The 56,193-nt window shown below is 68.9% G+C and carries 50 protein-coding genes and 1 riboswitch (2 of these 51 running past the window's edge); of the genes, 21 read left to right on the forward strand and 29 right to left on the reverse strand.

All coding sequences use genetic code 11. The features are described 5' to 3' along the window. Positions 1 to 638, reverse strand: the 5' portion of a protein-coding gene (locus ACM6LR_RS34355; protein ID WP_414945269.1) for an SDR family NAD(P)-dependent oxidoreductase. It extends 5,689 nt beyond the left edge of the window; 638 of the gene's 6,327 nt are visible here — the first part of the coding sequence; it begins with the start codon at positions 636 to 638; its stop codon lies off the left edge, out of view. Positions 639 to 940: 302 nt separating this feature from the next. Between ACM6LR_RS34355 and ACM6LR_RS34360 the strand changes: the two genes are divergently transcribed. Both ACM6LR_RS34360 and ACM6LR_RS34365 read left to right on the forward strand, forming a co-directional pair. Continuing rightward, complete coding sequence (locus ACM6LR_RS34360) at positions 941 to 1,741, forward strand: SDR family oxidoreductase (RefSeq protein ID WP_414940263.1); 801 nt, start codon at positions 941 to 943, stop codon at positions 1,739 to 1,741. Positions 1,742 to 1,743: 2 nt separating this feature from the next. Further along, complete coding sequence (locus ACM6LR_RS34365) at positions 1,744 to 2,709, forward strand: aldo/keto reductase (RefSeq protein ID WP_414940262.1); 966 nt, start codon at positions 1,744 to 1,746, stop codon at positions 2,707 to 2,709. A gap of 543 nt (positions 2,710 to 3,252) precedes the next feature. Here the strand turns inward: ACM6LR_RS34365 and ACM6LR_RS34370 are convergent. From ACM6LR_RS34370 to ACM6LR_RS34380, 3 genes are read right to left on the reverse strand one after another with little or no spacing between them, the layout of a single operon-like run. Continuing rightward, the gene (locus ACM6LR_RS34370; RefSeq protein ID WP_414945303.1) at positions 3,253 to 3,807 is read right to left on the reverse strand and encodes a TetR/AcrR family transcriptional regulator; all 555 of its coding nucleotides are present in this window, start codon (positions 3,805 to 3,807) and stop codon (positions 3,253 to 3,255) included. Next, complete coding sequence (locus ACM6LR_RS34375; protein ID WP_414940261.1) at positions 3,804 to 5,009, reverse strand: MFS transporter; 1,206 nt, start codon at positions 5,007 to 5,009, stop codon at positions 3,804 to 3,806. The genes ACM6LR_RS34370 and ACM6LR_RS34375 overlap by 4 nt, the downstream gene beginning before the upstream one ends. 51 nt (positions 5,010 to 5,060) lie before the next feature. After that, entirely contained in the window at positions 5,061 to 6,491 is a 1,431-nt protein-coding gene (locus tag ACM6LR_RS34380) for an FAD-dependent monooxygenase (protein WP_414945270.1), read from the reverse strand. A gap of 82 nt (positions 6,492 to 6,573) precedes the next feature. Between ACM6LR_RS34380 and ACM6LR_RS34385 the strand changes: the two genes are divergently transcribed. After that, the gene (locus ACM6LR_RS34385; protein ID WP_414945271.1) at positions 6,574 to 7,239 is read left to right on the forward strand and encodes a TetR/AcrR family transcriptional regulator C-terminal domain-containing protein; all 666 of its coding nucleotides are present in this window, start codon (positions 6,574 to 6,576) and stop codon (positions 7,237 to 7,239) included. Between the two features lie 427 nt (positions 7,240 to 7,666). On the opposite strand, the gene ACM6LR_RS34390 is transcribed toward ACM6LR_RS34385, so the two are convergent. Continuing rightward, positions 7,667 to 10,243 carry a glycoside hydrolase family 3 protein gene (locus ACM6LR_RS34390; protein WP_414945304.1) on the reverse strand — a complete coding sequence of 859 codons (2,577 nt, stop codon included), beginning with the start codon at positions 10,241 to 10,243 and terminating at the stop codon, positions 7,667 to 7,669. A gap of 344 nt (positions 10,244 to 10,587) precedes the next feature. Between ACM6LR_RS34390 and ACM6LR_RS34395 the strand changes: the two genes are divergently transcribed. Next, the gene (locus tag ACM6LR_RS34395; protein ID WP_414940257.1) at positions 10,588 to 11,394 is read left to right on the forward strand and encodes an NmrA family NAD(P)-binding protein; all 807 of its coding nucleotides are present in this window, start codon (positions 10,588 to 10,590) and stop codon (positions 11,392 to 11,394) included. On the opposite strand, the gene ACM6LR_RS34400 is transcribed toward ACM6LR_RS34395, so the two are convergent. Then, the gene (locus ACM6LR_RS34400) at positions 11,384 to 11,893 is read right to left on the reverse strand and encodes an Lrp/AsnC family transcriptional regulator (protein WP_414940256.1); all 510 of its coding nucleotides are present in this window, start codon (positions 11,891 to 11,893) and stop codon (positions 11,384 to 11,386) included. The genes ACM6LR_RS34395 and ACM6LR_RS34400 overlap by 11 nt on opposite strands. 41 nt (positions 11,894 to 11,934) lie before the next feature. Between ACM6LR_RS34400 and ACM6LR_RS34405 the strand changes: the two genes are divergently transcribed. Beyond that, positions 11,935 to 12,135 (forward strand): hypothetical protein, encoded by a 201-nt coding sequence (locus tag ACM6LR_RS34405; RefSeq protein WP_414945272.1) that lies wholly within the window; start codon positions 11,935 to 11,937, stop codon positions 12,133 to 12,135. A gap of 88 nt (positions 12,136 to 12,223) precedes the next feature. Here ACM6LR_RS34405 and glpD read toward each other — a convergent pair whose 3' ends face one another. From glpD to ACM6LR_RS34420, 3 genes are read right to left on the reverse strand one after another with little or no spacing between them, the layout of a single operon-like run. Further along, a complete protein-coding gene (gene glpD / locus ACM6LR_RS34410; RefSeq protein WP_414940254.1) occupies positions 12,224 to 13,960 on the reverse strand; it encodes a glycerol-3-phosphate dehydrogenase in 1,737 nt (578 codons plus the stop codon). Between the two features lie 5 nt (positions 13,961 to 13,965). Beyond that, on the reverse strand, positions 13,966 to 15,483 hold the full coding sequence (gene glpK, locus ACM6LR_RS34415; protein WP_414940253.1) for a glycerol kinase GlpK: 1,518 nt from the start codon (positions 15,481 to 15,483) through the stop codon (positions 13,966 to 13,968). A gap of 20 nt (positions 15,484 to 15,503) precedes the next feature. Continuing rightward, positions 15,504 to 16,325: an MIP/aquaporin family protein gene (locus ACM6LR_RS34420; protein WP_414940252.1), complete on the reverse strand. Its 822-nt coding sequence runs from the start codon at positions 16,323 to 16,325 to the stop codon at positions 15,504 to 15,506. A gap of 151 nt (positions 16,326 to 16,476) precedes the next feature. Here ACM6LR_RS34420 and ACM6LR_RS34425 point away from each other — a divergent pair, with 151 nt between their 5' ends. The 6 genes from ACM6LR_RS34425 (at position 16,477) to ACM6LR_RS34450 (ending at position 21,490) form a co-directional block, all read left to right on the forward strand. Next, the gene (locus ACM6LR_RS34425) at positions 16,477 to 17,244 is read left to right on the forward strand and encodes an IclR family transcriptional regulator (protein WP_414940251.1); all 768 of its coding nucleotides are present in this window, start codon (positions 16,477 to 16,479) and stop codon (positions 17,242 to 17,244) included. Positions 17,245 to 17,257: 13 nt separating this feature from the next. Beyond that, positions 17,258 to 19,210 (forward strand): glycerol kinase GlpK, encoded by a 1,953-nt coding sequence (gene glpK / locus ACM6LR_RS34430; protein WP_414940250.1) that lies wholly within the window; start codon positions 17,258 to 17,260, stop codon positions 19,208 to 19,210. 168 nt (positions 19,211 to 19,378) lie between these two features. Then, positions 19,379 to 19,648 carry a hypothetical protein gene (locus ACM6LR_RS34435; protein ID WP_414945273.1) on the forward strand — a complete coding sequence of 90 codons (270 nt, stop codon included), beginning with the start codon at positions 19,379 to 19,381 and terminating at the stop codon, positions 19,646 to 19,648. Between the two features lie 306 nt (positions 19,649 to 19,954). Further along, entirely contained in the window at positions 19,955 to 20,392 is a 438-nt protein-coding gene (locus tag ACM6LR_RS34440; RefSeq protein WP_414940248.1) for a hypothetical protein, read from the forward strand. Positions 20,393 to 20,403: 11 nt separating this feature from the next. After that, complete coding sequence (locus ACM6LR_RS34445; protein WP_414940247.1) at positions 20,404 to 20,949, forward strand: isochorismatase family protein; 546 nt, start codon at positions 20,404 to 20,406, stop codon at positions 20,947 to 20,949. Between the two features lie 28 nt (positions 20,950 to 20,977). After that, entirely contained in the window at positions 20,978 to 21,490 is a 513-nt protein-coding gene (locus ACM6LR_RS34450) for a VanZ family protein (protein ID WP_414940246.1), read from the forward strand. On the opposite strand, the gene ACM6LR_RS34455 is transcribed toward ACM6LR_RS34450, so the two are convergent. Further along, entirely contained in the window at positions 21,454 to 23,145 is a 1,692-nt protein-coding gene (locus tag ACM6LR_RS34455; protein ID WP_414940245.1) for a flavin monoamine oxidase family protein, read from the reverse strand. The genes ACM6LR_RS34450 and ACM6LR_RS34455 overlap by 37 nt on opposite strands. Continuing rightward, positions 23,142 to 23,897: a carbon-nitrogen hydrolase family protein gene (locus ACM6LR_RS34460; RefSeq protein ID WP_414940244.1), complete on the reverse strand. Its 756-nt coding sequence runs from the start codon at positions 23,895 to 23,897 to the stop codon at positions 23,142 to 23,144. The genes ACM6LR_RS34455 and ACM6LR_RS34460 overlap by 4 nt, the downstream gene beginning before the upstream one ends. Positions 23,898 to 24,368: 471 nt before the next feature. Here ACM6LR_RS34460 and ACM6LR_RS34465 point away from each other — a divergent pair, with 471 nt between their 5' ends. After that, complete coding sequence (locus ACM6LR_RS34465) at positions 24,369 to 25,619, forward strand: cation:proton antiporter (RefSeq protein ID WP_414940242.1); 1,251 nt, start codon at positions 24,369 to 24,371, stop codon at positions 25,617 to 25,619. A gap of 2 nt (positions 25,620 to 25,621) precedes the next feature. On the opposite strand, the gene ACM6LR_RS34470 is transcribed toward ACM6LR_RS34465, so the two are convergent. After that, positions 25,622 to 26,131, reverse strand: a complete 510-nt coding sequence (locus tag ACM6LR_RS34470) for an SRPBCC family protein (protein WP_414940241.1) — start codon at positions 26,129 to 26,131, stop codon at positions 25,622 to 25,624. Positions 26,132 to 26,229: 98 nt separating this feature from the next. Next, positions 26,230 to 26,865 (reverse strand): DUF4230 domain-containing protein, encoded by a 636-nt coding sequence (locus ACM6LR_RS34475; protein ID WP_414940240.1) that lies wholly within the window; start codon positions 26,863 to 26,865, stop codon positions 26,230 to 26,232. Between the two features lie 110 nt (positions 26,866 to 26,975). On the opposite strand from ACM6LR_RS34475, the gene mptB reads away from it, so the two are divergent. After that, a complete protein-coding gene (gene mptB / locus ACM6LR_RS34480) occupies positions 26,976 to 28,415 on the forward strand; it encodes a polyprenol phosphomannose-dependent alpha 1,6 mannosyltransferase MptB (protein WP_414940239.1) in 1,440 nt (479 codons plus the stop codon). Here the strand turns inward: mptB and ACM6LR_RS34485 are convergent. After that, positions 28,319 to 28,864: an SRPBCC family protein gene (locus ACM6LR_RS34485; RefSeq protein ID WP_414940238.1), complete on the reverse strand. Its 546-nt coding sequence runs from the start codon at positions 28,862 to 28,864 to the stop codon at positions 28,319 to 28,321. The two genes, mptB and ACM6LR_RS34485, sit on opposite strands and share 97 nt — an antisense overlap. 59 nt (positions 28,865 to 28,923) lie before the next feature. Between ACM6LR_RS34485 and ACM6LR_RS34490 the strand changes: the two genes are divergently transcribed. Next, positions 28,924 to 29,505, forward strand: a complete 582-nt coding sequence (locus tag ACM6LR_RS34490; RefSeq protein WP_414940237.1) for a TetR/AcrR family transcriptional regulator — start codon at positions 28,924 to 28,926, stop codon at positions 29,503 to 29,505. A 310-nt stretch (positions 29,506 to 29,815) separates the two neighbouring features. Next, positions 29,816 to 29,883, forward strand: a riboswitch (guanidine-III (ykkC-III) riboswitch). A gap of 11 nt (positions 29,884 to 29,894) precedes the next feature. Continuing rightward, positions 29,895 to 30,209 carry a DMT family transporter gene (locus ACM6LR_RS34495; RefSeq protein WP_414940236.1) on the forward strand — a complete coding sequence of 105 codons (315 nt, stop codon included), beginning with the start codon at positions 29,895 to 29,897 and terminating at the stop codon, positions 30,207 to 30,209. Positions 30,210 to 30,491: 282 nt separating this feature from the next. Here ACM6LR_RS34495 and ACM6LR_RS34500 read toward each other — a convergent pair whose 3' ends face one another. From ACM6LR_RS34500 to fxsT, 3 genes are all read right to left on the reverse strand, one after another. Next, complete coding sequence (locus ACM6LR_RS34500; protein WP_414945274.1) at positions 30,492 to 31,814, reverse strand: carbohydrate-binding protein; 1,323 nt, start codon at positions 31,812 to 31,814, stop codon at positions 30,492 to 30,494. 132 nt (positions 31,815 to 31,946) lie between these two features. Then, positions 31,947 to 32,930, reverse strand: coding sequence for a LysR substrate-binding domain-containing protein (locus ACM6LR_RS34505; RefSeq protein ID WP_414940234.1), 984 nt, complete (start codon positions 32,928 to 32,930; stop codon positions 31,947 to 31,949). Between the two features lie 271 nt (positions 32,931 to 33,201). Then, positions 33,202 to 36,171: an FxSxx-COOH system tetratricopeptide repeat protein gene (gene fxsT / locus ACM6LR_RS34510; protein ID WP_414945275.1), complete on the reverse strand. Its 2,970-nt coding sequence runs from the start codon at positions 36,169 to 36,171 to the stop codon at positions 33,202 to 33,204. A 34-nt stretch (positions 36,172 to 36,205) separates the two neighbouring features. Here fxsT and ACM6LR_RS34515 point away from each other — a divergent pair, with 34 nt between their 5' ends. Next, a complete protein-coding gene (locus ACM6LR_RS34515) occupies positions 36,206 to 36,631 on the forward strand; it encodes a hypothetical protein (protein ID WP_414940232.1) in 426 nt (141 codons plus the stop codon). A gap of 142 nt (positions 36,632 to 36,773) precedes the next feature. Here the strand turns inward: ACM6LR_RS34515 and ACM6LR_RS34520 are convergent, their stop codons facing one another. The 4 genes from ACM6LR_RS34520 to ACM6LR_RS34535 form a co-directional block, all read right to left on the reverse strand. Continuing rightward, the gene (locus ACM6LR_RS34520) at positions 36,774 to 37,961 is read right to left on the reverse strand and encodes a cation:proton antiporter (RefSeq protein WP_414940231.1); all 1,188 of its coding nucleotides are present in this window, start codon (positions 37,959 to 37,961) and stop codon (positions 36,774 to 36,776) included. 91 nt (positions 37,962 to 38,052) lie between these two features. After that, a complete protein-coding gene (gene secD, locus ACM6LR_RS34525) occupies positions 38,053 to 40,332 on the reverse strand; it encodes a protein translocase subunit SecD (RefSeq protein WP_414945276.1) in 2,280 nt (759 codons plus the stop codon). Positions 40,333 to 40,420: 88 nt separating this feature from the next. Then, positions 40,421 to 40,813 (reverse strand): hypothetical protein, encoded by a 393-nt coding sequence (locus ACM6LR_RS34530; RefSeq protein WP_414940229.1) that lies wholly within the window; start codon positions 40,811 to 40,813, stop codon positions 40,421 to 40,423. Between the two features lie 631 nt (positions 40,814 to 41,444). Then, positions 41,445 to 42,110, reverse strand: coding sequence for a maleylpyruvate isomerase family mycothiol-dependent enzyme (locus ACM6LR_RS34535; RefSeq protein WP_414940228.1), 666 nt, complete (start codon positions 42,108 to 42,110; stop codon positions 41,445 to 41,447). 362 nt (positions 42,111 to 42,472) lie between these two features. On the opposite strand from ACM6LR_RS34535, the gene ACM6LR_RS34540 reads away from it, so the two are divergent. After that, a complete protein-coding gene (locus ACM6LR_RS34540) occupies positions 42,473 to 43,399 on the forward strand; it encodes a hypothetical protein (protein WP_414940227.1) in 927 nt (308 codons plus the stop codon). A gap of 15 nt (positions 43,400 to 43,414) precedes the next feature. Here the strand turns inward: ACM6LR_RS34540 and ACM6LR_RS34545 are convergent, their stop codons facing one another. The 5 genes from ACM6LR_RS34545 to ACM6LR_RS34565 all read right to left on the reverse strand — a co-directional run bounded on the left by ACM6LR_RS34545 (position 43,415) and on the right by ACM6LR_RS34565 (position 50,093). Further along, entirely contained in the window at positions 43,415 to 43,582 is a 168-nt protein-coding gene (locus ACM6LR_RS34545; RefSeq protein ID WP_414940226.1) for a hypothetical protein, read from the reverse strand. Between the two features lie 7 nt (positions 43,583 to 43,589). Continuing rightward, complete coding sequence (locus ACM6LR_RS34550) at positions 43,590 to 43,883, reverse strand: alpha/beta fold hydrolase (RefSeq protein WP_414945277.1); 294 nt, start codon at positions 43,881 to 43,883, stop codon at positions 43,590 to 43,592. A 162-nt stretch (positions 43,884 to 44,045) separates the two neighbouring features. Then, positions 44,046 to 45,584, reverse strand: a complete 1,539-nt coding sequence (locus tag ACM6LR_RS34555) for a S8 family serine peptidase (protein WP_414940224.1) — start codon at positions 45,582 to 45,584, stop codon at positions 44,046 to 44,048. A 27-nt stretch (positions 45,585 to 45,611) separates the two neighbouring features. Then, positions 45,612 to 47,081, reverse strand: coding sequence for a trypsin-like serine protease (locus ACM6LR_RS34560; RefSeq protein ID WP_414940223.1), 1,470 nt, complete (start codon positions 47,079 to 47,081; stop codon positions 45,612 to 45,614). 171 nt (positions 47,082 to 47,252) lie between these two features. Continuing rightward, entirely contained in the window at positions 47,253 to 50,093 is a 2,841-nt protein-coding gene (locus tag ACM6LR_RS34565) for a helix-turn-helix transcriptional regulator (protein WP_414945278.1), read from the reverse strand. Positions 50,094 to 50,466: 373 nt separating this feature from the next. Here ACM6LR_RS34565 and ACM6LR_RS34570 point away from each other — a divergent pair, with 373 nt between their 5' ends. Continuing rightward, the gene (locus ACM6LR_RS34570) at positions 50,467 to 51,057 is read left to right on the forward strand and encodes a papain-like cysteine protease family protein (protein ID WP_414945279.1); all 591 of its coding nucleotides are present in this window, start codon (positions 50,467 to 50,469) and stop codon (positions 51,055 to 51,057) included. A gap of 4 nt (positions 51,058 to 51,061) precedes the next feature. Then, entirely contained in the window at positions 51,062 to 51,814 is a 753-nt protein-coding gene (locus tag ACM6LR_RS34575) for a hypothetical protein (RefSeq protein ID WP_414945280.1), read from the forward strand. A gap of 135 nt (positions 51,815 to 51,949) precedes the next feature. On the opposite strand, the gene ACM6LR_RS34580 is transcribed toward ACM6LR_RS34575, so the two are convergent. Genes ACM6LR_RS34580 through ACM6LR_RS34590 form a run of 3 tightly spaced genes read right to left on the reverse strand, consistent with a single transcriptional unit; the run spans position 51,950 to position 55,220 of the window. Next, a complete protein-coding gene (locus ACM6LR_RS34580) occupies positions 51,950 to 53,431 on the reverse strand; it encodes a flavin-containing monooxygenase (protein ID WP_414940219.1) in 1,482 nt (493 codons plus the stop codon). Next, a complete protein-coding gene (locus tag ACM6LR_RS34585; RefSeq protein WP_414945281.1) occupies positions 53,428 to 54,276 on the reverse strand; it encodes an SDR family oxidoreductase in 849 nt (282 codons plus the stop codon). The genes ACM6LR_RS34580 and ACM6LR_RS34585 overlap by 4 nt, the downstream gene beginning before the upstream one ends. Beyond that, positions 54,273 to 55,220, reverse strand: coding sequence for a patatin-like phospholipase family protein (locus tag ACM6LR_RS34590; RefSeq protein WP_414940217.1), 948 nt, complete (start codon positions 55,218 to 55,220; stop codon positions 54,273 to 54,275). The genes ACM6LR_RS34585 and ACM6LR_RS34590 overlap by 4 nt, the downstream gene beginning before the upstream one ends. A 48-nt stretch (positions 55,221 to 55,268) precedes the next feature. On the opposite strand from ACM6LR_RS34590, the gene ACM6LR_RS34595 reads away from it, so the two are divergent. Together ACM6LR_RS34595 and ACM6LR_RS34600 are read left to right on the forward strand one after the other, a co-directional pair. Further along, entirely contained in the window at positions 55,269 to 55,901 is a 633-nt protein-coding gene (locus ACM6LR_RS34595; RefSeq protein ID WP_414940216.1) for a TetR/AcrR family transcriptional regulator, read from the forward strand. A 227-nt stretch (positions 55,902 to 56,128) separates the two neighbouring features. Continuing rightward, positions 56,129 to 56,193 carry the beginning of a LysR family transcriptional regulator gene (locus ACM6LR_RS34600; protein WP_414940215.1) on the forward strand. 133 nt of this gene lie beyond the right edge of the window, so the window shows 65 of its 198 coding nt (coding positions 1-65); it begins with the start codon at positions 56,129 to 56,131; the stop codon falls past the right edge of the window.

Here is a 56,193-nt window from a genome sequence, read left to right on the forward strand (position 1 = left end):
GAGCGCACGACCGATCGGACAGCGCTTTCCGCGTCCTCGAAGCGATTCTCGAACAACTTCGCGAGTCCATCGTCGGCCCTGGCGAGTTCGTTCCTCTTCGCCTCGGGCACGTCGGCCTCCGGGAACAGGCCGAGTCCATCGAGCACCACGCCTGCCGCGCCTCCCGTGATCGCGGCCACCGCCGTCCGCGGCCCGATGCCGCCGTACGCCCACACCGGGACGTCCTCACCGAACCGCTCCAGCAACCGCTGCAGCAGGACGAACGTGGTGAGGTCCGAGCCGCCTGCTTCGGAGCCTTTCGCGACCAGACCAGAGGCGCCGGTGCCGAGCATCCGGACGGCCTGCTCGACACCGGTCACCTCGGCCAGCACGGGGACGTCGGCCCTGCCCTGCCAAACTGCCCCTTCGGCCAGCAGGACGAGCCCCGCGCCGCTCTCCCGTACCTCTTCGGACCGCACGTGGCGGTCCTCGGGGATCCGGATACCGAAAGGGAACCCTCCGTCCACTATGGACCCCTTGCCCGCGAGGTCCAGTACGCCGAGGCCACCTCCCCTGGCGACGGCGGCCGCCAGTCCGGCATCCGGACGTCCGAGCGGGTTGACGCCCAGTACCCGCGTGCGCGCCGTCGCAAGACTCACCGGCGGACCTCCTGTTCGGCTGGGGCTGGTCGAACCTCGCCGGGTTCGGCGATCTTCAGCGGGATTCCCAAGAAATAACCTACTTGCCGCAGAGAGCGCAATACTCCCGCATGAAAACTCGGAAAACAAGGGAACGCGTGCTAAAGTCCGGCGCCGGAAACAAATATGTCGACAACGCCAGAACAAGCCTTTGACCTGCACTTTTATCACTCGCATTCCAGATTTTGACACCGCGTCGCTCACCGGCGTAACAAAACAGGCGAATCGTCATCGAAAGCAGAAACAATAACCATGGAGCGCATGTGGAAGTGACAGGACGAGTCGTCGTGCTGACCGGCGCGGCACACGGTATCGGTGCCGCGATGGCCCGGCGGTTCGCCGCCGAGGGCGCCGCCGGAGTGGTGGTCTCCGACCTCGATCTCGACGCGGCCGAGAAGGTCGCCGCCGGAATCACGGCCTCGGGCGGTGCCGCGATCGCGCGCCACGCCGACGCATCGTCCAAAGAGGACTTGAAGATGCTGGTGACCGAGGCGCGGACGGAATTCGGGCCGGTGGACCTGTTCTGTTCCAACGCCGGCGCCGCGTTCGGGACGGGCGTGCACGCCGCCGACGAACAATGGTCGAAGTCGTGGGCGATCAACGTCATGCAGCATGTGCACGCCGCGCAGGTCGCGCTCCCCGCGATGTTGAGCCGTGGTCAGGGATACCTGCTGATCACGGCCTCGGGAGCCGGTCTGCTCGGCACCCCTGGCGACGCGCCCTACTCGGTGACCAAACACGCGGCCGTCGGGCTCGCCGAATGGCTGGCCATCACCTACCGGCCGCGCGGGGTCCGGGTCAGCGCGCTGTGCCCGCTCGGGGTGCGGACCGCGTTGCTGGAACCGGGGATCGCCGCCGGGCACCCCGCCGCGCTCGCGATCGCCGCCGCGGCACCACTGCTGGAACCGGAGGAAGTCGCGGAATCCGTCGTGCACGGCCTGGCGTCGGAGGAGTTCCTGATCCTGCCGCACGAATCGGTACGGGAGACCTACGCGCGCAAGGCGGCGGGTCTCGACGAATGGATCGACCGCACCATCCTGGAAACCGGCGCTCGGAAGAGGTGAGCATGGACTACCGCAGGCTCGGCGCGAGCGGGCTGTCCGTCAGCGAGATCTCCTACGGCAACTGGCTCACGCACCCCGACGGCGCGGCATGCGTCCAAGCCGCGCTCGACGCGGGCATCACGACCTTCCACACCGCCGCGGCCTGGGACGGCGGTGCCGCCGAAGAGAACCTCGCCGCGGCACTTGCCCACGCGCGCCGCGACGATCTCGTGCTGTGCACCGGCGTGTTCTGGCCCGAAGGCCCCGGTGTCAACGACGCCGGCCTCAGCCGCAAGCATCTGACCACGTCACTGCACGGATCGCTGCGGCGCCTGCGCACCGACTACGTCGACGTCTACCAGTTGCTGCGGTTCGACTACCGCACCCCACTGGAAGAGACGTTCCTCGCGCTGTCGGATCTGGTGCGGCAGGGGAAGATCCTCTACGCCGGCACCGCGGAGTGGACGGCCGAACAGTTGCTGGAGGCCAAGCCGATCGCCGATCGGCACGGCGTCCCGCTCATCGCCAACCAGCCGCACTACTCGATGCTCTGGCGGGTCGCCGAGGCGCAGGTGATGCCGGTGTGCGAACGCGCCGGGATCGGCCAGTTCGCGTCGGTCGCCCTCGCGCAGGGCGTACTGACCGGCAAATACCGGCCGGGCGACATCCCGCCGGACTCGCGGGCCGCGACCTCGCGCGAGGCCCGGCCGCTGCTCCTGCCCGACCTCCTCGAACGCGTCGGCATGCTGCGTGGCGTCGCCGACGAGGCCGGGCTGACCATGGCCCAGCTGGCGCTCGCGTGGACGTTGCAGCACAACACCGTCGCCTCGGTGGTGACCGGGGCGAGCAACGCCGCCCAGGTGACCGAGAACGCGAAGGCGTCCGGGGTGGCGCTGGACCTCGATGTGCTGACCCAGGTCGATCAGCTGCTGGGTAGCTTCGTACAGACGGATCCGCGGCTGACCTGGTCACCACCCGCGATTACCTGAGGCGACGGATCCGTGTTGCCTGAAGTACATGAAGGCCCCCCTGCCTTGCGACTAGCGGCAGGGTCCCGGCAAAGTCGCAGAGCTGGTCTGCGCTGCTGATGGTAGTCCGGGTTTGGCATCGCTAGTGCCTGTAAGGGTCGAGCGGGGAGGATTTCGGACGTTCAACGTCCGAAATCCTCCCCGCTCGGGCGTGTGCCGGAGGGGCATGTCCCTGAACCTCTGTTGATCAAGCTCCGCGACCGGTGTGTTCCCGCGACGAATAACGCCTGACCTGCAAGACCTCGACTTTGCCGGGCCCTGCGCCAAGTGTCGCGTGATCCTGCAGGTCTTACCCGTGATCAGACGGCGATCTCCGGAGATCGCCGTCCAATCACGCGAGATCGCCGTCTGATCACGCGTAACCGCCGTCTGATCACGCGAGATCGCCGTCCGAGGAACGAAACCAAACGTCAAACAAGCAGGATCACGCGACACTAGCGCAAGGAGGGAGGCCTTCATGTACCGGAAGGTGTGAAAGTCGTGCTTCTTCGGCTGAATCACCCTTCACGAACCCAGCGCGGCCCGCAAGATGGCCTCGAACCGTTCCGTGGTCGGCGGTTCATCACGCAGCAAAGCCTGCAGCAGCAACCCGTCCACCAGCCCGACCAGCATCTCGACCCGCACCGGATCGTCGGTGTGCCGTCGCGCGAAGTCCGCCAAGGCCGCCATCCAGCGATCGGTCGACTCGCGGAGTTTCGGCTCCCGCGCCGCCAGCAGGTACAGCTCGTACTCCGCCAGCAGATGCCCTGGTTCCCTCGCCACCCAAGCCAGCAGGGCGGCGAATTTCGGCAAGGCGTCTTCGCCGGTTTCCGCGGCGAGGACGCGCATCCGCTCGGCGTCTTCGTCCATGCATCGGGTCAGCGCGGCGGTCAGCAGGTCTTCGATCCCCCGGAAGTGGTACGCGGCCGCCGTCGCGGGGAGGCCGGCTTCGCGCGCGACCGTACGGTGGCTGACCCCCGACACCCCTTCCCTCGCGACGATGCGCAGGGTGGCCTCGATCAGCTCTCGTTTCCGTTGTTCGCCCTTGGCAAGGCGGCCGTCGGTGATCGGTTCGTTCAGCGTGCCGCCTCCGCTCTCTCACGCACCCCGGTGCTCAACAGAGGATACGAGAGCAGGGCGATCAGGATGATCGAACCGCCCGCGACGACCGCGACGGTGAACCCACCGTCCGGCCCGAAGCGGTCGACAGCCTCGCCCGACACCGCGGCACCGAGGGCGACCCCGATGCTGAGGCCGGTGATCGCCCAGGTCATCCCCTCGGTCAGTTTCTCGGCCGGGACGATTTTCTCGATCATTCCCATCACGACGATCATCGTGGGAGAGAAGAACAATCCGGCGACGAAGACCACGACGCACAGGCTCGCGATGCCGTCCACGATCAGCAGCGGCACCGCACTCGCGGCCGTGCCCGCGGTGCCGATCAGGAGCAACCGGGGCGGCGCCATGGTCATCTTGACCGTCCCGAAAGCCAGTCCGGAGATCGCGGAGCCCACCGCGTAGACCGACACGACGATGCCCGCGGCCGCCGGGGACCCGACGTGCTCGGCGAAAGCCACGCTGACGACGTCGACCGTGCCGACGATGACACCGCCCGCCATCAGCGTCAGCACCAGCACCCGTACCGCGCCCAGCCGGATCGCCGACCGGCCGGCCGGTCCGCTCGTGGGCAGGACAGGCGGTTCCGTCTCGCGCTGCGCGACGAACAGCAGCACTCCGACGGCGAGGAACACCACGGCGACCAGCGGTCCCGCTTCGGGGAAGACGGTGGTGCACAACGCCACCGACAGCGCGGGCCCGATGACGAACGTCAGTTCGTCGATCACCGATTCCAGCGCGAACGCCGTATGCAGCCGGGGCGAGTCGCGGTACAGCTGTGACCAGCGGGCCCGGACCATCGCCGCCATGCTGGGCATGAACCCGGCGAGGATCGCGCACACGTACAGCGTCCAGGCGGGAGCCCCGAACCGGGCGCAGAGCAGCAGCGCGCCGAGCGCCATCACGCTGATCCCCGTCACCGGCAGGAGGATCCGGCCCTGCCCCCGGCGATCGACCAGCCGCGAGACCTGCGGTCCGAGCAGCGCCATGGACAGCGTGAACGCCGCCGAGACCAGCCCGGCGAGGCCATAGTCGCCGCGTGTCTGAGCCAGCATGGTGATGATCCCGATCCCCATCATGGGGACCGGGATCCGCGCGACCAAGCCCGCCGCGGTGAAGGCGATCGAGCCCTTCGCGGAGAACAACGCGCGGTACAGGTTGGCCACGACACACTCCAAAACTTGAACAGTCGTTATATTTTGAACACTCGTTTCACTTTATACACGCGCTTGACCGGAACCCACAACGAGACGGAGTGCTTCGGTCAGTCCAGCCGGATCACCGCCGGAGGCGGCCCACGCGACATACCCGTCCGGACGCATCAGGAAGGACGGCTCGGAGTCCGTCTCGACGGTCCGGACCCGGCCGTTCACCGCGCCCAGGATCTCTTCGGAGCCGGCCACCAAGATCGAACGGCCGTCTTCGGACACCAGCGGCAGCGGAGCGAACCGGCCGACGAGCGGATGGGTGGCGTCCGGCGCGTAGTCGATGTCGACCCCGTTGCCCATCGCGAGGAAATGCCGTTTGGCCGCCGGGATCTCCAGCGTCTCCTCCAGCACCTCGCGGAGCGCGGCGATCTGTGGGCCGGGACGCATCAGGGCGACCTGAGCCCGGGTGTTGCGCAGCACGCGCTCGCCCACGGGATGCCGTTCGGCGGTGTACGTGTCCAACAAGGACTCAGGCGCCGCACCTTGTGCCACCAGGCCCAGTTTCCAACCGAGGTTCATCGCGTCCTGGAGACCGAGATTCAGCCCTTGACCACCGATCGGCGAGTGCACGTGCGCGGCGTCGCCCGCCAGGAGCACCCGTCCCTGCCGATAAGTGGCCGCTTGGCGCGTGTTGTCACTGAAGCGGATTCCGCCGTCCAGCCGGGTGACCGTCACGTCGAGTCCGCTGGCGCGACTGATGCTCGCTTGCATCTCCTCGGCCGTCAGTGGCGTGTCCCGGTCGCCCGGTCCGCCGTCGAACTCCATGGTGGAGATCTCCCCCGGCACCGGCGACAGGTGCACCATTCCGCCGGGACCGTGCATGGACGACTTCACCGCACCGGGATCGGCGAGCTGGGCCGCGGCGACTCGCCCGGTCATCGTCGCGTCCGTACCGGGGAACGCGATCCCGGTCCGTTTCCGCACGACGCTACGACCGCCGTCGCACCCCACCAGATAGGCGGCCCGCTCCGAACGACCGTCGGCGAGCACGGCCCGGACCGCGTCGTCCTCCTGAACGACATCGACGACTTCGTGGCCCGTGTGGATCCGGACACCGAGCCCTGTCGCCCAGCCGGTGAAGATTCGTTCCACGACATGCTGCCTGAGCACGAACCCGCCCACCGCGCCAGGCTCGACCTCGTCTTCCAGCAGCGGCAGGCCCGCGAAATGCCCCCTGGCCCGATTCCCCTTCATCATCTGCGAGAGCCCTCGGGCGACGCCGTACATCTCGCTCTGCGCCTCCGACAACGCCTCGGTGAGGCCACGCAGCCGCAAGGACTGCGAGGTCCGGCCGTTGATACCGCGCAATCCGAAACTCCGGTTTCGGCGAACGGACCCGTCGGCCACCTCCAGGACGAGCGGATCCGCTCCGGCCAACCGGAGCTCACCGGCCAGCAGCAGGCCGACCGGTCCGCCGCCCACGATGATCACGTCGTTCACGCCACCCCCTGATTTACAGCGTATATGTACACTGTAAATATGATAGATACACCGTAAACCTGTCAAACGAGAGGCGCCCGTGATGACGCGACGAGAACCGTTGAACCGGGAGAAGGTCCTGGACGCGGCACTCGCCTTGGCCGCCGAGGAGGGCCTCAAGGGGCTGTCGATGCGCAAGCTCGCCAAGACGCTCGGCGTCGAAGCGATGGCTCTGTACAACCACGTCCAGAACAAGACCGACATCCTCGACGGCATCGCGGAACGCGTCTACAGCGAGATCGAACGCGCGGATCCGGATTCACCGTGGCAGGAAAGGGTACGGGTCACCGTGCTCAACAGCTATCGCGCGCTCGCCCGGCATCCGGTCGTGCCGATGGCGCTGGTCACCGACGAGGCCAATCCGAACTCGCTGCGGGCCCTGCGACCGATCGACGATCTCGTCGGCGCGCTCTACGAGGCGGGTTTCGAAGACGACGGAATCCGCCAGACGCTGGGCGCGCTGAACAGCCTCGTCTTCGGTTCCTTGCTGCTGACAACCGCCGGCTTCACGACTCAGCGCCGCGGCGAAACCGAGCAGGAGCGGACGGATCACTATCTCCGGCGGATCGACCCGGCGGTCCTGCCGAACTTCAGCCGCGCGCTACCCGTGCTGACGGCGGCCGATCCCGAACGGGACTTCGCCCGGGCCTTGGATCTGCTGATCAGCGGCCTTGTCGCGGCCACAGCATCGGGACCAGGAAACGCCTAGCCACTTCGCGGACCTGCTCGTCTGGTGCCACCGTTCGCCTGGGTGCTGGACGAGGCGATCCGGCAGTACATCCGGCTGTGGCTCTCGGAAGGCAGGCCGGTGAACATCGAGAGATCCCGGACATGAACCGCCCTTCTTGAGCGCGTCCGTCCCGGTCGGACAGCGGCAGGGACGGGCTGGGCGTGTCCCCAATGGGGCGTTGGAGACGCTGAGCGTCTCCAACGCCCCATTGGGGACACTCGCTACACCCTGCGCAAGTCCGCCGGCCGCTACGGAATCCGCGTCGTGAGCGGTGAGGCGCGGTTCTGAGCCGAATCGCCACTCACGACCACCCCGACCGAATTGGTGGTTTCGCATGACTGATGGGACGGCACGTACCTGAGACACGGTTGGCTCCAACCGTCTTTACCACCCACGAGACCCAAGGTCAGCTCAAGCTCGAACACGGTCTCGCGTCAGGATCCTTGGCTGCCTTGGGTACCCACCGAACGTTCGCGAACGAGGCCGAGAACCGCCCGTCGGTGTACACCAGGAACGGTGTGTTGACGTTCTGCAGGTCCAGCCCGTTGGCGAAGCACGACACCGGGATCTTCACCGTCGACTTCGGCGCGCCCGCCAGGTCGGTGAACAGCTTGGTCGCGTTCACCTCGGAAAAGCACGGGTAGACGCAGTGCATGCTGATCACCGTCCGGCCGGCCGGTGCCTGATGCACGATCGTGTCGAACTCCAGTGCCGCGTCGGCGTTGAGGTATCCGCGCAAATCGTTGGTACCGGCCGGGTTCTGGAAGTAGAGCTGCGCCGGGCCGATGCCGGTCCAGGTCGACTTGAGCCCGTCCTGCTGGACGTTCACATCGGACTGGACGACGTCGACCTCGGCGTGCGAAGCGGCGCCGTCCGGGCCGATCCCGGTGCCGCCCCAGTTCTGCGCGGAGCCGATGAAACCCATGTACGGCGCGACATCCGTGCGATTGAACACTTCGAGATCCTCGGTCGCGGTGCCACCGCCACCGGTCGACCCGCAGGTCACCGGGCCGACAGCCTCATCCAGCTGCCCGATGGTGACGCGCTGTCCGGTCTTGAGGCCGTAACCCAGTTTGAACAACGGGTCGTACTCGACCGAGTCCGCGTTCAACGGCGTCTGGCACGCGCTCCTGGGCCACGAGTACGGCAAAGCGCCCTTGAATCCGCCCTTGACGAGCACGTCGGCGACGCCGCCGCCTTCGGTGCCGGGCAGCCAGGCCGCCACGAACGCGTCGGAGCGGTTGATCTCCTTGTTCATGTACAGCGGGCGGCCGCCGACGTAGACCGTGACGACGGGGGCGCCCTTGCCGCGGACCTTGTCCAGCACGGCCAGGTCCTCGGGATAGAGCTTCGAGGCCTCGAGCGTCTTGCGGGTCAGGTCTCCGACGCCTTCCGCGTACGGGGTCTCACCGATGACGGCGATGACCGCGTCGTAGCCCGCGGGGTCGGCGTCACCCTTCTCATCGAAAGTGACATTCACGTCGCCGAGGTTCTGCTTGAGCCCGGCGAGGATCGACGTCGCGTTCGGGAAGTCGGAGTTGGTGTTGCCGGTCCCCTGCCAGCTCAGCGTCCAGCCGCCGGTCTGGTTCTGGATGCTGTCCGCGCTCTTGCCGACCACCAGCACCTTCGACTTCGGCTTCAGCGGAAGGACGTTGCCGTTGTTCTTCAACAACGTCTGTGACGAGCGGGCCGCGTCGCGTGCCAGCCAGGTCTCCTTCAACGCTTCGTCGGAGTTGGCGTAGGAACGGTCCGACGGCTTCTGCGACTCGTAAAGTCCCGAGCGCAGTTTGACGCGAAGGATGCGGGTCACCGCGTCGTCGATCCGCGATACCGGGATCTGACCGCCGTTGACCTGCGCGACGGTGTTCGTGATGAACGCCTTCCAGTCGTGCGGGACCATCACGATGTCGATGCCGGCGTTGATCGCCTGCGGGCAGGACGCGTTGGTGCAGCCGGGAACCTGGCCGATGCCGTTCCAGTCGGACACGACGAGGCCGTCGAAGCCCATCTTGCCCTTGAGGATCTGGTTCAGCGCCTTGTCGCTGCCGTGCAGCTTGCCCTCGTCGATGCCGAGTTCGGCGTTGGTCCAGCTGTTGAACGACACCATCACGGTCTGCGAGCCTGCCGCGAGCGCGCCGTAGTAGCCCTGACCGTGGACGTTGATCATCTCGGCTTCGGACGACGGGGTGACGCCCTGGTCCTGCCCCTTGAGGGTGCCGCCGTCACCGATGAAGTGCTTGGCGGTGCCGATGACGCCGTTGTAGCCGATACGTTTGGTCGATCCGTCCTGGAGCCCGTTGATCGCCTCGTAGCCGTAGGCGCGGGTGATGCGAGGGTCCTCGGAGAACCCTTCGTAGGTGCGGCCCCAGCGGTCGTCCTTCACGACGGCCAGCGTCGGCGCGAACGCCCAGTCCTGGCCGGTGGCGCGGATCTGCCGGGCCGTCGCCGCGGAGATGTCGCGCACCAGGCACGGGTCGTGCGCCGCGCCGAGGCCGATGTTGTGCGGAAAGACGGTGGCGCCGTACACGTTGTTGTTGCCGTGCACGGCGTCGATGCCCCAGATCACCGGAATCTTCGTCCGGCTGGTCTTCGCGGCGTCCCAATAGGAGTCGGCGAGCTTCAGCCAGTCCTGCTGGGACGCGTGCTTGTCCTGGTTCGGCCATGAACCGCCGCCGTTGAGGACCGAGCCGATGGAGTACTGGCGGACCTCGTCGGGGGTGACGGCGGCGATCTCGGGCTGTGTCATCTGCCCGACCTTCTCCTCGAGGGTCATTCCCCCGAGGATCTGGGCGATCCGCGCCTCGTCACCGGCCTTGCCCTTGAACCGGCTCTCGACCTTCGGCCAGTCGGCGAGCGTCGGCAGAACCTTCTCGATCCGGGCACAGCCGTCCCGGTCGAGCGGGGGCTTCCCGATCACCGGCTGCTCGGCCGCCCACGCCGGCGGCGCGGCCACCACGGCCCCGCCGAGCAGGGTGAGGCTCATCAAGGCGATGAGCGGACTTCGGCGCGCACGGGACGACGCACGAGGACGTCTTGCCATGGTCTGGTCCATTCTGCGGAAGGCGGGGACCGGCCGATCCTCACCGGACAAGGCGGCGGCGTCAAGAGTTTCGGACAAGTACGGTCTCCGTTAATTTTTGCCGTGAACTAAGACTTGACACGTCACCCGGCCACTGGGCGCCGCCGGTTGCGCCACTTGGCGGTGTACGGCAGGGCGACAGGTAGAGCCACTGACCATGAGCAGGGTCTGCGTTAGCTCACCGACCGGTCCACTTGACCTCCACATTACTTGAGCTTTTACCTTCCTGAGAAACGAAGGGAACAACGATGACCGTCTTGGTAACAGGGGCCACCGGGAACACCGGCCGCCACGTGGTGGCCGAACTCGTCCGCCGCGGAGAACGTGTCCGGGCGCTCACCCGGAATCCCGCCGGAGCCCGGCTTCCGGCGGGGGTCGAACTGGTGGAAGGCACGCACACCGCGCCGGAAACGCTGACCGAAGCCTTCGAGGGCGTCACCCGGCTGCACATCACCGTCACCGCCGGACTCGCCGACGTCGGCGCGGAACTGGTCAAGCGCGCCGTCGACGCGGGCGTGCGCCGGATGACGATCGTGTGGGGCGGCTACGTCGGGCCGACGGAACAGGCCATGGCCGAGTCCGGCGTGGAATGGACGCGGCTGGAGCCGCAGGAATTCATGTCCAACTCCCTGACCTGGATCGACTCCGTTCGCGCCGACGGTGTGGTCCGCGAGCCGTTCGACCTCCCCAGCGCGGTGGTGCACGAGGGCGATATCGGCGCCGTCGCCGCCACCGCGCTCGTGGAGGACGGGCACTCTGGCCAGGTCTACAACCTGACCGGCCCGGAAGCGCTGACCACTCGCGAACGGATCGCGATCCTCGGCGCCGCCCTCGGCCGCGACCTCGAGCTGGACCAGATCACCCGGCAGCAGGGGATCGATCGGCTGCTCGCCGGCGGCGTCTCGGTGGCGGACGCCGAATACGTCGTCGGCTGGCACGGTGATCCACCGAAGGAGGCAAGGACCGTGGTCGACACCATCGAACAGATCACCGGGCGCCCCGCCCGCACCTTCGCGCAGTGGGTGAGCGAGCACGCCGACCGGTTCACCGCGTGAGCGGTCCGACCGCCTTCACGATTTCCAGCACCGGCGCGGTGTGCACCGTGTGGATCGCGCGCAGTGCGCCGAGCCGGTGCGTGAGATAGCGGTGTAGCGCGGCGGGATCCGGGCACAACGTCTGCGCGGCCAGGTTCGTGGGCCCGGTCGTGGCGACGACGACGGCCAATTCCTCGTGAGTGGTTAAAGTCGTCGCCACCTCGTCGAGGTCCGACGGCGGGACGGCAATCCAGAGGAACGCCTGGGTGGTCACGCCGTACAGGGCAGCGCTGATCTCGACGTCGAAGAACAGCACTCCCCGCTCGCGAAGGCCTGCCAAGCGGCGGGTCGCGGTGGCCGGTGCCAGGCCCGCCGCGGCGGCGAGGTCCGCGATGCTCGTGCGGCCATCGTGCCGGAGTGCGGCGATCAGCGCGTGGTCCGCCGAGGGACGCCTTCGGCCCAGGTCGGGCGGGCGGCCCACGCGGCACGGCACCGCGGGACCGCTGTCCCAATGCGCCATTGGGGACACTGAGCGTCTCCAATGTGGCATTGGGGGCAGCGGTGGTCAGGCACGGACCGGTCGTCACGACAACCAGCACCCTTCGGCTAGCCGGCCGGATCACCTCGTCCGCCAAGGGCGACACGCGTTCGGTGACCGTCGACGAGACCGCGGGCATGTTCTCCGCCGTCGTGGGCGACGTCCTCACCACCAAGGACGGCGCCCGCATCGCCGCGACCCGGTACCTCGACTGGCTCAAGTAGGCGAGCTGAAGGGAACCATGCCCGCATGTGACGCGACGAAAGGGCCCTTCGCCGCGTGGTATGCGGTGAAGGGCCCCTCCAGCTCAGGTCAGCTCGGCAGCAAGGCCGGAGCGGCGAGACGGCTGGCGTTCGCCGCTTCGTCGTCCGGCTGGGCCTGCGCGGAGCGTTCCGCCTCGACCCGGGCGAGGTAGTTGGTGACCTCGCGCTGCTGCCGGTGCGAGTCCCAGCCCAGCAGCGGCGCCATCAGCGCGGCCACCACCGGCGCCGCGGTCACACCGCGATCGCGTTCCTCGATCGAGATACGCGTCCGGCGGGTGAGGACGTCCTCCAGATGCAGCGCGCCCTCGTGCGAGACCGCGTAGACGGCCTCCGCCTTGAGATACTCCGCCGTTCCCGGGATCGGATCCCCGAGCTCGGGAAGGTCCACAATGGACGCGAGAATGTCCTCGGTCGCGGTGCCGTACCGCTGGAGAAGGTGCTCGATCCGGCTGAGCGGCAACCCGGCGCGCTGGGCGAGCGAATGCCGCGCGCCCCACAATTCGTGGTAGCCCGCCGCACCGACGATCGGCAGGCGTTCGGTCCACGACGACGGCGCCGGACGGCCGAGGTCCTCCACCGCGACGTCGACCGCGTCCGCGGCCATCACGCGGTAGGTCGTGTACTTGCCACCGGCCACGATCACCAGACCAGGCACGGGATGCGCCACCGCGTGCTCCCGCGACAGCTTCGTCGTCGAAGTCGCCTTCGCGGCCAGCAACGGCCGAAGCCCGGCGTACACGCCTTCGATGTCGTCGGCGGTGAGCGGCGTGCGCAGGACGGCGTTGAGGTGGCCGAGCACGTAGTCGACGTCCGCCTGGCTGGCCGCCGGATGCTCGCGGTCGAGGTCCCATTCGGTGTCGGTGGTGCCGACGATCCAGTGCCGTCCCCACGGGATGACGAACAGGACGCTCTTCTCGGTGCGCAGGATCAGCCCGGTGTCCAGGTCGATCTTCTCGCGCGGCACCACCAGGTGGATACCCTTCGACGCGCGCACGGTGAACGGCGCCGGGATGCCCGCGGCCTCGGCCATGTCGTCGCTCCACACACCGGTGGCCGCGACGACCGTCTTCGCCCGGACCTCGATCTCCGCGCCACTCTCGCGGTCGACGACCTTGGCGCCGACGACGCGTTCGCCGTCGCGGATGAGCGACGTGACCCGGGCCCGGGTGAGGACGGAAGCGCCTTGTTCGGCCGCGGTACGGGCGATCGTCATCGTGTGGCGAGCGTCGTCGACCTGGGCGTCGTAGTACTGGATCGCGCCGATGAGGGCGTCATCGGCGAGGCCGGGTGCGACCTTGCCCGCGCCGCGCTTGGACAGGTGCCGGTGGCGCGGCAGCGCGCGAGCCCCACCGAGGGTGTCGTAGAGCGTCACGCCGGCGCCGATGTAGCCGCGTTCCCAGACTCGGTGCTTGAGTGGCACCAGGAACTTCACCGGCCGGACCAGATGCGGCGCCAGGGTCTGCAGCAGCAGGCTTCGTTCCTTCAGCGCCTCACGGACCAGCTTGAAGTCCAGGTTCTCCAGGTAGCGCAGTCCGCCGTGGATCAGCTTGCTCGACCGGCTGGACGTACCGGCGGCGAAGTCGCGGGCCTCGACGAGCGCGACGGAGAGCCCGCGCGACGCCGCGTCGAGCGCGACGCCGGCACCGGTCACTCCCCCGCCGACGACCAGCACGTCGACCTCTTCGCGAGCCAGCTTGCGCAGCGTCTCGGCACGGTAGACCGGGGAAAGCGGTACGGGTGTCAGTCCTGATGTCACAGTGTTCCTTCTGTTCTTCCTCGGGTTCATCGGGCTCACTCGACCTCGACCCAGTCGAGCGTGCGGCCGACGGCCTTCTGCCAGCCCGCGTAGCCCTCGGCGCGCTGTTCGTCCGTCCACGACGGGGCCCAGCGCTTGTCCTCGTTCCAGTTCTGTTCCAGCTCGTCGGTGGACTCCCAGAACCCGACGGCCAGCCCGGCCGCGTAGGCGGCCCCGAGCGCGGTGGTCTCGGCGACGACCGGCTTCGAGACCGGAACGCCGAGGATGTCGGCCTGGAGCTGCATGCACAGTTCGTTCGCGGTCACGCCACCGTCCACCCGCACCACGTCGAGCGTGACACCGGAGTCGTTCTGCATGGCGTCGACGACGTCGCGGGTCTGGTAGCAGATCGCTTCGAGCGTCGCCCGCGCGAGATGTGCGTTGGTGGTCGCCCTGGTGAGACCGACGATCGCGCCGCGGGCGTCGGAACGCCAGTAAGGCGCGAAAAGTCCGGAAAACGCCGGTACGAAGTAGACGCCGCCGTTGTCCTCGACCTGCCGGGCGAGGCTTTCGCTCTGCGAGGCTCCGCTGATGATGCCCAGCTGGTCGCGCAGCCACTGCACGGCGGAACCGGTGACGGCGATCGAGCCTTCCAGCGCGTACACCGGCTTGTCGTCGCCGAACTGGTAGGCCAGCGTCGTGAGCAGGCCGTGCTTCGAGCGAACGACCTCGTGGCCGGTGTTGAGCAACAGGAAGTTACCGGTGCCGTAGGTGTTCTTGGCCTCGCCGGGGCGGAAGCACACCTGGCCGACGGTCGCCGCCTGCTGGTCGCCCAGCACACCGGTGATGGCCACCTCGCCGCCGAGCGGGCCGTCCGCGCGGGTGGTCCCGAAGTGGCCGTTGTTCGACGACGGCCGGATCGTCGGCAGCATCTGCTTCGGAATGTCGAAGAACGACAGCAGTTCGTCGTCCCACTCCAGCGTTTCGAGGTCCATCAGCATCGTGCGCGACGCGTTGGTCGGGTCCGTGACGTGCGCACCGCCGTCGGACCCACCGGTGAGGTTCCAGATCAGCCAGGAGTCGGTGGTGCCGAAGAGCGCGTCGCCCTTCTCCGCGTCTTCGCGGACGCCGTCGACGTTCTCCAGGATCCACTGCAGCTTGCCGCCGGAGAAGTACGTCGCGGGCGGCAGGCCCGCCTTGCGGCGGATGACGTCGCCCTTGCCGGACCGCTCCAGCGCCGAGGCGATCCGGTCGGTGCGGGTGTCCTGCCACACGATGGCGTTGCAGTACGGGCGCCCGGTGTGGCGGTTCCACACGACGGTGGTCTCGCGCTGGTTGGTGATGCCGAGCGAGGCGAGGTCGCCCGCGGTGAGGTTCGCCTTGTTGAGCGCGGTGGCGATGACCGAACGGGTCCGCTCCCAGATCTCGGTCGGGTCGTGTTCGACCCAGCCGGGCTTCGGCAGGATCTGCTCGTGCTCCAGCTGGTGGCGGGCGATCTCGTTGCCGCCGTGGTCGAAGATCATGAACCGCGTGCTGGTGGTGCCCTGGTCGACGGCGCCGATGTAGTCAGGCATGGATTCTCTCCTTCGGATGCTTAGGCGGCGGTCTTGAGATCCTTGGCGGGCAACGACTCCGGTGCCGGATCGGCGGGCAGGTAGCGCTCGATGAAGAACTTGTAGATCGCGCCGCCGATGACTGCGCCGATGATCGGTGCGACGATCGGGATCCACCAGTACGGGTAGCCGTACTGGTCGGTGAACGCGGTGTCGTAGCCGGTGAGCCAGGACGCGAGGCGCGGGCCGAAGTCGCGGGCGGGGTTGATCGCGTAACCGGCGTTGGTGCCCCAGGCCATGCCGATCGCGACGACGGAGAAACCGACGACGACCGGGGCAAGGTTCGCGGCGGGCGAGGTGTTGCGGAGGTCGGTGATGGCGAAGATCACCAACGCGAGAATGGCGGTGCCGATGATCTGGTCGCGGAAGGCACCCCAGTCACCCACCGGCAGGGTTCCGTTACCCGGAAGGGTGGAAAAGACGCCCTGGGTCTTGATCGTCAGACCGGGGTCGGCCGCGTTGAGCACCTCGGTGTAGTTCCAGCGCACCAGCATCGCCGCGAGGAACGCGCCGGCGGTCTGCGCGAGGGCGTACGGGGCGACCTTGCGCCACGAGAAGCCCTTGAACACCGCGAGTGCCACGGTGATGGCGGGGTTGAGATGCGCCCCGCTGATCCGCGAAGCCACGTAGATACCGAGCGTGACGCCGATGCCCCAGGCCCACGCGATGCTGTCGTGATCCCCGATACCCGCGGCGACGACTTGAGCCACCACCCCGCAGCCGAACAGGATGAGGATCATCGTCCCGACGAACTCCGCCGCCAGTTCGCCCGCGAGTCCGCGAGCCTTGAGGTTTCGCACCATTGCTTCCTCCACAAAGGACACCGTTGCCCTGCTGAAGCCGAAGTTAAGTTCACGGAAACCCGAGGTCAACGGACCCCGGTCGGCATTGTCGAACGCCCGGGGACGATGTTCGACATTGTCGAATCAGGGCCGGTCGGGCTACGGTTGTACCGTGCCCGGTCCGATCCAGTCCATCGAGCGCGCCGCCGCGATCCTGCGGCTGCTGGCGCGTGGTTCGGGGCGTCTCGGGGTCGGTGAGATCGCCGATTCCCTCGAACTCGCCAAGGGAACGGCGCACGGGATCCTGCGCACGCTGCAGGGTGTCGGGTTCGTCGAACAGGACCGTGACAGCGGCAAGTACCAGCTCGGCGCGGCACTGCTGCACCTGGGCACGAGCTACCTCGACGTCAACGAACTCCGCTCGCGCGCGATCAACTGGGCCGACGCGCTGGCCGCGCGCAGCGGCGAGGCCGTCCGGATCGGCGCTCCGCTGGAGGGCCGGGTCCTGGTGGTGCACCACGTGTTCCGGCCGGACGACAGCCTGCAGACGCTCGATGTCGGCACGCTCCTGCCGTTGCACGCGACCGCGCTCGGAAAAGTACTTCTGGCCTACGACACCGGTCTCGTGGCATCGTTGCGCACCGGCGGGCCGGAGGCCTACACCCGCCGGACCCTGGTCACCCAGACCGCTCTCAAACGCGCCTGCGGCAAGGTGCGCGAGGCGGGCTGGGCGAGTGAAAACGGCGAGATGATCACCGGCGAGGCCGGGATAGCGGCGCCGATCCGCGGCCACGGCGGCATCGTGGTCGGCGCGATCGGGGTGTCCGGCGCGGCGGAACGGATCTGCGAGGCCGACGGCAGCCCGATCCCGCGGCTGCTGGGCCACGTGCGCGACGCGGCACGGGCGGTCTCCCGCGATCTCGGCGCGTCCCGATGGTGATGGAGGTGCTCGCGTGGTCCACCGCTACGTGATGTCGATCGACCAGGGCACCACCTCGACGCGGTGCATCCTGTTCGACGCACGCGGCAGGCTCGTGTCGGTCGCACAGCGCGAGCACCAGCAGCACTTCCCCCGGCCGGGCTGGGTGGAGCACGACGCGGCGGAGATCTGGCGCAACGTCGGCCGGATCGTGCCGCAGGCGCTGGCCGACGCCGGCGCCGAAGCCGGGCAGGTGGTCGGCCTCGGCATCGCGAACCAGCGTGAGACCACCGTGCTGTGGGACCGGCACACCGGCAATCCGGTCGGGCGCGCGATCGTCTGGCAGGACACCCGCACCGACGCGATGCTCGAACAACTCGCCCGCGAGCCGGGCGCCGACCGTGTCCGGCGGCTGTGCGGGCTGCCGCTGGCCACGTATTTCTCCGCGCCCCGTATCCGGTGGATGCTCGAAAGGGCCCCCGGCCTGCGGGAACGCGCCGAGCGCGGCGACGTCCTGTTCGGGACGGTCGAGAGTTGGCTGATCTGGAACCTGACCGGCGGTCCGGAGGGCGGCGTCCACGTCACCGACGTCACCAACGCATCGCGCACCATGCTGATGAACCTGCGGACGCTGTCGTGGGACGACGAACTGCTGGAGTTCTTCGACGTCCCGCGCGCGATGCTGCCGGAGATCCGGTCGTCGACCGAGGTGTACGGGACGACCTCGCGCGTGGTGCCCGGGATCCGGATCGCGGCGGCGCTCGGCGATCAGCAGGCGGCGTTGTTCGGCCAGACCTGCTTCGCGCCCGGTGAAGCGAAATGCACGTACGGCACCGGCAGTTTTCTTCTGCTCAACACCGGTCCGACGCCGGTGCTCTCGACCCACGGAATGCTGACCACCGTCGGCTTCAAGATCGGCGACGAGCCCGCCGTGTACGCGCTGGAAGGCTCGATCGCGGTCACCGGGTCGCTGGTGCAGTGGTTCCGGGACGGGCTCGAACTGATCGGCAGCGCACCCGAGATCGAGACGCTGGCCCGCACGGTCGAGGACAATGGTGGCTGCTACATCGTGCCCGCTTTCTCGGGCCTGTTCGCGCCACACTGGCACAGCGAGGCGCGCGGCGTGATCGCCGGGCTGACGTCTTACATCACCAAGGGGCACCTCGCTCGCGCCGTGCTGGAGGCGACAGGCTGGCAGACACGCGAGGTCGTCGACGCGATGAACGCCGACTCCGGGCTCGCCCTGTCCACGCTCAAAGTGGACGGTGGGATGACCGCGGACAACCTGCTGATGCAGTTCGTCGCCGACGTGCTCGACGTACCGGTCGTCCGCCCGATGGTCGCCGAGACGGTGTCGCTGGGCGCGGCGTACGCGGCCGGGTTGTCGGTCGGGTACTGGCCGGACCTGGAGGGCTTGCGCCGTAATTGGCACCGCGCCGGGCAATGGCTGCCGTCGATGAACCCCGCCCGCCGCGACAGCGAGTACGCGCATTGGCGGCAGGCCGTGGAACTGACGTTCGGCTGGATGCGGCCGGGTCCGACGGCTGCTCCCCCGGGGTCCGACCTGGTCGAGGTCGTCCTTGCCGACCACCGCCGGATCGAGCAGCTGTTCCGGGACCTCCGCAACGACGAGGCCGACCGTCCGGCACTGGTCGCGGAGCTGTCGGCACTGCTGGTCGCCCACGTCACCGCCACGGAACGGATTGTCTCTCCCGATGCGACGGAGAGCGGTCTCGCCGCCGAGTTGCTGGCGATCCTCGAACCCGACGACTTCGAAAAAGCGTTGGTGTCGCTGGAGAATTCGGTCGACACGCATATCCGTTCGGAAGAGCGCGGACTGCTGAACGAACTCCGGCGCACCATGTCCACTTCGGACCGGACGGGTCTCGGACGGGCTTTCGTCGCCGAACGGCAGCGCCAGTTGGATTTGGACTGCGGCTCCCCCGCGCACGTCCGCGAGCAGGGGCCACGGCTGCGGCTCTCGTGACTCACCGGTAGGGCGTGCTAGCCTGTCGCCGTGCAGCGCTGGTCTCGACTCGTACTCAAGCGCGCCGGCTGAACCAGGTCGCCGGCGCGCATTCCGGCGACCCCTCGATACGGGGTATCCCGGGACCTGGCCCTCTTGGCCGATTCGTCCCGTTTCTTGGAGACCACGATGTCGCTCACCACGTTCCAGGTTCCCGCTCCCCGCTCGTCCCCGATGGTCCGCCGCCGGATCGCCACCTACTTCGTCGGCGGCGTCGAACAAATCCCCGGCCTGGTCGACGCGCTCGGCTGCCTCGTCCACGAACTGTCCGTCGACGTTCGCGACGGGGTCCGGGAAAGCACCATGACCTGCGCTGTCCTGCTCGGAGAGGACGAGGTCGAGCCGCTACTGGACAGGCTGCGGAGCTTGCCCTCGGTCGTCTCCTCCGAACTCACGTGACGCCCCCTCGGCGCAACCAGTCGCCTAATTGCGAGGGTCCGGGTCGTGAGTGGCGATTCGGGTTCTATTGAGGGGTAAGGCAAAGGTGGCGCCGGTTGAGGGGTGTGTGGAAATAGGGACACTCAATGTCCCTATTTCCACACCCCCCCTTCCGGATCTAGTGGTCACAGGAAGTTCTCGTGCGGGACTGTGTGGGACGCGGTCCGGCAGCGGGACCGGTCACCGGCACCGCGCTCGCATATGACCCCCGGTCGCCGATCACCGGGCACGGCGATGGGCCTGGTTCGTTCGTCGAACATGGTGTCGATGTCCAGAGACGATCATCGTGGTCTGTTCCTGAAGCCGCTGCGAGAAGCGAGCAAGACAGGCGCCGACGGGTTCGACCAGCACTTCGGTATCCCGTCGGCCTTCCACGACCGGCCGTGGGCGGTGCCGTGGACGTGCACACGACCGGACTCGTCGGGGAGGGCGACCGCTACATCGTGGTCATCCTGTCCAGTTTGCCGAAGGCACGGATCTCGGCGTGGCGACGGCGACGGCTACCTCGGCGGCCGCGTCCCCTGGTTCCCCGGCTGGAAAAGTGACTTCGGTGGCATTTTCGACCGTCGTCCTGAAAGCGCTTACAAGAAGCTTGGCAAGCCAGGCGCGCGGAGCCGCCAAAGCGGCTCCGGTCTGCGCTTCGACGGCACCGGGGTGCCGCGGCTGCTCATCCCGGAGGCCGAATCGCCCGCGGCGCTGCCCTAGGCTTTCTGGATATGAGAGCCGCGCTGCTGATCGTCGACATGCAGGAATTGCTCGTTCCCCTGGTCTGGCGCGGCGAGGAACTGGCCACCCGGATCGCCGCGCTGGCGGGCGAGGCCCGCGAGCAGGGGGTTCCGGTGATCGCGCTGAGGCAGATCGGCGCCTCCGGCACCGACTTCGACCCGGCGTCACCGGGTACCCGGCTCAGCCCGCTGCTCGGCCTCGAACCGATCGACGTCGTGGTCGAGAAGACGGCGACGGATTCGTTCTACCGGACCGGGCTGGCGGCGCTGCTCGTCGAACGGGGCGTGGACACGGTGGTGCTGACCGGACTGGCGACCGACTACTGCGTCGACGCCACCGCCCGGTCCGCGCAGAGCCACGGCCTGGACGTCGTACTGGTCGGCGACGGCCACGCACCGTCGGCCGACGGCGATCCCACCACGGGCTTGACCGCCGAGCAGGTCATCGCCCGGCACAACCTGATCCTGGGCACGGCGATCCATCCCGGCGGGCGGTTACGCGTGGTGCCCGCGGTGGAGGTCGAGTTCACCGCCTGAGCGGGGGTGATCGTAGGATCGGCCGGCCATGATCACGAACTTCCTGCTCGACCACTCGGCGCTCGTGCCGGTGGCGATCCTGCTGGTCGCGCTCGTCTGTGCCGTCCTCGGTCACCTGCTCGCGGGCAGGCGCCGGATCCTGTGGGCGCTCACCGGGGTGTCCCTGGTGCCGGTCTTCGCGCTGGCGCTGGTGCCCACCGGCAGGACGGTCGGCGAGGTCCTGTGCACGGTCCAGTTCTCTCTGCCCACACTGGGCGCGGTGGAACTCCTGGCCAACGTCGCGCTGCTCCTGCCACCGGTGTACTTCGCCGCGTTGGCGTCCCGGCGCCCGCTGACGACGCTCGCCGTGGGCTCGGCGCTGTCCGCGGTGGTCGAGACCCTGCAGGCCCTCGTGCCCGCGATCGGCCGTGCGTGCGACACCAACGACTGGCTGATGAACACCCTCGGCGCGGTCCTCGGCGTTCTCCTGGCCGCCGCCACGGCCCGACTCACGAACCGCCGGGCTCAGTCGGGCAGTTCGATGGGCGCGATGTCGTCGTAGACATCGCCCGGCCCCGGATTCGCCGGGTTGGTCTCGCCGCCGAAGTGGTTCAGCACGCCCCACACCGCGTTCAACGCCGTCTGGACGGCGCCTTCGGCCCAGCCCGCCGTCCACGAAACGTCGTCGCCCGCGAGGAAGAGGCCGCGGTGACGCGCTTCGAGGCCGTCCTGCATGAAGTGCGTGAACAGCCGGTGCTGGTAGCGGTAGTGGCCGGGCAGGTTGGCCTTGAACGCGCCCATGAAATGCGGTTCGGCCTCCCACGACACGGTCACCGGGTCGCCGATGATGTGCCGCCGGACGTCGACGCCGGGATAGATCTCCCGCAGCGACTGGAGCATCACCTCGACACGCTCGGAGATCGAGAGCGGCAGCCACTTCAGCGAATCATCGGCCCAGGTGTAGGACAGGCAGATCACCGCGGGCGCGTCCGGGTCGTCGCCGAGCAGGTAGGTGCCGCGCGGCATGCGGTCGGTCAGCGTCATGCTCATCGTGTCGCGGCCGGTCTCCGGGTCCTTGTCCAGCCAGAACGGCCGGTCCACCGGGACGAAGACCTTCGACGACTCCATGTAGTGCGTGCGCTCGATCGCGGTCCAGTGATCGATCGGGAACAGCGCCTCGTCGCATTCGATCTTCGACAGCAGCATCCAGCTTTGCGCGGTGAACACCGCCGCGGGACAGGTGCGGATGCGGCCTTCGGTGTCGGTCACGGTGATGTTGTTCGGCGCGGTGCGGTGCAGCCTGGCGACGCCGGGGTTCGGGCTTCCGCCGTGCAGTGAGCTCAAACTCGTTCCGGCGGGCCAGAACGCGATGTCCTCGGGCGCGTGTTCCCACAGCCGCGACGGAAGCTGCCTGCTGCCGCCGACGATGCCGCGGTGCTCGTCGTCGGCGCCGGTGTAGACCACCCGCAGGATCTCCAGGATGGAGTTCGGGAAGTCGGTGTCCCAGCCGCCGGTGCCGAAGCCGACCTGGCCGAAGATCTCGCGGTCGCGGAAGGAGGCGAACGCGGGTGAGTCGCAGAGGAAACCGTAGAACGTCTGGTCGTCCAGCCGCGGCACGAGTTCGTTCCACAGCCGCTTGATCGTCTTCGTGTCGCGGGCCCGGATCGCGGTCTGCATCTCGGTGAACGCGGCCTGCTCGGTCAGCGTGCTGTCCCAGGCGGCGGCGACCTTGCCGAAGACGGCGGGGAGTTCGTCCGCCGTGCGCGCGTAGTGGCTCTCCCCCTTGAGATCGACGACGGTGCTCGGCGTCCCCGGAGCCAGCGGGTTCGGGAACGGCGCCGTCTCCAGACCGACCTTGTCGATGTAATGGAAGAGCGCGGTGGACGCGGGCGGGAAGCGCATCGCGCCCATCTCCGCGACGACGTCGTCCGGGCAGCCGGGGAAGTTCACGGTGCGCAGGCGGCCGCCGATCTCGGCGATCTCGTACACGACCGGGCGCAGGCCGAGTTTCATCAGTTCGTACGCGGTGACGATGCCGGAAAGGCCACCGCCGATCACCGCCACCTCGGTGCCGTGGCGGTCTGCCGGGACCGAGCCGAGCCCGGCCGGGTCGGCGAGGAAATCGTCGTAGGCGAACGGGAAGTCGGGGCCGAACATGGTGATCGGACGGCCGGCGGGTTCGTCGTGGTGGATCGCGGTCGGGAGGGCGGAAGTCATGCGGAAAGTCCTCGGTACAGCTCGGGCCGTCGGTCGGCCAGGTGGGTGTTTTCGGCGCGGGAAGCGAGTAGCGCGGCCCGGTCGACGTCGGCGCTGATCAGCTCCGGACCGGCGCCCGCGCGGGCGAGCACTTCACCGGTCGGGGCGACGACGCAGGACCGGCCGCAGTAGGTCAGTTCCTGTTCGGTGTCGCACCGGTTCGCGTAGACGACGAACAGCTGGCTTTCGTAGGCGCGGGCGGGCACCAGCGTGTCGGCGACCAGTTCGTACGGGCTCATCAGCGCCGTCGGCACCAGCAGCAGTTCGGTCCCGGCCAGCGCGTGGGCCCGCACCAGCTCGGGGAACTCGACGTCGTAGCAGATCACCAGGCCGACGGAGACACCGCCGAGATCGGCGCGTACGACCGCCTCGGTGCCCGGGTCGAACCAGGAGCGGTCGATGTCGCCGAACAGATGTGTCTTACGGTAGTTCGCCAGACCTCGGCCGTCGGGACCGATCAGCTGGACGCTGTTGTAGACGTGGGCGCCGTCGCGTTCGGGATAGCCGTAAGCCAGCGCGACGCCGGTTTCCGCGGCCAGCGCGGACATCCGCGCCGCCGTCGGGCCGTCGGCCGGTTCGGCGAGCTCATGGGAACGGGCGCCGATGTGGTAGCCGGTGGTGATCATTTCGGCGGTGACCACGAGATCGGCGTCCGACGCCGCGACCGCGGCGGGGAGTTCGGCGTAGGAGCCCTGGTGGACAGCGACCTTCATACCGACGACGATATCCGCCGTCCCGGTGTGCCGATAAGGCCGAATCGTTGCGCATAAGCTTGCTATACTCCTGATTCAGTGCAGTCCAAGGCACTTCAGCGGCGATTCGTTGTCTGGCCTACCCGCCCGGCAATGACTCCTCCACCTGGTCGCCGGCCCAGCCGAGCGCCGCGATGGAGGACAACGTCGACACGTAGGTACCGCTGACGTGTGGTCGTCGAGGTAGACCAGCACTTCGCCGATGACCGGCGACGGCTCGCGATTCGTACTGGTCTTTGCCCCACCTACGCCAGCGGCGAGGCGATGCCGAGCTGCCGAGGTCTGCCGCCTGCGGCGGCTGCTCGGCGGTGCCACTGTGGACACCCATCCGTACCGGCCCGCCTCGGGCATCGAGCTGACAGTCCACAAAGGACATCAAAACGGCTGAGCCACGTCCGGTTGCGCGGGGTCCGGGGCGGGTACTCCGCGCGAATGGAGATACTGCTCGCCGGAGCCGGCGTTCTGGCGCTGTGTGCCGCGGTGCTGCCGAACTTGCTGCACGAACGCGCGCTGTCGATGCCGCTGGTCCTGCTGGTGGGCGGGCTGGTCTTCGGACTGCTCCCCATCGGGCACCCTTACGGCCAAGGCGTGCTCGACCCCCGGTCCCATGTGGGTGCCGTCGAAGTGATCACCGAACTCGGTGTCCTGGTGTCCCTGGTGGGCGCGGGGCTGAAATCGGACCGGCTGATCGGCTGGAAGTCGTGGAACTCGACATGGCGGCTGCTGGCGATCACGTTGCCGCTGTCGATCGGCGCGGTGGCGCTGCTCGGCTGGTGGGCGCTCGCCCTGTCCCCGGCCGCCGCGTTGCTGCTGGGGGCCGTGCTGTCGCCGACCGACCCGGTGCTGGCGAGCGACGTGCAGGTACCGGCGCCGCATACCGAGGACGGGCGAGGCTCGGACAACGAGATCAGGTTCACGCTGACCTCGGAGGCCGGGCTCAACGACGGCCTGGCGATGCCGTTCGTCCTGCTGGCCCTCGTACTGGCCGGAACGGCGAGTACGTCTCCGGTGCCGTGGCTGCTGACCGAGGTCGTCGGCCCGCTCGCGATCGCCGTCGTGGTCGGCCTCGCCTGTGGCTGGCTGCTGTCCTGGCTCATGTTCCGGGTGCGGCACGACCGGCTGCGCCTGGGTGAGTACTCCGACGGGCTGGTGGTGCTGGCCATCGCCTTTCTCCCGTTCGCGCTGTGCGAGTGGCTGGGCGGGATCGGTTTCGTCGCGGTGTTCGCCACCGCCGCGACCATCCGCGCCAGCGAGCGCTCGCACGACTACCACGGCGTGCTGCACGAGTTCGGTGATCAGCTGGAACGGCTTTTCGTCGCGCTGGCCTTGCTCGGTCTCGGCTTCGTTCTGGGCGACGGGCTCCTGGCGGGTCTACGGCTGGTCGAGGTCCTGGTGGCGGTGGCCGCGGTGGTGGTCGTGCGCCCGCTGTTCGGCGGACTGGCCCTGATCGGCGGCAACACCACGCGTCCGGCGGCGACGGCGATCGCGTTCTTCGGCATCCGCGGGATCGGCAGTCTCTACTACCTGTCCTACGCGCTCGGACACGGCGACTTCCCGATGGCCGACTCACTGTGGCGCGTGACCGCGCTCACGATCGCGGTATCGGTCCTCGTGCACGGTCTCCTGAGCGGCCCGGTGATGCGCAAGCTGGAAGACCGGGGAATGCAGAATTTCGGAACCTGACGCTAATCGCGTCGCCAGTCCCTGCCCTCGGCCCGGGCCTTCATCCGCTGCAAGGTGATCGCGATGTTGGCGCGGTTGGCCCCGGCACGGTCGGACTGGCCGGTGATGAAGATGGCGATCGGGACGAACCAGGGCGGCATCCACAGCCAGTTCGTCACGGTGACGCGGCTACCGTCCCCTTCGGACCGGATGTCGTACTCCCAGCGCGAAATCGGCACCCGGAACTGTGTGCGCACCCGGTAGGCGAATCGGCGCCCGGGCTCGGCTTCGATGATTTCGGCGTGGGTCACCCAGTGCCGCCAGCCGTTGCGGTTGCTGCCCGCGAACCGGTTCCCGACGGCGGCCTCGGTCGCACCGCGGATCCAGCGAGCCTTACGAAGCTCCTCAGCGCACTCCGCCATCGCGACGGGGTCACTGACCAGCCGGTACACGCTCTCGGGTGAAGCGTCGACGGTGACCTCACCCGAGGCGAGCGGCTTACAGATCAGGCCGTCTTTCGGCTTCGTCACCATCGTGCCTCCCATTGTCACCGTGAGCCCACCAGCACGAGGTCGCACGGTCAAGGGCAGAGTGGCAATTACCGCACGTACGCGCAATTCCCGGCCGCCGGTCAGATGGCCGGATCCGCCGGGAACGTCACGCGGAAGCCCAGTGCCTGCAGCATCCCCGTGAGCATCGCCTTGGTGTTGACCTTGGCGCGTTCGAGGAGGCCGGAATGTTGCGCCGCTTCGGCGATCCGCTTCTCCGCGGCGACATAGAACTGCTGCTGGTCCGGCACGGAGACGAGCGCTCCGAGCCGGTCGATCAGGCCGCGCTCCTGGCCGAAGACGTAGCTGCGCGCGTTGTCCAGATTAGGTTTCGCCAGCTGAGGTTCGGGCAGCCGTACTTCGACCGACTTCCGGTCTTCCGAGACGGTGAGCGCGTTCTCCACCAGCGAGCCGAAGTCGACGTAGGCGTCGACCGAGCCCGCCGCCACGAACAGGGTACGTTCACCAGCGATGCTCGCGGGCACCCATTTGACGTCCTTCTCGATGTCGACGATGACCTGGTAGTCGCCGACAGCCGCGTGATACTGGCTGAGGTCACGCATGGCCTGCAGCACCGCGGGCTGCGAGCGGTCCACAGTGGACGTTCCGAACGGGTTGAGCTTCGACAGCAGCCCGGTGAACTGCAACGCAGCACCGACGATCAGCAAACCGACCAGGGCGAACGCGCCGAGACGCACCCAGCGTTTCTTCACGCCCATCACCGCCTCTCCAGCGCGGGGATACCCAGCGGACGCGGTCTCGAAGCGTCCCGGCCGGTTTCTCGGACGATCGGCGGAACCGGATTTCGCAGTTGGAGTAGTTTGGCCGCATGCAAACCGTCTTGCCCGCGCCGGAGAAGGCCGGGCTGAACAGCTCGGCGTTGCACTGGGCGGGTTTCCTTGGAATCGCGGTACTGGTGCTGGTCACGTCCGGCATCGGACTGCCGTCGGTGCTGGTGGTGGCGCTGGGCGTCACCGGGATGGCCACCCTGGTGCTGTCCTGGCTGGGCATCGGACGGCTCGCCGCCGGACTGCCCGAGCGGCGGCTGTACTGGATCGCGGTCTCGTGGTGCGCGCCGCTGCTGGTCGCCCGCCCGCTGTTCAGCGGCGACATCAACAGCTACCTGGCGCAGGGACTCATCGCGGCGAAGGGGTTCGACACCTATCTCGTGGGGCCGGCGGAGGCACTCGGCGCCGACTCGCCGGTGACGCTGGCGGTCAGCCACTACTGGCGGGACACGCCCGCGCCCTATGGACCGGCGTTCGTCGCGCTGGCCCGCGCGATCGCCCACATCGCCGGGGAGAACTTTGTCCCGACCTTGCTGCTGCACCGGCTGCTGGGGCTGGCCGGTATCGCGCTCTTGGCGTGGGCGCTCCCCCGGCTCGCCCGCCGCGTCGGCGTCTCGCCGTCGATCGCGCTGTGGCTGGCCCTGCTCAACCCGCTGGTGCTGTGGCACATCGTGGCCGGCGTGCACAACGACGGGCTCATGGTCGGGCTGATGGTCGCCGGACTGGAACTCGTCCTCATGGGAGCGGCGAAGACCGGCGCCGCCCGGCCGTCGCTGATCGCGGCGGGCGTGATCGCGGTAAGCGCCGCCGCGAACATCAAGATCGTGGCCGTCGCGGGTCTGCTGTTCGTCGGAGTCGACCTGTTCCGCCGGGCGACGCCCACCGGCCGGGTGGCGGTGGCGCTCGGGCTGCCCGCCGGATTCGCCGCGGTCACCGTCGCGATCTCGGTCGGCAGCGGGCTCGGTTTCGGCTGGGTCCGCGTACTCCCCGGCGTTTCCGGCCAGGTCCACAGCTGGATGGCGCCCACCAACGAACTCGGCTTCCTCGTCGGCGGCGTCGGCAAGATCTTCGGCGCCGACCTGACCGACGGCGCGATCAAGGTGTTCTCGCTCATCGGCGCGATCCTCGGCCTCGCCGTCGGGGCCAGGCTGCTGTGGCTCACCTACCGGGAGAAGATGCACCCGCTCTACGGCGCGGGACTGACCTTCGCCGCGATGCTGGTACTCGGGCCGGTCGTGCAGCCGTGGTATCTCCTGTGGACGATCGCGCTGCTCGCCGTCAGCCTCACCGCCGACCGCGGGCGGTGGATCCTCGCCGGGATCAGCGCGGTGTTCGGTGTTCTGCTCCCGCCCGCGAACGGTGGTGCCGTGTCACTGGCGCTGGGCTACCTGATCGCCGTCGTCCTCCTCGGCGGGACCTTGTTCGCGCTCAAGCGGAAGAACCTCTTGCCGGAGATCAGGTTCCGCAGGAGCCGGACGTAACGGCCCCATGTCGCGGGCTTCCGGACCGTGCCGGTGAGTTCGCGCTCGGCACGGTCCAGGCAGTCTTCCAACAAGGCGTCGTGCATTGGCCGCCAGAGCAGCGGGTAAGTGAACCAAGCGGGATGCCGGAGCCGCAACACCATGAGGTGTACGAGTTCGGTCTCCCCTGTTTCCGCCGCACGCAGGGTGAATTCGTGGAAACCGTCGAAGCCGCGGGGCGCGGTGAACCGGAACCGGACCGACCTCCCCGGTTCGTAGGATTCGACGAAATACCGCACCGGCCCGTGTCCGCCGTCGGCTCCCACGCCGAGCGGCCGGTCGAACCGCACCGGCGGCCACAAGTCGACGGGCCAGAGCCTGTCGTCGTCCCCGGCCAGCGTGTCGATCAGCGCTCCGACACGCTCCGGTGCCGCAGCGACCAGCCGGGAATGCCTGTTCCATACGCGCATCGCGCCTCCCAGTTCTAGAGACCTTCCCCTAAAACCATAGTAGAGGATAATCTCTGAAAATGGGACGGCCACCGCGGCACACCGCCGACGACTTCCTCGACGCCGCGGTGCGGCTCTTCGCCGCCGACGGGGCCGCCGGGGTGACCATGTCGGCCGTCGCCCGCGAGGTCGGGGCGCCGAGCGGGTCGATCTACCACCGGTTCCCCGGACGTCCGGCCCTGCTCGCGGCCGTCTGGCTCCGCACCCTGACCCGCTTCCAGCAGGACTACCTCGAAGCCTTGGAGCAGGAACCGCCCCTGGAGGCCGCCATCGAAGCGGCGGCGCAGGTCGTCCGCTGGTGCCGCGTCCATCCGGCCGAGGGAAAATTGCTCTGCGAGGGCAATCGCGCGCTCGGCGTCGACGACTGGAACGACGAAGACCGTGCCCGCGTGGACGAAGCCAACCGCCGGCTCGACGTGGCGATCACCAAAGTCGTGCGACGGCTGCGCCCGCTGACCGGCCGGAGCACCGACGAACTGATGCTGGCCCTCGTCGACCTCCCCTACGCCGCGGTGAGGAGGCATCTCGACCGCGGCGAGGCACCGCCGCCGCGCACCGTCGACCTGGTGGCCAGGACGACCCGCACGCTGCTTTCGGGCTGAGCTCAGGCCCAACCGGGATCGCGACGGAGAACTCCCCGCCGTCGATCAGGCCGAGCGGAAGGCGGGCCGTCGGACCGGGTGGCCGCCCGCACCTGGTGGCGATGGTCAGCTGCAGGCAAGGCCGGGTTCGCGAGCGCTTGGGCGCTGACCGGTTTCTCGGTGTGGAACTGGGTTTGCTCGTTTGGTCGACATCCGAAGTGCTGGCGGGACGCCAAAACTGAAGCTACAACCGTCCACAGTGGCACGTCCGCGTCGGTGATCCTCGTCAAACCGGCGGGCGCCCTACACCGGCGGTGTGCGATCCTGGGTACGGAACCTCGTGATCGAGGTCCCCGGACGAGTGGGTGCCGTACCCGGCCAGCGACAAGACGGCGCTCTGGGAGCGCGTCATGTCCTGGCTTGTGCTGATCGTTTCGGGTGTCCTGGAAGCCGTGTGGGCCACCGCCCTCGGCAGGTCCGAAGGACTGTCCCGGCCGACGCCGTCGGTGATCTTCGGCGTCACGCTGGTGGCGAGCATGGTGGGTCTCGGTTACGCGATGAAGGATCTCCCGGTCGGCACCGCCTACGCGGTCTGGGTCGGAATCGGGGCGTCGCTCACCGTCGGCTACGGCATGTGGTCGGGCGCGGAAACCGCTTCACTGGCCAAAATTCTGCTGATCGTGGGGATCGTCGCCTGTGTGGTGGGGCTGAAAGTCCTGCACTGAACCCATTTGTCGAGGGGTAAGGCAAAGGTGTCGTGTTCGGGCGCGATCCCCATGCCGGACCGCGTCCCTCACAGTCCCGCGCGACAGTCCCTGTGACCACCGGATCTGCGACGTGAAGGACGCCATCCCCGCATGCCACGCGGGGAAAGCTCCCTTCGCCGCACGAGACGCGGGGAAAGTCCCCTTCAGCCACCGGAAAAGGGACCGCCCCCGACGCACGGACGACGTCGGGGGCGGTCGGGTCCGGGCGCACCCCTGCGTGTGGCCCGGACGGCTAGACGGTCAGGAGCGCGCCCAGAGGGCGGGGACGTTCGGCGGCTCCCAACCGGTCTGAGCGGTGTGGCCCTGCAGCGCCCGGTACGAAACGCCGTTGTAGGTGACCGTCGCACCCGCGGCGTAGGTGGTACCGGCGGCCCAGGTTCCGGTGGGCGGGTTCGACGTCGTCGTGTTGGTCGGCGTCGTGGTGGTGCTGGACGGCGGGTTCGAGCCGGAGGTCACCAGGCGCAGGCTGTAGACGCTCAAGATCTCCGAGATCGGCTGGAAGTAGAACGTGCCGCCCGAACTGCAGTTGCCGGAACCGCCGGAGGTGACGCCCTGCGCCTGATCGCCCGCGAGCCACGAACCACCGGAGTCACCCGGTTCGGCGCAGGCGCTGGTCCGGGTGAGACCGGAAACGGTGCCCTGCGGATAGTTCACCGAGGCGTTCTTCTGCTGGATGGTGCCGCAGCGCCAGCCCGTCGTGGACCCGGAGCGGCAGACCGAAGCGCCGATCGCGGCCTCCTGCGAACCCGCCACCGGCACGGTGCCCGGGTAGCGGTTCACCAGCGGGCGCGGGGTGTTGCCCGCGTCCACGCGGACCCACCCGTAGTCGTTGCCGGGGAAGCTGGAGCCCGCGACGGTCCCGCTCGGGTTCGAGGTCCGCGTTCCGGTGGTTCCACAGTGGCCGGCGGTCACGAAGCCGCCCTCGACCGAGAACCCGATCGAGCAGCGGCCCGAGCCGAACGTGTAGGCGTTGCCGCCGATGACGTCGATCAGCGGAACCGGGCTCTCGGTGCTGGCCTCGACCCGCACCGCGTCGGCCCGCACGCCGGAGGCGGTGGCCCACCACTTCGCGGCGGCCTCGGTGCCCGCGTTGGCCAGGACGACGATCGAGTTGGTGGCGGCGTCGACGTACCAGCCGGGCACGGACTTCGGCGCGCTGGTTCCCTTGGCGTCCAACGACAGCTTCGCCGCGTCGAGCTGGGCGGCGCTCCGCGCGACGGTCTTCGGGGTCGCGCCCGCCGCGCGGACCGTGCCCTCCAGTGCCGCGTCGGTGACCGCGACGGTCAGCGTGGTCCCGGCCGCGTCCAGCCACGATCCCGCGTAGGACGAACCGAGCCGGGTCTTGAGGGCGCTGTCGGCGCGGGCCGCCGTCTGCTCACCGGCGAGGCGGGTCCTGGCCTGATCAGGACTGATCTTGAGGTCGCGCGACAAGGCCGCGACGATCTCCTGGTCGGCCGCCGGGGTGGTCTGGCCCGCGCTGGCGCTCGGCGTCAGCGCGATGGCCGTGACCAGGCCGGCGCCGGTGATGGCCGCCGCGGCGGCCGCTACGATCTTTCGGTTCATTGGGCGCTTCCTCAAGACGGACCGGAAGGGGATCTCGTCCCCGACCGTACGAGGCGCCTCAGGCAAAAGGTACATACCATTTAGGTCATACCTACCCCAATGGACTGGACCTATTGCCAGGCTTGGCGCAGGTCAGCGCACCCCGGCGTCCGTGTAGTCGACACCATAACCCGGGTTCAACTCGAGGTACTTCGAGTAGGTCGGCCGCCGGTCGATCAGTTCGCCGTACACCGCGCGGGACAGCGCGATCATCTCCGCGGCGAAGGGCCCCATCTCCCCTCGCTCCGACCAGCCGACGAGATTTCGCCAGCTCAGCGGATTCCCCGCGATCGGGACGGCGACGATACCCGGGATCTCGTGGAACAGCGGCTGGCACAGCACCACCGCGTGTCCCGATTCGACCATCTCGATACAGGTCAGCACATCGGTCTCGTACAGCGAACGCGGCGTGAACCCCGACCTGGCGCACGCGGACGCGAAACAGTCGCCGAAGCAGCCGTCTCCCGGGGTCGCGCACCACCGTTCGTCCGCCAGCGCGCCGAGTTCCACCTCGTCGTGCTGGGCACGCTCGTCGCGCGCCGACATCAGCACGAACACCGGATGATGCGCGAGCGTCCGCCACCGGACGCCGGGCTCCGGCGGCGGCGCGGCGTCACCGCAGACGCCGACGAAGGCGAAGTCCAGCGCGCCCTCGGCGGTCATGTCCGCGAGTTTGTTGGCCGACCACGAGGTATGCGTGGCGACATGGATGTCGGGATGAGTGGTGCCGAGACGCTGCAGGAGCGCCCCGAGCATCGGTCCCGTCGCCGAGCCGAGCCGCAGGGTCACCGGCTCGGCGGTGCCGGTGTGCTGGGCGAGGCGTGCCGCCTCGTCATGCAGGGACGACACGGCGGGGAGCACCATCTTGGCCCGGTCGAGGACGAGGAGGCCGAGCGCGGTCGGCCGGGTCCCCGTGTGATCGCGCAGGAAGAGCTTCCCGCCGAGCGTCCGTTCGATGCGCTTCAGTTGTGCGGTCAAAGCGGGCTGCGCCATTCCGAGCGTGTTCGCCGCTTTGGTGATACTCCCGAGTTCGGCGATCGCGCACATGATGCGCAGGTGGCGCAGTTCCAGCTCCATCCCTCTACGTTAGAGCTGTAACTGGACTGGACCAAGTGAAGAAATGCTCCGAATGGCTTCGCGTCGTTCCGGCACCGGCGGTACCCGGGCGGGGTTTCCGGTACCCGCCAGGGGCCTGACCAGGCACTAACACCCGGAAGCGTTCCAGCGGCCGTCAAATGCCATCGATGTCAGGAATTCGGCACCGGATCCCGTGAACGTGAAGGAATCCCGGACGAGAGGGGCGCATCCGGCGGTCGCCGGGGTGGCCGTCGCGAGCGACGGAGCCTGATCAAGGCCGATCGCGCAGTCGGATCGCGGTCTCGAGATTCTCCCGGATCTTTTTGGTCAGACGATGGTCCGGGCCGAGCGCGCGCTCGGCGCCGGCCCGCGCCTCTTCGAACATCCTGATCGCCAGCGGCAGATCGCCCGCGGTTCCGCGGGCGTAGGCCAGATCGTTCCGTGAATTCAACGTGTCCTGGTGATCGTGTCCCAAAACCCGCTCCCGGGCGGCCAGAGTGCGTTCGTACAACTCGATCGCGCGGACCAGATCACCCGAGGTTTCATACGCTCCGGCCAAGTTGTTCCACGAAACTAAGGTTTCTGGGTGATCGCGCCCCAGGACGCGCTCACGATCCGCCCGCGTCCGCTCCTGCAGTTCGACCGCGCGGGCGAGCTCACCGGCGGACTCGCACGCCCCCGCGAGATTGCCCCGCGACACCAACGTGTTCGGATGGTCCGGCCCCAGCACACGCTCGCGATCCTTCAACGTCGCCTCGAACAGCATGACAGCGCGCTTCGCGTCACCCATCGACCAGTGGAGGTAGGCCAGATTGTTCCGATAGAGCAAAGTCTCCGGGTGGTCGGATCCCAGCACCCGCTCGCGATCGGCGAGCGTGGCTTCGTGCAGCGGGATCGCCCGCCCGGCATCCCCCACCACTTCGTATGCCATGGCCAGGTTGTTCCGGGAGAGCAGCGTGTCCGGGTGGTCCTTCCCCAGCACGCCCTCACGGCCCTCCAGCGTCTCCTCCAGCAGCGAGATCGCCTGCCTCATGTCACCGGCGGCGTGGCGGGCGGCCGCCAGGTTGTTCCGGTAGCTCAGGGTGTCCGGATGGGCGGGCCCCAGCACCCGCTCGCAGTCCGTCAGCGCGGCCTCGAACAACACGATCGCTCGCCGCACGTCGCCGACAGCCTGGTACGCGGAGGCCAGCGTGTTCCGGGCACGCAAGGTGATCGGATCGTCGACGCCGAAAAGGCGTTCACCGGCGTCGGCGGCGCGGGCCGCGAACGCGATGGCCGTCGCGGGGTCGCCGTGGCCGAGGACGTAGAGGCTGAGGCTGTTGGCGAGGTGGCAGAGCGGGCCGGTGTCGACGTCGGTGTGGTCGAGCAGCGCCCGGCCGTGGGGCAGCACGGCTTGGAAGACGGGCCAGTGCGCGGGCAGGCGGGGGTCGGCCGCGTCGAGCGCGCGAGCGAGCCTCCCGGCGGTGGACTCGCGAGCGTGGTCGATGTCCTCGGGGCGGCGGTACGGGTCGGCGGGGTCCGGCGTCCGGGTCACGGCCTGCACGAGGCGGTGGACCTGGATCGTGTCGACGTCGAGGGTGATCATGCTGTAGGCGGCGAGCCGCCCCAGTGCCTCCGACAGCTCCGGTTCGTCGCCGTCGTCCTCCAGCAGCGATCGGGGGATGCGTTCGGGAGCGTGCCAGGCCAGCCTTCGCAACAACTTCGCGGCGAGAGGGGTGTCCGCGAGTCTGTCCAGGGTGACGTGCCAAACCCGGGCCACGGCGCGCTCCGCGTCTTCGGTCTCGGCGGTCCAGGCGAACATCTTCGCCGGGTACCTGGCGAGCAGGTCGAGGTAGCGGGCCGGGGTCATCCGGTTCTGCGCGAGATAGGCCGCGGCCTGTTCCACCGCCAAGGGCAGCCACCCGAGCTCCGCGCAAAGCCGGTCGCCGTTGACGAGCACCGCGTCCGGCCACTCGGCCCGGACGAGCCTGCCGAGCAACTCGACCGCCTCGTCCGGTTCCAGTACGTCCAGTGGCACGGTACTGACGCCTCGCCAGCCGGTGCCCCGCCTGCTGGTGATGAGGATCGTGCCCGTCCGCACCCGCTCCAGCAGCCCGCCGGCGTGCGCGAGATCGGTCAGGTTGTCCAGGATCAGCAGCCAGCCGGTGTGCCCGGCCAGCCAGCCAACGGCCCGTTCGGTCCGCTGTTCCCAGGACAGACCCGCGGCCTCCGGGGACAGCGCCACGGCCAGCTCCGCCAGACCGTTGTCGATCGCCGACGCCGAGTCCGCCGTCAGCCACCACACGGCCGAAAAGCCCGCCGAGCGCAGTTCGGCGAACCTCGCGGCCAGGCTGCTCTTGCCGACACCGCCCAGCCCGTGTACCGCCACCACCGCGACCCGGTTGTCGGCCTTCACCGTCTCCGCCAACCGGTCCAGCTCGGCCGTCCGCCCGACGAAGGCCTTGCCGCTCATGGGCAGTTTCCAGGCGGCGTGACGCGGCGGCGGGGTGTCGGTGTCCGCGAGGATACCGGCGATGAACCTCGAAACCTGGCCGTAGACAAGGGAATCGCGATCGGCGGGTTTGCAGATGCCGACGTGATCGGCGTCGACGGAGATCGGGCGGACACGAGGCAGACCGGGGTTGGCCGAACCCTCGTCGACCACCCGGACCCCTCTGGTCGGGTACGCCTCGAAGAACACCAGGTTCCGGATCCCGGACTCGTCGACCCAGTCGCGGTAGCGGTCGTTGAGGTGCCGCAGATGGGCGGTGTTGCGCTTGAGATCCTTCACCGCCGCGGTGGACCGGTAGACCAGTCCGAGCGCCTTGACGACCGCCGCCAGCCCCGAGCCGGTATGCGGTGTCCCCAGGAAGACCACCCCGCGCGCGGTCTTGGCGAACGCCGCGTACTCGGTGCGACCTTCGGCCGCGTGGAGCAGGATCTCCTTGGCCAGCAAGCCGCCCATGCTGTGGGTGACGAAACACAGCGGCCGTTCCCCGATGCCGACGTTCCGCAGCCGCGCCATCAGGTTCACCGCCCGGTCCTGCATGGGCATCGCCCGGCCCCGCCAGCCCGTCGACCAGGCCTCGTAGCCGACGGACCACACCGCCACCCGGTCGAAATCCTCGCCAAGCCACGCAGGCCAGAACGACGACGGCGACCCGCCCGCCCACGTCTTCCTGGCGTCCCCATCCAGCCCGTGCAGGAACACCACGTCCAGTTCGGCCGACTCCGGAACCCGGACCTTGAGGATCTCGGGCAATCTCCTACCTCCGGTTTCGTGGTGCCGTCACCGGATGTCGGCCGACCGGCGCTCACCGTTACGCGCGATAACGGTTCGGGAACGAGTGCCCGTCGGCTTGCCGCCTCTCGTAGAGTGCCTCTTTTCCGTGCCCAGGGGAGGGTTCGTGTACATCCACGCCAGACGCCGATCCATCAGTTTCAGCGGCCGGACGATCACGATCAAAGCCGCTGTCAAAGGACTCGGCGACAGAAAGCACACGTTCAGCGTCGGGAAGATCAGCGGCCTCGAGAACATTCCGCCGACGGCGTTCAAGCCAGGGAAGCTCGTCTTCGAAGTACCTGGCGCCTCGAAGGCGGTCGTCGAGGACGTGCCCATGTACGCCGACAAGGTGGACATGAACACCTTCACCTACGGCGGGATGAACTCCAAGCATGTGCGGGCACTCGAAGCGGCGATCAGGAAGGCGATGAGCGGCTGAGGCGGCTCGGCCGGCGAGTCGGAGTCGACGATGGAGGAATTGGGACGTTGACTGTCCCGATTCCTCCATCGTCACGAACCCCCAGCCCACCGGCCGCGGCGCGGACACTCCCCCGACGCGATCCGCTGCGCCTCCGCACGGCTCACGAAGTCTTCGACTTGCGGTTCAGGAACGCCGACGCTCCCACGCCGTGCGCGATCACACTCGCCAGCACCGTGACCGACATGACGCTCAACGCGACGTCCGCTGCGTCCCCGTCGAGTGAGTTGTAGGCCAGCAACCCGAACACGATCGACGCCGCGCCACGCGGCGCCAGCAGGCCGACGGTCATCCGGTCCCGCCACCGGAAATCGGTCCGCAGCAAGGTGAGCAGCACCGGGATCAGCCGTGCGACGGTCAGCGCGACGACGCTGACGATCACCACGCCCCAGGTGAGGCCGAAGGACAGCACCAGCACCGCGGTGCTGCCGAAAACGAACCACATCAGCAGCCCGCACAGCGAACTGACGTCCTCGGCCAGCCCGAGTTCGTCTTCGCTCGGGTGCCGGGCGGTCTTGTAGGCGATCCCGCAGATGAACGCGGCGACGAAGCCGTTGCCGCCGATCGCGACGGCGGCGGTGTAGGTCAGCAGCGGCAACGCGACCGCCGCGACCCGCGCGGAATGCCGCGTCGACCAGCCGTGCTTGCCCGTCACGTTCATCGCCACCGCGGCCACCGCGCCGATCACGGAGCCCGCCAGCACGGCCAGCAGCGCCGCGGGGACAGCGGCCTGCAGCGCCTCGCCCGGCGTGTTCGCCTGGTGATTACTCCCCGCGAGGGTGAGCGCGAAGATGAACACCGGGGCGACCACGCCGTCGTTGTAGCCGCTTTCGACGTTCAGCAGATGCCGCACGCGTTCGGGCACCCGGACGTCGTGCACCACCGACGTCGCCGGCGCGAAATCGGTGGGGGCGATGATGCAGGCGATCAGCAGCACCACCGTCCACCCGAGGCCCGGCAGCGCCAGCAGGCCGACGCCCATGACGATCAGGATGGTCAGCGGCAGCGCGATCAGCAGCAGCCGCACCGCGGTCTTGCCGTCGTGACCGAGGTAACCGCCCTTGACCGCGGTGGCGTCCACGAACAACAGCAGCGCGAGGATCAGTTCCGCGGCGTTGAGCGCGATCTCGGTGTTGAGCCCGTTGCCGAGGTCGTTGCGGGTGCTGAACCCGATCGCCAGCCCCGCCACGACCATCGCCATCGGAGCGGTGATCTGCCACCGCTCCAGCCGCGCCGCCGTCATCGTCCAGGCCAGCACGACGACCGTGCCGACGAGCACGCTCTGGATCATCTACCCGCCCTTCGTTCCCGGTGGACTCCCCTGCCACCGGGAACGAGCATAGAGGCCGGGCGGAGCGCGGCGGTCCACAAAGGAACGCCGATCACACCACCGCGCCGTTGTCGTCGCGCTCCCGTGTCCGTGACGCCTTCCTGACGGGACGTCCGGCGCCCGGCCACCGCCGGTCGAGCAGGATGGCGACGGGACCCGCGGTGGCCACAGTGGACACAGTGCCCGCGACGAGACCGAGCAGGAGCGCGAGGGCGAAGTCGGCCAGCGAACCGTCCCCGAGGAACAGCAGCGCGCCGAGCACGAACAGCACCCCGATGCCGGTGTTGATCGTCCGGGGCAGCGTCTGCAGTACCGCCGTGCCGACCACGCGGGCGATCGGCTCCTCACGGCGCAGCCCGCGCACCTCCCGGACCCGGTCGAAGACCACCACCGAATCGTTGACCGAATAACCGATCACCGTCAGCAGCGCGGCGAGGAAGACGCCGTCCATGGACTTGCCCAGCCAGGCGAAGATCCCGAGGATGATCAGGACGTCCTGGGCGAGCGCGGCCACCGTGGCGACGCCGAGCCGCCAGTCGAACCGCACCGCGAGATAGCTCAGCTGCGCCAGTACCGCGAGGCCGAGCGCGATGACCGCCTTGGTGCGCAGTTCGGCGCCGAGGCTCGGGCCGATCTGCTCGTCGCGGATCTCGGTGGCGTCACCAGCGACCCCGGCGACCGCGGTCCGGATCCGCTCGGTGGCGGCCTCGTAGATGGGCTCGGTGCGCACCGAGATGTCCTTCTCACCGGACAGTTGCACGACGGCGCGCGGGAACCCGGCGTCGGACACCGCGCCCCGGACCTGCTCGACGGCGGCGGGCGCCGACGTGCTGTATTCGATCACCCGGCCGCCCGTGAACTCGACGCCGAGGTTCGGCCCCGCCACGAACAGTCCCGCGATCGCGGCGATGACGACCGCGCCCGCCACCATCAGCCAGCGCCGGGGCTTGCCGAGGAACCCGGGGTCGCGGCGGTTCACCCACTGACGGACCCGGCCCTCGTGCGTGAGCCCGGAAAGCCGCGGTTTGCGCGCGACCACACCCCGCATCGTGAGGTGCAACAGCCAGCGGGTGAGCACGAGCGAGATGAACAGGGCCACGATCACGCCGATGGACAGCGTCACCCCGAACCCGCGAACCGGGCCGGAAGCCAGCCAGAACAGCAGCCCCGCGGCGAGCAGGGTGGTCACGTTCGAATCGACGATCGCCGACAGCGCCCCGCTGAACCCGCGGCTGATCGACCGCGACAGCGAGCCTCCCCGGTTGACCGAGTTTTCCTCTCTCGCCCGTTCGAAGACGAGCACGGTGGCGTCGACGGCCATACCGATGGCCAGTACGAACCCGGCGAGACCCGGCAAGGTCAGTGTCGCGCCGACGGCGAGCAGGGCGGCGTAGGACACGGCCGCGTACGCGACCAGCGCGCCAACGGCGATCAATCCGGCCAGCCGGTACACCGCCAACAGGAACAGCGCGGTCAGCGCCAGGCCGATCACGGCGGCGCGGGCGCTGGCGTCGATCGCGGCGGCACCGAGGGTGGGGCCGACGGTGCGTTGCTCGATGATCTCGACCGGCGTCGGCAGCGCGCCGGCGTTGATCAGCAACGCCAGATCCTTCGCCTCGTCCGGGGAGAACCGCCCGGTGATCTGCGTGCTCCCGCCGACGATCCCGACTCCACAGGCGACCTGCGGGCTCACCTGTGGCGACGAGATCACCTTGTCGTCGAGCGCGATCGCCACCCGGCGGGTCGGATCACCGGGCGGGGAACAGGCGGCCTGCCCGGTCAGCCGCTCCCAGGCGCGAACTGAATCCCCTTTGAAGTCAACGGAAACAAGCCAGCCGCCACCCTGTGAATCAATCGTCGAGAGTGCCTTGTCGACGCCTTCCCCGGTCAACGCCGCGGGCCCGAGGGTGATCGGCTGCCCGCTCTCGTCGGGCAGCACGCGGCTTCCCTGCGCCGCACCAGTGGAAGCTCCGAGCACCGGATGGAACGACAGTTGCGCGGTGCGGCCGATCACCTCGACGGCCTCACGCGGATCCCGCACGCCGGGCAGTTCGACGATGATCCGGTTGTCCCCGGACCGGGCCAGCATGGGCTCGGCGACGCCCAGCGCGTCGACCCGGCGGCGCAGCACCTCGAGTGTCCGGTCAGTGGTCTCCGGCCCGGCGGTGGCGGTGGGCGAGTCCTTGGTCTCCAGCACGATCTGCGTGCCACCACGCAGGTCGAGCCCCAGACGCGGGGCGGTGGTCAGCAACAGGTACACGGTCGCGGCGAGGACGACCAGCGAGACGACGGCTCGCCCGGTCATACCTCGCCGCGCGGTTTCGCGCGGCACGACGGTTTCTCCTCGATGAATTCCTCCGCGCACGGAAGACGGCGCGCGGATTCCCGGTACGGGCACGCGGAAGACGTGCCCGTGAGCTTCAGATGGCTACCGGGAAAGGAGGAGCGCGATCTCCCAGCGCGAGGCGGTGCGCCGCACGGGAGAGAGCAGTGACGTCGGCGGGGAGTTCGCCGAGCCGGAACAGCGTGGTCGACGCGGGCCCATGCGGAACCGTGCCGAAGAGAGGCAGGTCACCGTGACCGTGCACACCCAGGAGCGAAGGCTCGGCGGCGAGCCTGCCCACGGCGCGCACCGGCGCCACGGCCTTGGAGACCGAGGAGTCGACCATCACGTTCGCCCCGCGCGAGTCGTCCGCCGAAGCGGAATCACCCGAATGGAGAGCGAAGAGAAGGCCGAGCGCGGTCAGCACGGCGGCGAGCAGCACCAGCACGGCCTGCCTGGCAGGCCGGTAGGTCCGGCTCTCCACCGTCATCGACACACTCCCGAGGTTCTCGCCGACACCTTACTTGGCTCCGGCGTCCAGCCACAGTCGCGCGAAGGCGGTCCTCCCCCAGTTCCGGTAGCAGCGCGGCAACGTGTTCGGCCGCCAGCGGGGGAGGTGGCTACATGACCGCACTCATCACCCGGGACGAACTGAAAGCCGCGATCGACGCTACTGCTCGAACCCCGCCTGCCCCAACAGCGAACACGTCGCCGACCGGCTCACCGCCCTCGGCTACCCCGACGTTCGCAAGTACCGGGAAGGCGAGGACTGGGCCGACGCGGGTCTCCCGCTGGAGCAGAACCAAGCCTCACTTCGGCCCCCCAGGCTCACTCGGCGAACTTACGCGGCTATTCGTCGCTGAGTGAGGCTGACGATAAGGAAGCGGGACGTTGAGTGTCCCCATTCCTACATCGTCGCGGAGTCACACCGGTTGCGAAGCTTGATCAACAGGAGTTGAAGGGCGTGCCTTTCACAAGAACCCCGGCACAAGCCGAGCGGGCACTGGCGATGCCAAGTCCCGATTATCAACAGCAGCGCTGACCACCAGCTCTGCGACTTTGCCGAGACCCTGACCTTGCAGGGAGGCAAGGAGGCCTTCGCCACCCGCCGACAAGCCTGATCACGGCGAAGGAACGCGCCGCCGCAGGATCGCGACCCCGTCGCCGCGGAGTTCGTCCAGATGGGCCGTTCGCCCGGTCATGGCCATGATCAGCGCCAGGGTCGTGCCCGAGACGAGCGGCCCGGACCCGACGGCGAAGGGGCCGTCGGTCGCTTCGAGCCGGAGTCCGCCGATGCGTCCCTTCGCCATCACCACCAGATCGGCGCCCTGGTAGTAGCCGGCCAGGGAGGTGAGGACAGCGATCGGCTGGTCACGGCGGAGACCGAGCGGACGGCGGATGTCCTCGCCGTGCACGATCACCTCACCGAGCATCGCGATGGCGGGGAGCGGCGGTTTCGTGGTGCTCGTGACGATCCGGCGGAATCGCTCCAGCGTCGCGGCGCCGTCCGTCCCCAGATGCTCGGCCAGTCGCATCGCGACCTGCTTGTCGAAATCGAACCGGCAGCGGAGCACCCCCGCCAGCCAGCGCGCGGGCGTGAGACTCGCCGCCGCGGTGAGATGCGCCAGCACCTCGCGCACGGTCAACCCGGTGCACAGTGACGGCGTCTCCCACCGCGGTTCGGTGAGCCCGATCAGGTCGTTCGCCAGCGCCGCCCGCTCGGTGTGGATCAGCGGCCAGACCCCGGTCGCGGCGCGGCCGCGCGCTTCCGGTCCCGTGTTCGTCATCTCGGACTCCCTCCAGTCGTTCCTGGGAGGAGACTCCCGTCGCGGTCCGGAATCATCGGTCGCCGATACTCTCGGAACGCGGATCCGTCACCCCGCGGAAGAGGAGAGCCGACGATCCGGCGCTTCCGCACGGTGACGGCGTAGGTAACGGTGGCCTTCTCCCCTGGCGGGCCCGGATCTCGGTCACCGTGTACTGGGCCCACCACGGCCCTGACCACCGCGGCGGTGACGTCGGCCGCGCCACCGTAGATGTACGGCACCGGGAGGCCGGACGTCGCCGGCGCGGGGAACCAGTCGTAGGTGTCGGCCGTGATCCGCTGCGGCAGTGGCGCTTTACCACGAAAACTGCCATTGTCGAACAGGTGATCGATCTGTCTTACCGTGGCTCCGGCCCTTACTGCTACTCCCATTCCCTCGCGATGATGCTCGGCTCCGAGGCGCCGGGAATCGAAGTGCTCGAAACCGTGACCGGCAGCCCCTTCGGCATGCAAGTGGTCGGCGGGTCGCTGCCGTTCTTCGACGCCTTCGGCTGGGATCCCGACATCGGCATCGGTGACGCGCTCGACGTCCTCGGCTGGAGCGCGGACACCTTCGGCGACGAAGACCCCGACGCCGCGTTCGCCCGGCTCGTCGAAGGCCTTTCCGGCGGCCCGGTCATGGTCGGCCCCCTCGAAATGGGGCACCTGCGCTACCAGCCCGGGATGACCGGCCCGATCGGAGCCGACCACTTCCTCGTCGTACTCGCCGCGGACAGCGAGTCCGTCACCGTCCACGACCCGCAGGGCTACCCGTACGCGCGGCTGCCGCGCGCGGAGTTCGCCGCCGCCTGGCGTGCCGAGACCGTGGCCTACGGCAAGCCGCACACGATGCGAACGAACTTCGTCCGGCACACCGTCGTCAGCGAAGAGGCCGCCATCGTCGCGACACTCCCCCGGGCGATCGGCAGGCTCGGCGGCGAGAACGAAGCGCGACTTCCGCCCGGCAGCCTCGGCAACGGCGACGCGGCCTTGGCGCTGGCCGCCCGGATCGATGCCGGCTGCGACCCGGATCTGCGTGGACTCCTCGTGCACTTCGGGGTCCGCGTCGGTGCTCGGCGGCTGGCCGACGCGGCGACCTGCCTGCGCCGGGTCGGCCACGATGGCGCGGCCGCCATCCTCACCACGCAAGCGAGGCTGGTCGGTTCGTTGCAGTACGACCTGGTCACCGAAGATGACGCGCGCGCCGCGGACACGCTCCGGACGCTCGCGCCGAGCTACGAGGAACTGCGGCGAGCGCTCACACCATCCTGACGATCTCGCAAACGATCACCTTGGGGCCGCTCTTCGGGACATTGACCGGACCGCGCTGCGGACCTGTTCCCGCTGGGTCCTCATCGTGCCGGTGGTGAACGCCTCCCGTTCGAGGTCGCGGCGGACGTCGTCCGGGATACCGCGCAGCAAGCCGTGGAAGAGAACCTCGAGCAGGCCGAGCATGACGCGTTCACCGGTCCGGACGGCGCGCGGCGGCCAGCCGCACGATCGGCCCACCGGCGCTATGCCCGGCGAGGACATACAGTCCAGGACCGAAGTGGTCGAGGACGTCGTCGAGGTCATCGGCCACCCGCCGGGGTCGGAGGCGCTGCGGCCGAACCCGGAACGGTCGTAGCCGATCTCCCGCTGGACCGCCACCCACGTCAACCGTGTGGGCTGGCCGGTGTCCTTTCGGGACATCTGATGTCGCGAAAGTGGCTTTCGCGACACCGGGGGGGGCGGCCGCGCTTGACGTTTGAGCCACGCTTCGGTCGGGTTGGTCGTGAGTGGCAAGTCGGGCTAGGGCCAAGAGTGTCTTAAGTACCTACGGTGGATGAGTCGGGATCGCGGTCCCCCAACCCCTTCCCTGCGCCTGGCGCAGGGAAGGGGTTGGGAGACCGCGCGGCAGGACCGCATGGGTCGAGTCTCAGAAAGTGACGCTGAATCCGTCGATGCTGCCCGTGTCGAACTTGTAGACGTCCTGCGCGCTCAGCTTCCACGTGCCGTTGGCGGCTTCACCGGACGCGTCGACCGTGAACGTCTGGTGCACACCGTCGGCCGAGCCGACACCGCCCGAGTCCTTGAGCCGGTAGGCCTTGCCGCTCGGCCCGACCAGGTCGAGGACGAGGTCGGCGCTGTAGGTGTGCGAGACGTCCACCTTGACCGGCAACGACGCGGAAGCCTTGCCGTCACAGCCTTCCTGGGTCACCGAACTGGTCACCGCGGCTCCGGCGTCCGGAATGGACACCGGCGTGGTGTTCGACTTGACGCCGCACTTCGGGCCGGGGCCGCCGGTGCCGATGAACGAGACGTCGAGCAGCTTGTTCGGCGAGCCGCTGCCCGCGTTCTTGATGACGCCCGTGGTCGCGTTGGTCACCAGCGCGTCCCGGACCTGCTGTGGTGTGGCGCCCGGGTTGGCCGACAGGTAGAGCGCGGCCGCGCCGACGACGTGCGGGGTCGCCATGGAGGTCCCGCTCATTCCCGCCGAACCGCCGTTGCCAGGGCTCAGCGACGTGATGTTCGTGCCGGGCGCGAAGATGTCGGTGCAGCTCCCGTAGTTGGAGAACGACGACCGGCTGTCGCCGGAGTCCGAGGCGTTCACGGTGATCGCCTCCGGCACCCTGGCCGGGCTGGTGTTGCAGGCGTCGGTGGACGCGTTGCCCGCCGCCACACCGTAGACGACACCCGAGGCGATCGACCGTTTCACCGCGTCGTCACCGACCCCGGGGGCGTCCATGCCCAGGCTCATGTTCGCCACCGCGGGCTTCTTCGCGTTGGCCGTCACCCAGTCGACGGCGTCGATGATGCCCGAGTCCGGCCCGGAATTGTCGCAGCCGAGGACCTTCAGCCCGACGATCTTGACCTTCTTCGCGACGCCGTAGGTCTTGCTGCCGAGCGTGCCCGCGGTGTGGCTGCCGTGACCGTGGCAGTCCTTGCCGTCGCCGCCGAAGAAGTCCTTGCCGAGGCTGGCGCGGCCTTCGTACTCCGGATTCGACGGGTTGATGCCGCTGTCGAGGTCGTAGGCGGTGACGCCCGCGCCTTCGTTGGGGTAGGTGTAGGCCTTGTCGAGCGGCAGGTTCTTCTGGTCGACCCGGTCCAGACCCCACGTCGGGTTCGGCTGGGTACCCGTGCCGCGTGCGGTGCCGTCCTCGTAGACCGCCTTGACCGACGGGTCCGCGGCCAGCTTCCGTGCTTCGGCCGGGGTCATGCTCTTGGCCGAGAAGCCACGGATGGTCGTGGTCCAGACCGAACGGACCTCACCGCCGTATCGGTGGGCCAGCCCGGCCGAGGCCGACTGCCCGGCCGCGGCGACGTCCTGGAGGACGACGATGTACTGATCGCCGTAGTGTTGCTTGGCCGGGATCACGACGCCTTCCGCCTCGGCGGCGACGGCCGTTCCGGCGCCGAGCGCGAGCAGCGGGCTCAACAGGCCCAGTGTCAGCAGGGTTTTCGTCTTGTTACGCATGGATGGTCACCTCTGTTTCGGCGAAGATCACTGGACGGTGAGGGTGTACGTGGCGGTCGCGGTCTTGCCGCCGGCGTCCTTGCCGGTCACCGTGACCGGATAGGTGCCCGGCTGGAACGGCGCGAAGACCTGCATGGTCGAACTGCCGCCGCTGGACACGCTCCGCGGCGAGAAGAACGGGGTGATCGGCAGCCCGGAACCACTGGCGGACAACGTGATCGAGCCACTGCCGCCGGTCGCGGTGACGGTGGCGCTCACCAGCGAACCCGCGCGGCCGGTTCCGGAGGACGGGTTCACGGTCACCTTCAGGTCACCGGTGGGAGGTTCGCCCGCCCCGACGGTGAGAGTGAGTCCCGCCGTGGCCGTCTCGGTCGTTCCCTTCCCGGAAATCGTGACCTGGTAAACCTTTTCCGGCGTCCCGGCGGCGGTCTCGATGGTCAGTTTCGCCGCCTCACCCGCCTTGATCGTGGCGGGCTGGAACGTGGCCTTGGCACCCTCGGGCAGTCCCGACGCCGACAGCGTGACGTTCTCGGCACCGTTCTTGCCCGGCTTGCTCGTGACACTCGCCGACACGTACTTCCCCGGCAGGACCTTCACCGACGAGGGCGAAGCGGCCAGGGAGAAGGCGTCACCCGGCTGTTCACCGCCGATCTGCTCGGCGACCCAGTCCCCCATCTCGTTGTTGAGCCTGCTGTAGACGCTGTACCAGCGGAAGTCGCTGCGACTCCAGGAGGTGATCCCGACGACCTTCCCGTCGACGACGAACGGTCCGCCGCTGTCACCGGGCAGGACGGTCTTGCGGCCGTCGGAGTAGCCGGCGCAGATCATCGTCTCCGGGTCGACGCCGTTCTCCACACCGGTGCACTGACTGGCGTTGACGATCGGCAGCGTCAGCTTGTGGAGCGTGACATCCTGGGTGGAGTCGTTCATGTCCTTCTTGCCGTATCCCAGGCTGAACCCGTCCTTGCCGGGCGTCTCCAGGCCGGTGTCGGCGGAGGTGGCGACCTTCGCGTAACCCCCGGCCGGGACCGGGATGTCACCATCGGTGGTGATCACCGCGACGTCGTAACCGTTCCAGGGCTGGGTGAACCGGGGGTGGAGCTGGTAGTCGACGGCCTTCAGCTGGGTGCCGCCGGTACTCTTGAGGTCATCCAGTCCATAAAGGACACTCTTCTCGCCTGCCAGCTCCTTGCAGTGGGCCGCGATCATCACCTTCCGCGGCGCGACGACGGAACCGGTGCAGCTCTGCCCTTTCGGCCGCGAACCGCCTTCCCGGAGCGCGGCGATGACGTACGGGTAGTCCTTGACCGACGCGGGCGAGCCGCCGATGCTCTGGCCATGGACACCACCCGTCGGCGAGGGCGCGGCGTCCGTCGGGGCGACGGCACGCTGGAGGTCGACCGATGGGGTGTCCGATGCCGCACCGGCGATGCCCGCCGCCGGTGCCAGCGCGGCCATGGTCAGGGCGACCACGCCGAAGATCCGTTTTCTGCTCACGGTGATTCCTTTCCGGGAAAACGCGACTGCTCGACAACTGTCGATCGGCGGCGGAAACGGAACAATAGTGGAACGCGGCGGTCGTTCCACTATTTAAAGAAACCGGCTCTCACCAGCGGTTTCTCGCAATGTACCCAGCGAATCACCGAATACGGACCCCTAAGGAATGGCTCAGGCCGTTTGGGAATCCTCGCCGGTCGCGTCGCGGAGCAGGTCCTCGGTCAGGACTGTGCGCGAAGGCAGCCCCAATTTGCGCAGCGCCCGTCCGACGTGGATTTCGACCGTCCTCGGCGACAGGAACAGCCGCTCGCCGATCTCCCGGTTGGTGAGGTTCTGAGCCGCGAGCCCGGCGACCTCGAGCTCCCTCGGCGACAACCCTTCGCCGTACCCTTTGCGGCCACGACGGGGCATCTGCGGATCGCATCGGCGCAACGACCGGCGGCAGCGGAGCGCGTCCACGGCGGCGCCGAGGTTCGCGTACACCGTCTCGGCGGTGGTGAAAGAGGCGACGGCACGTTCCCGTTCCCCGGCTTCGGCGAAACACCCGGCCGCGAGTTCGTCGGCGTAGGCGGCGAAATACGGGAACGGCAGTGCGTGGTAGGCCTTCGAGGCACCGAGCAACAGGTCACCGGCGGCGAGCGTCTCGCCGCGCGCCTGGGTGAGTATTCCCCGGCACAGCAGCGCCGCCGCGTTGGCGACCGGCGCGTCCTTGCCGTCGATGCCCTGCCGGTACTCCCCGAGGAGTTCCCTCGCCTCGACGACCTGCCCCAGCCCGAGCATGGTGCGCACGGCGAACGGCATCAGTTCGGCCGCCCAGACCCAGTTGTTCTTGCGGCGCACGGTCTCCAGGCCGTACTCGGCGAGGCGGTGGGCGGCCTGCAGATCCTTGCCCGCCTGATGGACCGCGACGCGGCCCGCGTACGCCGACGCCTGGATCGGGACGCTGCCCGCGGAGAGCGCGAACGCCGCGTCGAAACTGCGCAGGGCCGCCGTCGGCCGGTGCTGCCCGTACTCGTACCAGCCGAGGACGAGCAGTGGTTCGGCGGCCAGTGAACCGTCCTTGTCGACCCGCGTCAGCATCGCCCGCGCCTTCTCGGCGACGATCGACCACTCCCCCATCGCGAGGTCGAGGCGCAGTTCCGTACCGTCGGCCAGCGCGTCGAGGTAGGGCTGGTGGTCGTCGCGGATCAGTCGCCGCGCGGTCGCGAGGTAGGCACGGGCGACCGGGTAGTGCCCGTTCCACGCCACCGCGTCGGCCAGGTTGATGTAGGTCCGCGCCACCTGGCGGCAGACTTCGGCCGATTCGGGGGCCCGCGGCAGGTCGGCGATCGCGTGCCAGGCGTCCGGATCGGCGACCTGCATCCGCGCCGAAAGCCGGTTGGCGGCGATCGCGGCGAGCAGCCCGGCGTCGTGTTCCCCCTTGCTCACCTGCTCGGCTTCGTCGAGCCAGCGGAAGTTCTCCTCGACCGGGACCGTCCCGATATGCGGCATCGCCAGCGTGACCAGTCCCCTGGCGAGCAGCGCCTGCCGCCTGCCGAGGTCCGCCGCACCCAGTTCGATCTCGAGCCTGCCCGCTTCGACCTTGCCCACCTGGTTGATCAGCACCTGGCCGAGGTGAACCCGGATCTCGCCCCGTGCGGCCTTGCTCAGCGGCCATTCACGCAGGATCTCCCGCAGTAGCCGGACCGTGCCGGCGTGGGCGATGCTGCGCGGCAGTTCCCGGCCGAGCCGGACGGCGAACGACTCGCGCGCGGTCCGCGGCAGGTCCGGGTCGCGCAAAGCCGCTTCGAGCAGACGGCTCGCTTCCTCGGTCCGGCCGTCTTCGATGGCGTCGTCGACCGCGACGCCGGTCCACTGTGTCCACGCGACGAGATCGCCCGCCAGCCGCGCGTGCCGGGCGATGAGCGACGCGAAGGGCTCGGCACCCGAGGCGAGCCGGGCGGCGGCGCGACCGTGCAACGCGCACCGCTGAGGACCGGGAAGCAGCGCGTAGACCGCTTCGGCGATCAGCGGGCTCCCCGATTCGTAGCGGCCGCGGCCGAGGTCCCGCAACAATCCCGCTTCCACCGCTTCGGTGACCGCGCCGGAGATCTTCCCGGGCGACGGTGCCGCCACCGCGTCCAGTTCCGATTCCCCGGCGGGCGATCCCAGCACAGCGGCCGCGCGTACGACGTCCCGCCCGGCCGGGCCGATCGCCGTCATCAGGCCGGCGACCCGGCTCCGCACGATCGGCGGCACGGTCGCCGATGCCAGTCCGTCCACCGAAAGCGCCTCGGCCGTGTCCCCGACGCTCTGGACCAAGGCCGTCAGGTCGACGGCGATCCCGGACGTCCTGCGGTGCGCCGCTTCGGCGAAATCCGGTGCACAGCGGCCGAACGACGCGTCCAGCAACGTCCGAACCTGGGCGGTGGTGAACGCCGGAAGCGAAAGATGCGCGGCGATCTCGCGCATCGGCGGGAATCGCCGCGGTCCGCACGCCACCGAACTGACCACCACGCTCAGCGGTGCCACCGGGGACGCCGCGAGCCCGCGCAGGAACTCCCACGTGTCGTCGTCCGCGGAGTGGACGTCGTCAAGCACCAGTACCGCCGGACCGCAGCCGGTCAGGACTTCGCGCAGGGCACGGAGTTCCTGCTGCCGGACGGTCTCGGCGTCCGCGTTCTCCGGGAAGGGCGGCAGCCACGGCGACCATTCGGGGATCAGCCGTCGCAGCACACCGGTCACCGGGGAGAAGCCGGCCGCGTGGGCGGCGGCCACGTCGCTCTTGCCGAGCAGCGCGTCGACCAAGGGCGCCAACCGGCACGGCCGCGCGAAGGACCCGCAGCGGGCAGACCAGAGCACGCGTGACGCGATCGCCGGATGGGCGGCCAGTTCCTCGAGCAGGCGACTCCGGCCCACACCCGGTTCGCCCTCCACCACGGCGACCGACGGCGGGCTCGAGGTGATGCGCACCAGTTCGGCCAGTTCGGTGTCGCGGGCCACGAACACCGGTGCCGCACCGATCGTCGGCATGCTCGGGACCATACCGAGAGGACACCCGCCGAAAGGCGGGAACACGAACAGTGACCGCGAGCCGCACGCTTTCCGCTGGTCCACATCACCGGAGTCACGGCGTTAACTCGATCGGGCGACGCCGACTTGTCTGGCGCGGACCCCCGCATCGGCAATACGGACCCTTAGGTATTGCCGCGAACCTTGCCACGGGTCCCCCCGAAGGGTGAATCTCAGTCTGTTCGCAGTGCCCCTGTGTTAGCTCACCACAGCGCAAGTCCCCTGCTCGCGCCGGTCGTCCACCCACTCGGGTAGCCGAAGTTCCCTTTTGTCCCTCTGGGTAGCCGCCCGCGCGTGCTTCGCGTTCGACCATCCAGTTAGGAGTGTTCCGACGGTGAAGACCTCATTCAGGCGCGGGCTGGCCACGGCCTGCGCCGGTGTCGCCGCGATGGTCGCCCTGCAGGCGCCCGCCACCGCGGCGCCCGCGATCACGGCGGCCACCACTATCCCGATCAAGATGCAGACGCAGGAGAAGAGCAACTGGTGCTGGGACGCCAGCGGCAACACCATCGCCGCCTGGTGGGGGTACTCGATCTCCCAGACGAAGTTCTGCCAGGTCGCGCACAACGAGTCCGGTTCGGACTGTGCGAACAACCAGGGCTACCTGAGTGATCAGCAGCGCGTGTTCCGGTGGCTCGGGTTCAGCAATGCCGGCAGCTACAACTCGTCCGGCCAGACACTGAACTTCGCCACCATCAAGAGCCAGGTCGACGCGCGGCAGCCGATCGGCACCCGGATCGGCTGGCGCAACGGCGGCGGCCACATGCACGTGCTCTACGGCTACGACAACACCAACGGCGCGACGACGGTCTACTACGGCGACCCGTGGGGTTCGAGCCCCCGCTACAACCAGATGAGCTACAACGCCTACCGGTCCAACAACTCCTTCACCTGGACCCACACCGTCTACGGGATCAAGGACTGAAACCATGAAGCGAACCTTCCTCAGCGCCACGATCCTCGCCATCGGACTGTCACTGGCGCTCGGTGGCCACGCCTCCGCCGCCGACGCCCCGGCCGGCGCGCCCACCGCCGCCGACCTCGCCGCGGTGTCCACAGTGGTCACCAGTGACGCGACCAACCAGCGGCTAGCCAAAGCGGAGTTCCCCGGTGCCGCCAAGGCCGACACGGCCATCGCGGCCAGGACCGCCAGGGCCGATCCGCACACCCCGGTGGCGGTCTACCAACCGACCGCGGCCTTCATCGCCGGCACCTCGGCCGTGCCGGCGGAACTGGCCTACGTCGCCACTCCCGCCACCCTGGGCAACGGCGACGCGGCGACCGTGTGGTCGCAGCGCGAAGGCTCGGGCTGGTCGGTCTACAACGTCGCCTCGGGTGACGTCGAAAAGCGCCTCGCGGCGCGGACCGGCAAGGGTTACCTCCTGAGCGAACCGCAGGCCGGTGCCTGGTACGCCGTCGACGGGGACACCGTGACCGTCCTCGATGGATCGTCGGTGGCGAAGACCGGCGAGAAGATGTCACTCGCCGTCTACCGTGAGGCCCTGCAGAGCCGCTACGGCGACAAGCTGCCCGGCTCGACCTACGACCGCACCGGCGCCGCCGGCGGTTACGGAGCCTCTCCGGTGGGCGACACCTCGGTGCCGTGGTGGCCGTACGCCCTCGGCGCGGTATTCCTCGCCGCGGCGGGCGCGGCCGTCACGCTGCGGCTTCGCAGGCATTAAGCGTCAAGGGGGCCGGGATCGCGCGGGATCCCGGCCCCCTGCCGCCGGGGGCTGAAGGACGCTTTCACCGCATGCCACGCAGGGAAAGCGCCCTTCGCCTCGTGCCATGCGGGGAAAGTCCCCTTCAGCCAGTTTTTAGGCGAAGGTGTAGTCCTCGATGGGGAAGCTCCGCGCCTCCTTGATGGCGTTCAAGGTGGAGGACGGACGGAGCAGGGTCGCCTCCCCGTGCGGGTTGAAGTAGTAGCTGTTCGCCGGAGCGCAGTTCCCGAGAGTGAAGATCGAGTCGCCAAGGCGTTCGGTCATCCGGTCCAGGAACGCATCGTTGGCCTCCTGCGTGACCTCGAACTCGGTCGCATCGCGCCGCCGCATCGCGCCGAAAAGGCGGTCCATATGCCGCATCTGCGTCTCGATGGTGGTGAAATAGGACAGTCCCGAGTAGGAATACGGGCTGTTGAGCGAGATGAAGTTGGGGAACTTCGGGATAGCGACGCCCTCATAGGCCTGGAACCGGTTCTCCCGCCACCACTTCCCGAGATCGCGCCCGCCGCGGCCGATGATCTCGACCGCCGGGAAGTTCGCCTCCCACAGGTCGAACCCGGTCGCCAGCACCAGGACGTCGATGTCCCGCCGAGCACCGTCGGCGGTCTCGATCCCGGTCTCGTCGATCTTCGCGATGGACGTCGTCTCCAGGTGCACGTGGTCCTTGGTGAAGGCCGGGAAGTACTCGTTGGAGAACGTCGGGCGCTTGCAGCCGAACGAATACCGCGGCGTCAGTTCCGCGCGCAGCCCCGGATCCCGCACCTGGCGGCGGAGATGCGCCTGGCACCACATCTTTCCGAGCCGGTTCGCCAGCGGTAGTTGCTTGTAGTGCAGGACACCGGAGACCATCATCAGTTCCAGCAGCGCGGTCCCGGTCAGCCGGGCGACCCGCTGGGTGAACGGCACCGCGGCGAACGCGCGCCGGACCGCCTTGGGCACCGGGAAGTCCAGTTTGGGGCTCACCCAGATCGGCGTCCGCTGGTACACGCTGAGTTCCCGCGCGACCTTCGCGATCTCGGGGATCAGCTGGACCGCGGTCGCGCCGGTGCCGATCACCGCCACGCGTTCGCCCGCGAGGTCGTAGCCGTCGTCCCAGGCGGTGGTGTGGATGACCTTTCCGCCAAAGGTGTCGATTCCGGCGATGTCGGGCTTCTTGGGCTGGGAAAGGAACCCTGTAGCGGTCAGCAGGTATTTCGCGGTGACAGGCTCGCCGGCTGCGCGGGAAACCGTCCAGTGCGCGTTCGCCTCGTCCCAGACGGCGCCGGTGACCACCGTGCCGAAGCGCATGTAGCGCCGCAGCCGGTACTTGTCCGCGACGTGCTCGGCATACCGCTTGAGTTCCGCGCCCGGCGCGAAGAGGCGCGACCAGTGGGGGTTCGGCTCGAACGAGTACGAGTAGGTGGCCGACGGGATGTCGACGGCCAGCCCCGGATAGCGGTTCACATGCCAGGTGCCGCCGAGATCGGACTCGCGTTCGAGGATGAGCAGGTTGTCGTAGCCGAGCCGGTTGAGCTGGATCGCCGCGCCCATGCCGCCGAAACCGGCCCCGACGACGACGGCGTCGTACTGCGCGTTCATGCGTTTTCCTCCCGGTGGGTGTCCTGCTGGAGACGGGCGCGGTAGCCGTCCCGCTCCGGTGAGTCGGGGCGTAGTGCCCGGTCGTCCCGGATCAGGCGGCGGAAGGCGTTGAGCGCCGGTTCTGGTGTGACGGCCGCGAGGGTGGCGAGCGTGCCGACATAGCCTGGCACGGCGATCTTCGCGGCGCGGGTGCGGACGGATGCCACGACGGCGTCGGCGATCCGGCCCGGTTTCACCTTCGGGATCGGCCGCATGTCGAGCCCGGACGCGAGCGCGGTGTCGACCGCGGACGGCAGCACGGCGGAGACGCTCACGCCGTGCGGCGCGTACTCCAGCCTGGTCGCCGCGGTCAGCCCGACGACGGCGAACTTGCTGGCGTTGTAGATCGCCAGCCCCTTGACGGGGAACTTCCCGGCCAGCGACGCGACGTTGACGATGTGCCCCCGGCCGCGCTCCAGCATGCCGGGCAGCGCCAGCCGCATGCCGTGGACGACGCCGAAGACGTTGACGTCCATGGTCGCCCGGTTCAGGGCGTCGGAGAGGTCGAGGAAACCGCCGTTGGGCATGATCCCGGCGTTGTTGACGAGCACCGCGAGCGGCCCGTTCGCCTGTTCGGCGTCGCCGAGGAACGCGGCGAAGGAGACCGGGTCGGCGACGTCGAGGTGATGGGCGGTCCCGCCGATGTCGGCGGCGGCGCGTTTCGCGGCTTCGAGATCGAGGTCGCCGATGGACACGCGGGCGCCTAGAGCGGCCATCCGTTCCGCGGTCGCGCGGCCGATGCCCTGTCCCGCGCCGGTGATCGCCACATGCGCCCCGTCGAGTTCCAGGTCCGGGTACTTGCTCACGCGCGCACTCCCTCTCGTTCGAAAGCACCGGCGACCAGGTCGGGCACCGTCCGCGACGCCGTGGCGAGCACGTGCTCCCGCCGCCGTCCGTCCATGAAGTTGGCGCCCATGGCGGCGAGATCGGCCGTCCCAGGTTCGATCCGGACCACCCGCACACCCGCCGCGCGCAAACGCCGCGCCTCGGCGTCCACTCGCCGGGTCATCGCCGTCCGCAGCAGACGTTCCAGCCGGGCCGGACCGCGCGCCGGAGCCCCGCCCTCGCTGCTCATCGGCGCGATCAGCACGACCTCGCCGACGTCGCGGGTGAGCAGGAGATCGGCCGAAGTCGGCGAAACCGTCCCGCCGTCGAGCAGCGGACGTCCGTCCACAAGGGACGGAGGGAACCAGCCGGGGATCGCCCACGACGCGGCGATCGCCTCGCCGAGCCGGGCGGGCGGCGCGTCCGGTGAGCCGAGCGCGACCCGCCCACCCGCCGGATCCGTGGCCATCAGCCAGGTCGCGGGATGCGGAACCCAGCCACCGGGCGCCAGCGCGTCCCCGAGCTCGCGGAGCCAGCCGGCGTCTCCCCTGCCACGGGGAAGAAGACCCGCGAGACCGGCCGTCGCGTCGATGTCCCGGCGCAACGCGGCCCGGACGAGCTTGGCGGCGGGCCACCGCGGATACGGCACCGGCGGAAAACGGTTCGGCATCCGCCGGACGTGCGCGGCGACGAGGGGATCACCGTCGGACGCGCCTGTCAGCGCGCCGAGGATCGCCTTCGCCGGGATACCCGCCCCGAGCATGGCCACCGCCTCGGCGCCGGCCGAGGTTCCGACCAGGACGTCCGCCTCGCGCGGGTCCCAGCCCGCCCGGGTGTGCAGCGCGTCGAGGACCGCCGCTGTCCAGGCGAAGCCCAGCGTGCCGCCGCAACCGAGCACCAGCGCCCTCCCGGAATGACGTGTCATTTCCGGAACGGTATGTCATTCGAACGCCCGGGGCAATAAGCTGGCGGAATGACGACGGAGACCCCGGTCAGCAGGGCCGCACGGAAGAAGCAGGAACTACGGCGCGAGATCGTGGAGACCGCGTTCGACTGCTTCGCCGAACGCGGCTACCACGCGACGGGGATCGCCGACATCGCCGCACGGCTGGGCATCGGGCACGGCACCTTTTACCGGTACTTCCAGAACAAGCGGGACATCGTCGACCACGTCATCACGGACCTGGTCGGGAAGGTGGTCGCCGCACTGGCGGCGGACAACGCCCCGGACGCGGTCAGCAGCCTGGCCGAATACCGCAAGCAGAGCGCGAGGATCGGCGACGCGCTCGCCCAGATCTTCGGCAGTGACCCGAGAATGGCCCGGTTCCTCCTGCTCGAGGCCGCCGGCATCGACGCCGAGATGCGCGAGCGGGTGCTGGACTTCTACGAAACCGCCGCGGAACTGACCGCGGGCTACCTCCACCACGGCGTCCATCTCGGCTACCTGCACGAGGATTTGGACGTCGACGCCACCGCGCGGGCGATCAACGGGATGATCCTCGCGTCGGTGCTCTCCGGACTGCGCGACCCGTCACCACAGGGACAGGCGGCGATGAGCAGGGCGGTCCGTCGCGTCATGTACGACGGCATCGCGGCGCCTCGCTGACCGGCCGGGTTAGGACGCCCCAGCAGGCGAGGCCCGGCGTTGCCGATGCCGGGTCCATGGAACCGTTCCCGGCTTCGGTCGTCCAGCGGCGAAAACGAAAGTCAGCGCTTCGATTCACGATCGCGGCCTCTTCTCCGGCCACGACCATCATGAGCGCTGATAACTGGGTAAGTGGAATACCGAAATCGTGATCGCCGCATACCGGAGCGCGATGGCAGGAAACGACGATGGACTTCAAGCAGCTCAAGGCGTTGGTGACGGTCGCCGAGGCCGGCAGCGTGACCCGCGCGGC

This window comes from Amycolatopsis sp. cmx-11-32 (assembly GCF_047608695.1).
Lineage (GTDB): Bacteria > Actinomycetota > Actinomycetes > Mycobacteriales > Pseudonocardiaceae > Amycolatopsis.

Coding starts and splice junctions, on each gene's coding strand:
- ACM6LR_RS34400 (WP_414940256.1), bottom strand. CDS start 11,893: ATGGCGCATTGGGACAGCGGTCCCGCGGTGCCGTGCCGCGTGGGCCGC.
- ACM6LR_RS34455 (WP_414940245.1), bottom strand. CDS start 23,145: ATGACTTCCGCCCTCCCGACCGCGATCCACCACGACGAACCCGCCGGC.
- ACM6LR_RS34580 (WP_414940219.1), bottom strand. CDS start 53,431: ATGAACGCGCAGTACGACGCCGTCGTCGTCGGGGCCGGTTTCGGCGGC.
- ACM6LR_RS34535 (WP_414940228.1), bottom strand. CDS start 42,110: ATGACGAACACGGGACCGGAAGCGCGCGGCCGCGCCGCGACCGGGGTC.
- ACM6LR_RS34465 (WP_414940242.1), top strand. CDS start 24,369: ATGGAGATACTGCTCGCCGGAGCCGGCGTTCTGGCGCTGTGTGCCGCG.
- ACM6LR_RS34470 (WP_414940241.1), bottom strand. CDS start 26,131: ATGGTGACGAAGCCGAAAGACGGCCTGATCTGTAAGCCGCTCGCCTCG.
- ACM6LR_RS34420 (WP_414940252.1), bottom strand. CDS start 16,325: ATGGTGCGAAACCTCAAGGCTCGCGGACTCGCGGGCGAACTGGCGGCG.
- ACM6LR_RS34555 (WP_414940224.1), bottom strand. CDS start 45,584: ATGCGTAACAAGACGAAAACCCTGCTGACACTGGGCCTGTTGAGCCCG.
- ACM6LR_RS34590 (WP_414940217.1), bottom strand. CDS start 55,220: ATGACACGTCATTCCGGGAGGGCGCTGGTGCTCGGTTGCGGCGGCACG.
- ACM6LR_RS34520 (WP_414940231.1), bottom strand. CDS start 37,961: ATGATCCAGAGCGTGCTCGTCGGCACGGTCGTCGTGCTGGCCTGGACG.
- ACM6LR_RS34545 (WP_414940226.1), bottom strand. CDS start 43,582: ATGCTCGGCCTGCTCGAGGTTCTCTTCCACGGCTTGCTGCGCGGTATC.
- ACM6LR_RS34395 (WP_414940257.1), top strand. CDS start 10,588: ATGACCGTCTTGGTAACAGGGGCCACCGGGAACACCGGCCGCCACGTG.
- glpD (WP_414940254.1), bottom strand. CDS start 13,960: ATGAACCCGAGGAAGAACAGAAGGAACACTGTGACATCAGGACTGACA.
- ACM6LR_RS34530 (WP_414940229.1), bottom strand. CDS start 40,813: ATGACGGTGGAGAGCCGGACCTACCGGCCTGCCAGGCAGGCCGTGCTG.
- ACM6LR_RS34450 (WP_414940246.1), top strand. CDS start 20,978: ATGATCACGAACTTCCTGCTCGACCACTCGGCGCTCGTGCCGGTGGCG.
- ACM6LR_RS34385 (WP_414945271.1), top strand. CDS start 6,574: ATGACGCGACGAGAACCGTTGAACCGGGAGAAGGTCCTGGACGCGGCA.
- mptB (WP_414940239.1), top strand. CDS start 26,976: ATGCAAACCGTCTTGCCCGCGCCGGAGAAGGCCGGGCTGAACAGCTCG.
- ACM6LR_RS34505 (WP_414940234.1), bottom strand. CDS start 32,930: ATGGAGCTGGAACTGCGCCACCTGCGCATCATGTGCGCGATCGCCGAA.
- ACM6LR_RS34500 (WP_414945274.1), bottom strand. CDS start 31,814: ATGAACCGAAAGATCGTAGCGGCCGCCGCGGCGGCCATCACCGGCGCC.
- ACM6LR_RS34440 (WP_414940248.1), top strand. CDS start 19,955: ATGTCCAGAGACGATCATCGTGGTCTGTTCCTGAAGCCGCTGCGAGAA.
- ACM6LR_RS34475 (WP_414940240.1), bottom strand. CDS start 26,865: ATGGGCGTGAAGAAACGCTGGGTGCGTCTCGGCGCGTTCGCCCTGGTC.
- ACM6LR_RS34495 (WP_414940236.1), top strand. CDS start 29,895: ATGTCCTGGCTTGTGCTGATCGTTTCGGGTGTCCTGGAAGCCGTGTGG.
- ACM6LR_RS34435 (WP_414945273.1), top strand. CDS start 19,379: ATGTCGCTCACCACGTTCCAGGTTCCCGCTCCCCGCTCGTCCCCGATG.
- ACM6LR_RS34575 (WP_414945280.1), top strand. CDS start 51,062: ATGAAGCGAACCTTCCTCAGCGCCACGATCCTCGCCATCGGACTGTCA.
- ACM6LR_RS34485 (WP_414940238.1), bottom strand. CDS start 28,864: ATGCGCGTATGGAACAGGCATTCCCGGCTGGTCGCTGCGGCACCGGAG.
- glpK (WP_414940253.1), bottom strand. CDS start 15,483: ATGCCTGACTACATCGGCGCCGTCGACCAGGGCACCACCAGCACGCGG.
- ACM6LR_RS34390 (WP_414945304.1), bottom strand. CDS start 10,243: ATGAGCCTCACCCTGCTCGGCGGGGCCGTGGTGGCCGCGCCGCCGGCG.
- ACM6LR_RS34595 (WP_414940216.1), top strand. CDS start 55,269: ATGACGACGGAGACCCCGGTCAGCAGGGCCGCACGGAAGAAGCAGGAA.
- ACM6LR_RS34565 (WP_414945278.1), bottom strand. CDS start 50,093: ATGCCGACGATCGGTGCGGCACCGGTGTTCGTGGCCCGCGACACCGAA.
- ACM6LR_RS34365 (WP_414940262.1), top strand. CDS start 1,744: ATGGACTACCGCAGGCTCGGCGCGAGCGGGCTGTCCGTCAGCGAGATC.
- ACM6LR_RS34515 (WP_414940232.1), top strand. CDS start 36,206: ATGTCGGCCGACCGGCGCTCACCGTTACGCGCGATAACGGTTCGGGAA.
- ACM6LR_RS34460 (WP_414940244.1), bottom strand. CDS start 23,897: ATGAAGGTCGCTGTCCACCAGGGCTCCTACGCCGAACTCCCCGCCGCG.
- ACM6LR_RS34490 (WP_414940237.1), top strand. CDS start 28,924: ATGGGACGGCCACCGCGGCACACCGCCGACGACTTCCTCGACGCCGCG.
- ACM6LR_RS34445 (WP_414940247.1), top strand. CDS start 20,404: ATGAGAGCCGCGCTGCTGATCGTCGACATGCAGGAATTGCTCGTTCCC.